The organism is Actinacidiphila sp. bgisy145, assembly GCF_057708125.1.
Genome location: NZ_JBYIRL010000009.1, coordinates 167,381 through 214,288 on the forward strand (window position 1 = coordinate 167,381; position 46,908 = coordinate 214,288).

Below are 46,908 nucleotides of genomic sequence, written 5' to 3' on the forward strand. Positions count from 1 at the left end.
GCGCTCCCGCCGAGGCTGCCGCGGGCGGCCCCGCCTGCGGACCGCCCACCGGCCGTCCCGATGTCGGATGGAGGGTGGGGAAGGAAGCCGGCGGGGTGCTCCCGCTGTCCACTCCGGTGCTCACCCGGCACTCCCTCGTGACCGTTCCCGTCGATTGTGCGCGTCACTCTACGGGGTTGCCGCGGGGTGAGTTGCCACTCGGAGCACGGGCGCCGGGTCTACCGCTCGGTAGCAGGGTTCTGGCAGGCTGCGGTCATGCCCCAGCGCTCAGCCGACCGCGCCCGCTACGACCGGGCCACCGCACACCTCGACGCGCCGCTGGCGATCGTCGACCTGGACGCCTTCGACGCGAACGCCGCGGACCTGGTCCGGCGTGCGGGCGGCAAGCCGATCCGGGTCGCGTCGAAGTCGGTGCGCTGCCGCGCCCTGCTCGAACGGGTGCTGGCCCGGGAGGGGTTCGAGGGCGTCATGTCCTTCACCCTGGCCGAGTCGCTGTGGCTGGCGCGCACCGGTTTCACCGACGTGCTGCTGGCCTACCCGTCCGCGGACCGGGACGGCTTCGCGGAGCTGACGTCCGACCCGAAGCTGGCCCGTACGGTCACGGTGATGGTCGACGACCTCGCCCAACTCGACCTGATCGACGCGGCGCGCGGCGCGGGCGGCACCGAGACGGTCCGGGTCTGCCTCGAACTCGACACGAGCCTGCGGAAGTTGGGCGGCCGGCTGCGGATCGGCGCGCTGCGCTCGCCGCTGCACTCGCCGGAGCGGCTCGCCGACACCGCGCGGGCGATCGGCGCCCGCCCGGGGTTCCGGGTGGTCGGGATCATGGCGTACGAAGGGCACATAGCCGGCGTCGGCGACGCGATCAAGGGGCGGCCGGGGCGGTCGCTCGCGGTGCGGCTGATGCAGTCCGCCGCGCGCCGGGAGTTGGCGGCGCGGCGGGCGGAGGCGGTGCGGGCGGTGCGCGCGGTGGTGCCGGACCTGGAGTTCGTCAACGGCGGCGGCACCGGCAGTGTGCAGTCCACCGCGGCGGAGGGCGCGGTCACCGAGATCGCGGCCGGCTCGGGCCTGTACGTGCCGCGGCTGTTCGACAACTACACCTCCTTCCACGGCCGTCCGGCGGCGCTGTTCGGGATGCCCGTGGTGCGGCGGCCCGGGGTCGGCGTGGTCACGGTGCTCGGCGGCGGCTATCCGGCCTCGGGCGCGCCGGGCGCGGACCGGCTGCCGGTGCCGTATCTGCCGGAGGGGCTGCGCTACGACCCGCAGGAGGGGCCGGGCGAGGTGCAGACGCCGCTGCTCGGCTCGGCCGCCGACGACCTGCTGGTGGGCGACACGGTGTGGTTCCGGCACGCCAAGGCGGGCGAACTGTGCGAGCGCTTCGACCGGTTGCAGTTGGTCGAGGGCGACCGGGTGGTGGCGGAGGTGCCCACGTACCGGGGCGAGGGCAAGACGTTCCTGTGAGGGGCCGGCGGCCTCCCGGGCGGTGGGAGGCCGCCGGCGCTGGGGCGGGGCGGGGCGTCAGACGCCGGTGCCGCCGGTGCTGCCGCTGGACGCGCCGCTGCTGTCGGCCTTGATACCCGCGGCGATCTCGTCCATGACGTCCTGGCCGGGCGCCTTGCTGCTGACGTCGAAGCCGAAGCGGACGATGACGATCTGGCTGCTCTTGCTCGGCGCGGGGAACGCCAGCGACTCGACGTAGCCCTCGGTGCCGGACTTGGTGCTGACCTTCCAGCGGACCAGGTAGCCCTTCTGCCCGGCGACCGTGACCGCCTTGGACTGGAGCTGCTGGTGCGAGGTCGTCGCGCCGTAGGTGTCGGAGCTGTACGCCTCGGCCGCGTTGCCGGTGATGTCCGCCTTGGCGGCGGCCTCGGCGGTGGTCGCGGTGACCTTCAGCGCCTCGGCCGGCTCGGAGTAGGCGCCGCCCAGCGAGCACTGCTGCTGGCCGCTGGTGTCGCCCGGGCAGGTGTAGCTGCCGGTGGAGATGCTGGCGAGGCCGTCCTGCGTGGTGCCGCCGGTCCAGCCGTCGAGCACCGGCAGGCTGATGCCGTCCAGCACGTCGACGGCGGTGTCGCCGCCGGAGGGGTTGGTCGGGTCGGTCGGCTGGCTGGGGTCCGCCGGGTTCTGCGACTGCGGGTTCTGCTCGGGGTTCCCCGGCCCGCCGGAGCGCTGCGGCATCGTCGCGTTCGGCCCGCGGTTGCTGCTGCTCGCGCTGTTGTCGCTGCCGTTGTTGTTGCCCACCGCGACGACCGCGGCCACGATGCCACCGATGACGACGAGCGCGACCCCGATGGCGATGGCCACGGTCCGCGGACGCCGGTTGCCGCCGCCGGGCGAGCCTATGACGTCGCCCGAGGGGTACGGCGCGTATCCGGGCGGGCCGCCGTAGGGCTGCTGCCCGGCGGTCGGGGCCACTGGTGCCGTGCGGGTGTACTCCGTCCACGCGGTCCCGTCCCACCAGCGTTCCATGGCCGGGCCGTTGCCTGTGTGCCCGGGCTCCTGGTACCAGCCGGGCGGGGTCGTCGTCGTCACGGCGTCACCTTATGGCCCCAGGATGAGAATCCTGTAAGGACAGGGGTCACATCCAGGTCACGCCCCTCGGCCCGGCCCCGCGGGGGCTCGTGTCCGGTCCCGGGGCCGGGGTACGGCCGGGTGTCGGTGGTGCGTGCGATGCTGGCCGCGTGACGAACGTGAAGCCCGGCGGCGGCGGCCGTACCGGTGGGGAACTGCTGCTGCTCGACACCGCGAGCCTGTACTTCCGCGCGTACTTCGGGGTGCCGGAGTCGGTGCGGGCGCCCGACGGCACCCCGGTCAACGCGGTGCGCGGGCTGATCGACTTCATCGCCCGGCTGGTGGCCGACCACGCGCCGGCCGCGCTGGTGGCGTGCATGGACGCGGACTGGCGGCCGCAGTGGCGGGTGGACCTCATCCCCTCGTACAAGGCGCACCGCGTGGCCGACGCCGAGGCGGGCACCGAGGAGGTCCCGGACACCCTCTCTCCGCAGGTCCCGGTGATCGAGGCGGTGCTCGACGCGGTCGGCATCGCCCGCGTCGGCGTGCCCGGCTACGAGGCGGACGACGTGATCGGCACCCTCGCGACCGCCGCCGCGGCGCCGGTGGCCATCGTCACCGGCGACCGCGACCTGTTCCAGCTCGTCGACGACGCGCGCGGGGTGCGCGTGCTCTACCCGCGCAAGGGCGTCGGCGACTGCGACGTGATCGACGGCGGGGCGATCGAGGAGCGGTACGGCGTCCGCGCGGAGCAGTACGCGGACTTCGCCGCGCTGCGCGGCGACCCGAGTGACGGGCTGCCCGGGGTGAAGGGCATCGGCGAGAAGACCGCGGCCGAACTGGTCACCCTCTACGGCGACCTGGCGGGGGTGCGGGCGGCGGCCGGCGAGCCGTTCTCGAAGCTGACGCCGGCCCGCCGCCGCAACATCCTGGCGGCCGCGCCCTATCTGGACGTCGCGCCGAAGGTGGTGCGGGTCGCCACCGACGTCCCGCTGCCCGCCTTCGACCCGGCGCTGCCCGCCGATCCCGCCGACCCGGCCGCGTTCGGCGCGCTGGCCGACCGCTGGGGCCTGGGCTCCCCGCTGTCCCGGCTGTCCGCGGCCCTGGGCTGGACCTGAGCGGCCCGAGGTCTTCGGCGGCCGGGAGCGGCCTGCGGGCCGGGCGCCTTACGCCACCGCGCCGGCGCGGCGGGAGCGGTTGACGGCCGACAGCACCGCGCGGACCGAGGCGGTGAGGACCGAGGTGTCCCGGCCGGCGCCCCAGCTGCTCTCCCCGCCCGCGCCGATCCGCACGTAGGCGACCGCGGCGCTGTCCGGGCCGGGGCCGGTGGCGTGTTCGGCGTAGTGCTCGATGTGCACGGGGATGCCCGCGGTGGCGAGCGCGTCGGTGAGCGCGGACAGCGGGCCGTTGCCGGCGCCGGTGATCGTACGGCCGGCGGAGCCGGTGGGCGACGCGCTCCCGTCGTGCAGGACGGCGGTGAACTCGTGGCGGCCCGGGGTGGTTTCGGCGGCGTGCCAGCCGGTCAGGGTGAGCGGCCCGGTGTCGGCGGGCGCGAGGTAGGCGGCCGCGAACAGCTCCCCCAGCGCCTGCGCGGTGATCTCCTCGCCGCTGTCGTCGGCCGCGGCCTGCACGATCCGGGAGAAGTCGGCGCGCAGCGCGGGCGGCAGGTCCAGGCCGTGGCGGTCCTTGAGCAGGTAGGCGATGCCGCCCTTGCCCGACTGGCTGTTGACGCGGATCACCGCTTCGTAGTCCCGGCCGAGGTCGGCGGGGTCGATCGGCAGGTAGGGCACGTCCCAGGGCATCTGCGCGGCGGGCCGGCCGGCCTCGGCGGCGCGGCGGGCGTGGTGCTCCAGGCCCTTCTTGATCGCGTCCTGGTGGGTGCCGGAGTAGGCGGTGTGCACCAGCTCGCCGACGTAGGGGTGGCGGCCGGGCACCGGCAGGCGGTTGCAGTGCTCGACGGTGGCGCGGATCGCGTCGATGTCGGAGAAGTCCAGCATCGGGTCGACGCCCTGGGTGTGCAGGTTCAGCGCGAGCGTGACCAGGTCCACGTTGCCGGTGCGTTCGCCGTTGCCGAACAGGCAGCCCTCGACGCGCTGCGCGCCTGCCAGCAGGGCGAGTTCGGCGCAGGCCACGCCGGTGCCGCGGTCGTTGTGCGGGTGCACCGACAGGATCACCGCGTCCCGGCGGGCGAGGTGGCGGTGCATGTACTCGATCTGGTCGGCGTAGACGTTGGGGGTGGCGATCTCCACGGTGGCCGGCAGGTTGTGGATCACCGGGCGGTCCGGGGAGGCGTCCCACAGCTCGGTCAGGCCGTCGCACACCTCCAGGACGAAGTCGGGCTCGGTGAGGTTGAAGACCTCGGGTGAGAACTGGAAGCGCACGCCGGGCCGCCGGTCGGCGAGCCGGGCCATCAGGCCGGCCGCCTGCTCGATCAGCGCCCGCAGCGCGGCCCGCTCCCGGCCGATCACCACCTCGCGCCAGACCGGCGCGGTCGCGGTGTACAGGTGCACCACGGCGCGCGGCAGGCCCGCGATCGAGGCGAAGGTCCGCTCGATCAGGTCGGCGCGGGCGGCGGTGAACACCACCGGGGTCACGTCCTGCGGCACCGCGCCGGACTCGGCGAGGTGGCGGACGAAGTCGAAGTCGGTGCGGCTGGCCGAGGGGTAGCCGACCTCGATCTCCTTGAAGCCCATCGCGACCTGGACGTCGAACATCCGGCGCTTGCGGGCGGGGTCCATCGGTTCGGCGAGCGCCTGGTTGCCGTCGCGCAGGTCCACCGGCACCCACAGCGGTGCCCGGTCGATCCGGCGGGAGGGCCAGTGCCGCCCACCGGAGGTGCGCACCTCGACGCGCTCCCGGGCGGGGCGGTAGCGGTGGTAGGGCATGGCGCTGCCGCGCTGCGGGTTCCACCAGGGGGCGCCGGCGGGCACCGGGCCGGCCGGGGTACGCAGGGTGGGCGCGGGGGCGCCGGCGGCCTCGGCCGCGGGGTGCGGGTCGCCCGGGCGGGCGCCGCCGCGCGGGTGGTTCGCGGGGTACGTGGTCATGGTGGGGCTGTTCCTCTTCGTGGTCGCCGGTGGTCGACCGGCAGCACGAAACCCCGCGGCGGGGTGCCGGTCCCTCAGGCCCCGCCGCGGCGGCCGAGGAGAAGGCTCCGCTGCGTCATGGCGGCCACTGTAACCACCTCTCAGGTCCTCAGACAAGCTGAGGGGTGGGCGCGGCCGATAGAGTCGGCGCCACGAGGGGCGGACGGAGAGGTGGGAGACGGCGATGACGCTCGGTTCACTGCGGCCCAGCCCGCTGGTGGAGCAGGCGGCGGAGCGGCTGCGGGAGCAGATCACCGGCGGCCAGTGGCCGGTGGGCACGAAGCTGCCCGGCGAGACCACGCTCGCCGCCCTGCTGGGCGTGGGCCGCTCGACCGTGCGCGAGGCGCTGCGGGCGCTGGCCGGCGCGGGGATGGTACGGACCCGGCAGGGCGCGGGGGTGTTCGTGATCGCCGACCGCCCGGTCCAGGACTGGCCGGCCCGGCTGCGGCGCGCGGCCCTGTCGGACGTGTACGAGGTGCGGGTGCTGCTGGAGGTCCAGGCGGCCCGGATCGCGGCGGCCCGGCGGACGCCCGAGGACGTGGCGGCCCTGCGGGCCGCGCTCGCGGCGCGGACGGTGGCGGCCGCGGCGGCGGGCCTGCGCGGGGCGGGAGCCGGGCCGGCGGACGACGACGGCTCGACGCGCCATGGCGCGCACCACGGCTCGGCGGACCACGGCGCGGACCCCGGCCCCCGCGGGAGCGCGCCGCCCGACGGCCCGGGTGCGGCCTTCATCGACGCCGACATCGCCCTGCACCGCGAGGTGGTCGCCGCCGCCCACAACCCCGTCCTGACCGACCTGTTCGCCGAGTTCGCGCCGGTGCTCAGGGAGAACATGCTCGCGCTGCTCGGCCTGATGGACGTCCGCGCCCATGACGAGGAGCACGGCGAGGCCGCGCACGCGGCCCTGGTGGAGGCGATCGCCGCGGGCGACGCCGACCTCGCCGCGCGCGTGCTGCACGGCGAACTGTCCCTCACCCAGGCCCACCTGCGCGACCAGCAGCGCGCCGACGCCCCGTCGTGAACGCGCTGCTCCCCCGCCCGCGCAGCAGCCCGGCACCCGGCGCGGTCCACGTGCCCGGCTGGCTCGACCTGGACCGGCAGCGCGAACTGGTCGCCGCCTGCCGGGAATGGGCGCGCGGCCCGGTGCCGATGCGGCACACCCGGCTGCCGCGCGGCGGCGTGATGTCCGTGCAGACGGTCTGCGTGGGCTGGCACTGGCGCCCGTATGCCTACTCGCGCACCGCGCCCGACGTGAACGGCGCCCGGGTCGCCGCCTTTCCGTCCTGGCTGGCCGAGTTGGGCCGCGCCGCGGTCGCCGACGCCTACCAGGACCCGGCGGCCGGCGCCTCGTACGCACCCGACACGGCGCTGGTCAACTTCTACGACGGGGCCGCCGCGATGGGCATGCACCAGGACAAGGACGAGCGGGCGAACGCACCCGTGGTCTCCCTGAGCATCGGCGACACCTGCGTCTTCCGCTTCGGCAACCCCGACACCCGCACCAGGCCCTACACCGACGTCCTGCTGGAGTCCGGCGACCTCTTCGTCTTCGGCGGCCCGTCGCGCTACGCCTACCACGGCGTCCCCAAGGTCCACCCCGGCACCGCCGACCCGGCCACCGGTCTGACCGCCGGCCGCCTCAACCTCACCCTGCGCACGACGGGCCTGCCGGGCTGAGCCGCACCGGGCCCGGAGCACCCGCAGATCCATCAGTTAGGCTTGCCTAAGTACTTGAGCATGCCGAACGCGCGACAGCGCGAGGAAGCGGGCGCATCGATGGCGGACCGACCGCAACGCAGGACCCCCACCCCGAAGCGCGCGACCGTGCTGCGCGCCGAGCGGATCACCCCGCACATGGTCCGGGTGGTGCTCGGCGTGGACCCGGCCACCCCCCTGGAGATCGGGGAGTACACCGACCACTACGTCAAGCTGCTCTTCCCGGCCGAGGGCGAGACGCTGCCCGAACCGCTGGACATGGAGGCACTCCGCCGCGACCTGCCGCGCGAGCGCTGGCCGCGCACCCGTACGTACACCGTGCGCTCCTACGACGCGGCGACCCGCGAGCTGGCCGTGGACTTCGTGGTCCACGGCGACGAGGGCCTCGCCGGACCGTGGGCGGCCTCGGCCCGGCCCGGCGACGTGCTGTACTTCATGGGCCCGGGCGGCGGGTACGCCCCCGACCCGGCCGCCGACTGGCACCTGCTCGCCGGCGACGAGAGCGCGCTGCCCGCCATCGGCGCCGCGCTGGAGCGGCTGCCGGCCGACGCGGACGCGAAGGTCTTCGTCGAGGTCTCCGGGCCAGAGGAGCAGCAGAAGCTCACCGCCGGGCCGGGCGTGGACGTGGTCTGGCTGCACCGCGGGGACGCGCCCGTCGGCGCGGCGCTGGTCGAGGCCGTCACCGGGCTGGAGTTCCCCGCCGGGAGCGTGCAGGTCTTCGTGCACGGCGAGGCGACCTTCGTCCGCGAACTGCGCCGCCACCTGCGGCTGGAGCGCGGTGTCCCTCGCGAGGGCCTGTCCGTCTCCGGGTACTGGCGCCGCGGCAAGGACGAGGACGGCTGGCAGTCCTCCAAGCGCGAGTGGAACGCGGAGATCGAGCGCGAGCAGGAGGGCGCCTGAGCGAGCAGCCCGCGCCTGAACCCCCGCCGATCCCACGGCCCTGCCCGGCACCGACTGAGGTGCCGGGCAGGGCCGTTCGCATCCGCCGTGCCGCCGGCGCCGCACACCGGCGCCGCCCCGGCGCCGCGCGCCCCGGGCGCCTGTCACGGCACGGGCAGCGCCTCCTCCCACGCCGTACGGCCGGCCACCGCGGTCCGCCACTGCCGCAGGGTCCGCGGCGGCATGCCGACCCCGAGCACCCCGGTGACCCGGCCCCCGCTGCCGTAGGCGACGAGGAACCGCCCGGCCGCGAGGTCGCCGTCGACCACCCGCGCCTGGCTGCTGCCGCGCGGCAGGCCGTACGCCTGGACCTTCAGGTCGTACTGGTCGGACCAGAAGTACGGGACCGGGGCGAAGGGCCTGGGCTCCTGCGGGCGCAGCAGGTTCCGGGCGGCGGCCATGCCCTGCTCGGAGGCGTTGGTGCGGTGCTCGACGCGCATGGGGGTGCCGAACAGCGGGTTGAACCAGCGCGCGACATCCCCGGCCGCGTACACCCCGGGGGCGGCGGCGCTGTACTCGTCGCACTCGATCCCGTCGGCCACGCGCAGCCCGCTGCCGCGCAGCCACTCGGTGTTGGGCAGCGAGCCGATCGCCACCAGCACGTCGTCGGCCGGGAGGAGGGCGCCGTCGGCCAGCCGCACCCCCGTCACCCGGCCGCGGGCCTCCTCGACGGCCATGACCGCGACGCCGGTGCGCAGGTCCACCCCGCGGTCGCGGTGCAGCTGCGCCAGGCGCCCTCCCACCTGCGGCCCGAGCAGGTGGGCCAGCGGTACGTCGGCCGGTTCGACGAGGGTGACGGCCGCGCCCAGGGTGCGGGCGGCGGCGGCCACTTCGGTGCCGAGGAAGCCGCCGCCCACCACGACCAGGCGCCCTCCGGCGGCCAGCCGCTCGCGCAGGGCGAGCGCGTCCTCCAGGGAGCGCAGCACGTGCAGGCCCTCGGCCCCGCCCGGGCCCAGCCGCCGCGGACGCACCCCGGTGGCGATGACCAGGCCGTCGTAGCCGAGTTCGGCGCCGTCCGCCAGGGTCACCGTGCGGCCGACCACCGACAGCGCCGCGGCCGCCACGCCGAGCCGCAACTCCACGTCCAGCGCGTCCAGTTCGGCCGGTGCGCGCAGCGCGGTGCGCTCGGCCGGCCACGCGCCGGCCAGCACCTGCTTGGACAGCGGCGGCCGGTCGTAGGGCAGGTGCGGCTCCGCCCCGACCAGGGTCAGGGCGCCGTCGTACCCGTCGCGGCGCAGGGCCTCGACCGCCGCCAGACCGGCGGCCGACGCCCCGACGACCACCACGCGGCGCGGGGCGGCGCCCGTCACTCACTCACCAGCCGGATCACGGCGGCCGGGCACAGCGCGGCCGCCTCCTTGACGTCCCCGTACCGGTCGGCGGCGGGCCGGTCGGTCAGGATCTCGACGATGCCGTCGTCGTCCTGGTCGAAGACGTCGGGCGCGGCCAGGACGCACTGGCCGGACGCGACGCACTTGGGCTGGTCCACCTCGACCCGCAGGTCTGCACTGGTGTCGGCGCTCATGGGGAACCTCGCTTTCGAAGGGCTCTGGAAGGGCTCTCGACGGGCTTGCGGCCGGGTTGCCGGCGGGTCGCCGGCGGGTCGCCGGCGGATTTTCGGGCGGGGCAGCCGCTACCAGGTGACGGGGAGTTCGTAGACGCCGTAGACCAACCCGTCGTGCTTGTACTCCAGTTGGTCGGGGTCCACCGCCAACCGCAGCGTGGGGATGCGGGAGTACAGGGTGCTGTAGACGACCTGGAGCTCGACGCGGGCCAGCGGCTGGCCGAGGCACTGGTGGACGCCGAAGCCGAAGGCGACGTGGTGCCGGGCGTCGCGGGTGAGGTCCAGGCGGTGCGGGTCGGGGAAGGCGCGCGGGTCGCGGTTGGCGACGTCCCCGGCGAGGATGACGCCCTCCCCGGCGCGGATCACCTGGCCGTCGAGCTCGATGTCCTCCAGTGCCACCCGGCGCCGCCCGGAGTGGGTGATGGTGAGGTAGCGCAGCAGTTCCTCGACGGCGCCGGCGACCACCTTCGGGTCGTCGGTCCCACGCAGCAGGGCGAGCTGCTCGGGGTGGCGCAGCAGCGCGACGGTGCCGAGCGCGATCATGTTCGCGGTCGTCTCGTGTCCGGCGCTGAGCAGCAGCACGCCCATCTGCGCAGCCTCGCGCCGCGTCATCTGCCCGGTGTCCACGCGCTGCGCGGCGAGCTTGGAGAGCAGGTCGTCGCCGGGTCGGGTCAGCTTGTCGCCCAGCAGGTCGTCGAGGTAGTCGATGAGCGCGGTCTGCGCGGCGACCACCTCGTCCGGGGTGGAGGTGCGGCGCACCACGACCCGGGTGTTGCGCTGGAAGAAGTCGTGGTCGGTGTAGGGCACGCCGAGCAGTTCGCAGATGACCAGGCTCGGGACCGGGGTGGCGAACGCCTCGACGAGGTCGGCGGGCTTCGGGCCGGCCAGCAGGCGGTCGATGAGGTCGTCGACGATGGCCTGCACCGACGGGCGGAGCGCCTCGACGTTCCGGATGGCGAACGGCCCGGTGACCATGCGGCGCAGCCGTGCGTGCTCCGGGTCGTCCATGGTGATGAAGGTGCGGCGGACCCGGTCGCTGACCTGGCCGGCTGCGTTGCGGAACGGGAAGCCGTCGTGGGTGGTGTCGGAGCTGAGGCGGGGATCGCCGAGCAGGGCCCGCAGCTGGTCGTAGCGGGTGACGATCCAGGGGCTGGTGCCGTCCCATATCCGGGCCCGGGCCAGCGGGGCGTCCTCCTCTTGCAGGGCGAGCAGGGAGGGCGGCGGGTCGAACGGGCACCCGCTCGCGCGGGGCGCGGGGTAGGCGAGGTGTTCCGACGGTGCGGCGGTCGAGGTCTCGGCCATGGGTTCCTCCTCGGCAGAGCGGCCACCCAACATCCCTAACGGCGTTAGGTGCCATGGGCAACGATATCGACCCCGTGTGTCACATCAACACCACGAAGTGACCACCGTCGCTATCCGGCCATCACCCGGTCGAGCAGGTCGTCCGCCCGGCGCGCGATGATCTCCCGGTCCGCCTCGAAGGGCAGCGCCATGGAGATGGCGACGATCCCGTGCAGCGCCGACCACAGCAGCAGCGCGTCCTTGCGGTCCCGCTCGCCGCACGGGTCGGCGCTCCGGCAGGCGGCGACCGCGTCCTGCCACACCCCGGACAGCAGCCACACCGGGTGCTGCGGGGAGTGCTCGCGCGGCGCCGCCACCCGCTCCAGACCGAACATCAGCCGGTAGCGGGTCTGGTTCTCCAGCGCGAAGCCGCAGTAGCGCTGGGCCATCGCCCGCAGCGCGGCCGGCGGCCCGGCCGCCTCCGCCCGGTCCCAGGTCGCGCGCAGGTCGGCGACGAGCGTCTCGTACGCCTCCTGGGTCACCGCCGCCACCAGGTCGGAGCGGTCCTTGAAGTGCAGGTAGATGCTGGGTGCGGAGATCCCCACCTCCCGGGCGACCGCGCGCAGCGACACCGCGTCCTCACGGCCGGCCGCCGCCAGCAGCCGTCCGGCCGCCGCCAGGATCTCCGCCTTCAGCGCGCCGCCTTCCCCCCACTGGCTGGGCGTGCGCCGCTTGAACCCCTCCGCCATCCCCGCTCCTTCCGCCGCGCTCCCTCCTATCAAAGCTGACCGAATTCCCCCACCCCCGCGCAAGGCGCTCTTGCGCGGGCCGGCCGCACCCGCACTCCCGTGACGGGTGCGGGTGCGGGTGCGGGTGCCGGTGCGGTGCGGGTGCCGGTGCGGTGCGGGTGCGCGGTGCGTTGCGGCCTCAGCCGCCCGCGGCGGCCGTCGCGGCCGGCTCCCGGGCCGCCGCGGTGGCGGGGGTGCCGCGCCGGCCCTTGCCGCCGCGCTGCTTGAAGCGGCGGCACGGCTCCTCGACGAGGAAGTACGACGCCAGCGCCATGATGAAGGTGGCGAGCAGGGTCGACGGGAAGAGCATCCGCCGCACCCCCAGGTCGCTGAGCAGGTGCATCAGCGGGTAGTGCCACAGGTAGAGGCCGTAGCTGAGGTTACGGCCGATCCAGGCGAGCGGCGCGATCGAGAGCACCTTCGCCAGCGGTGAGCCGGGCAGCAGTTCCAGCGCGGTGAGCAGCACCACCGTGAGCAGCGCGGTGACGAGGAACCCGACGGTGTACTCCGGCGCGATCCAGGCGCTGTGCCCGGTGATCTGGACCTGCCAGACGATCAGGCCCAGCAGCACGAACGCGGGCACCCACAGCCGTGCCGCCCAGGTCCGCAGCTTCTCCCGCCAGGGGTCGTCCGGGGCCAGCCGGGCCAGCAGGATCGCCAGTACCGCGCCCGCCAGCAGCTGGTCGGCGCGGGTGTCGGGGCCGTTGTAGATGCGGTGCGCGGCCTGCGCGTCCCACAGGTGGAAGCGCCACAGCAGGGGCAGCAGGGTCAGCACCGCCGCGGCGATCAGCACCGTACGGGCCCGCAGCTGGCGCAGCAGCAGGAGCAGCACCGGCGGCCACAGCAGGTAGAACTGCTCCTCGACGCCGAGCGACCAGGTGTGGCCGAGCGGCGCGGTGACGCCGGAGTAGGCGCCGGCCTGGGCCGCGCGGACCAGGTTGACCAGGGAGAAGGCGGACAGCAGCGCCGCCGAGACGCCGTGCCGGAAGGACTGGAGGGGCGCGAAGCTGAGCAGTGCGGTCATGACGCAGACCACCAGCAGCGCGGGCACCAGCCGCCACCAGCGGCGCCGGTAGAACTGCCACAGCCCGATGCCGCCGGTTCTGGCGAACTCCGCGAGCAGCAGCCGGGTGATCACGAACCCGCTGATCGTGTAGAAGATGTCCACCCCGATGGAACCGCCGGGCACCTTGTCGGGGTGGAAGTGGTAGATGATCACGAGCATCACGGCCAGGGTGCGCAGCCCGTCGATGCCGTCGACCCGCTTGCCGGGTGTCCGGACCGCCGAGGGGAACGCCTCGGCCTCCCGTCCTGCTGGTACCGCCTCTCGTCGACCGCTGTGCTGCCGCGTGTGGATGGGGGGTTGGCTGCTCACGCAGGTACCGCTTCCCTGCTATCGCTGATAGATGTCAAATGCACTCGCCTCAGCCAAGCAGTGCTTTGGTAAACGGCCAATAAAACGGAACCGGTCCCTCACACGATCCTCACAGCTCAACGCCCGGCCGGCGGACCGCCGCGCAGGTCACACCGGCGCACCGGAAAATCCCGGCAGTGCCAACTCACAGGAAGCGCAGAAGGAGTTGGCGACCGGCACCGGAACGGCCGCGGCGGGCTGCCCGGTTCGGGCGGCCCGCCGCGGCCGTCAACACCGCGTGGTGAACTTCACCCCACCGAGGAGTACGCCACCACGCCCCGCAGCAGCCCGTCCACGGCCTTGCGCGCGTTGCGCCGCACCGGGCTGTCCTCCGGCGCCGCGTTGCCGATCTGGCCGAGCACGTCGATGAGCTGCTTGCACCAGCGCACGAAGTCCCCGGCGGGCATGTCCGCGTCGGACAGCACCGCGTCCAGGCCGTGCCCGGACGCCCAGCGGTAGGCGGGCCAGGCGAAGCCGAGGTCCGGCTCGCGCTGGCCGACGCCCTCGGTCTGGCTGATCCGGTGGTCCTCCTCCAGCGCGTCCAGCCGGCCCCAGATCCGCACCATCTCGCCGAGCGCCGCCTTCGCGTTCCCGGTCGGGAGCTTCGGCAGCACCGAGTCGTCGGACTGCCGGGACTCGTAGACCAGCGCCGAGGCGCACGCGGCGAGTTCGGCCGGGCCGAGCCCGTCCCACACTCCGTCGCGCAGGCACTCGCTGGCCAGCAGGTCCAGTTCGCCGTAGAGCCGGGCCAGCCGGCGCCCCTCGGGGGTGACGGTGTCGCCGTCGAGGTAGCCCAGTTCGCCGAGCACCGCGCAGACCCGGTCGAAGGTGCAGGCGATGGTGTTGGTGCGGCCGGCGATCCGCCGCTCCAGCTGCTGGGTGTCGCGGCGCAGCCGCTGGTAGCGCTCGGCCCACCGGGCGTGGTCCTCGCGGTCCGCGCAGCCGTGGCAGGGGTGCGCGCGGATCTCGGCGCGCAGCCGGGCGATCTCGGTGTCGTCGGCGGCCGCCGAGCGCTGCTTGCGGTGCCGGGAGGGCGCCGCCCAGCCGGCGGTGCCGGCCTTGCTGCGCATCGCCGAGGCGAGGTCGCGCCGGGACTGCGGGCTGCGCGCGTTGAACGACTTGGGGATGCGCATCCGGTCCAGTGCCTCCACCGGCACCGGGAAGTCCAGCTGGGCCAGCCGCTTGACCTGGCGCTCGGCGGTGAGCACCAGCGGGCGCGGCCCGTCGTGGTACTCCTCGCCGCGCCGGTGCCCCGTGACCCGGCCGGCGGGCACCCCCGGGTCCAGCACGAGCGCGAGCCCGGCGTACTTCCCCGCGGGCACGTGGATGATGTCGCCCGGCTTCAGCTTCTCCAGCGCCGCCGCGGCGGCGGCCCGGCGCTGCGCGGCGCCCTGCCGGGCGAGGTCGGCCTCGCGCTCCTTCAGCTCGCGGCGCAGCCGCATGTAGGCGTCGAAGTCGCCGAGGTGGCAGGTCATCGACTCCTGATAGCCGTCGAGCCCCTCTTCGTTGCGCTGCACCTGCCGGGCGATGCCGACCACCGAGCGGTCGGCCTGGAACTGCGCGAAGGACGTCTCCAGCAGTTCCCGGGAGCGGTGCCGCCCGAACTGCCCGACGAGGTTGACCGCCATGTTGTACGACGGCTTGAACGACGAGCGCAGCGGGTACGTCCGGGTGCCGGCCAGGCCGACGACGGCCCCCGGGTCGAAGCCGCGCTGCCACAGCACCACCGCGTGGCCCTCGACGTCGATGCCGCGGCGCCCGGCGCGGCCGGTGAGCTGGGTGTACTCGCCGGGGGTGATGTCGGCGTGGGTCTCGCCGTTCCACTTCACCAGCTTCTCCAGCACCACCGAGCGGGCCGGCATGTTGATGCCCAGCGCCAGGGTCTCGGTGGCGAACACCGCCTTGACCAGGCCCTTGACGAACAGCTCCTCGACCACCTCCTTGAAGGTGGGCAGCATCCCGGCGTGGTGGGCGGCGATGCCGCGCTCCAGGCCCTCCAGCCACTCGAAGTAGCCCAGGACGTGCAGGTCCTCGTCGGGGATGGCGCGGGTGCGCTCCTCCACGATGGACCGCACCCGCAGCCGGGCGTCGTCGTTGTTCAGCCGCAGGCCCGCGTACAGGCACTGCTGGACGGCCGCCTCGCAGCCGGCCCGGCTGAAGATGAAGGTGATCGCGGGCAGCAGGCCCTCGCTGTCCAGCCGGTCGATGACCTCGGCGCGGCTGGGCGTCCAGATCCGGCTGCGGGCGCGCCGCTCGCGCTCCCGGTCCGCCTCCCGGCCGCGGCGGCCGCGCGGGTAGGTGCGCTGGTTCTCCATCCGGGCGAGCCGCTCGAGGTCGGCGTTGACCTCGCGGCGCCCGCCGGGGTCGGCGGGCCCGGACTTCTCCTCGAACAGGTCGTACATCCGCCGCCCGGCCAGGACGTGCTGCCACAGCGGCACCGGCCGGTGCTCGGAGACGATCACCGCGGTGTCGCCGCGTACGGTGTCCAGCCAGTCGCCGAACTCCTCCGCGTTCGACACCGTCGCCGACAGCGACACCAGGGTCACCGACTGCGGCAGGTGGATGATCACTTCCTCCCACACCGCGCCCCGGAAGCGGTCGGAGAGGTAGTGCACCTCGTCCATCACCACGTAGCCGAGGCCGTCGAGGGCCGGGGAGCCCGCGTAGAGCATGTTGCGCAGGACCTCGGTGGTCATCACGATCACGGGCGCGTCGCCGTTGACGCTGTTGTCACCGGTGAGCAGGCCGACCTTCGCGGCGCCGTAGCGTTTCGCCAGGTCGTTGTACTTCTGGTTGGACAGGGCCTTGATGGGCGTGGTGTAGAAGCACTTGCGGCCCTCGGCCAGGGCCAGGTGGACGGCGAACTCGCCGACGATCGTCTTACCCGAGCCGGTGGGGGCGGCGACCAGGACTCCGCTGCCGCCCTCCAGCGCGCGGCAGGCGTCTATCTGGAACGGGTCGAGGCCGAACTCGTACAGCTCGCGGAACTGCGCGAGCGCGGTGGCGTTCTCTGCGGCGCGGCGACGGCTGGCGGCGTAGCGCTCGGCTGGCGACATCTCTTCGGTCATCTCCTGCACGAGCCTACCCGGGGGCACCGACACCGTGCGTGATCTTTACCGCCCGACTCCCGCCGGGGGGCTCACACCAGCAGGTGCAGGGCGCCCGGTACGGTCCGCGCGGTCAGCGGCAGCGGGCCGAGCGGCTCCCCGTCGGCGTACCCGGTGACGCCCGCCGCGCTCAGCCGCACCCGTGCCGCCCGGTGCACCGTGACCACGGGGTGCGCGGTGTGGGTGCCGCGGTAGACGCGGGGGAAGACCCGCAGCAGCGTGGTGCGGCTGCACGGGCCGACCACGCACACGTCGAAGAGCCCGTCGTCGGGCCGCGCGCCGGCGCAGATGCGCATGCCGCCACCGTAGGAGGTGCCGTTGCCGACGGCTATCAGGGTCGCCTCCACCTGCTGCTCAGGGGCGTCGTCGAAGGCCACCGTGTAGGGGATCGGGCGCAGCGCGGCCAGTTCGGCGAGCATCGCCGCGTCGTAGCGGAAGCGGCCGCCGGGGAAGCGCATCCGGTTGCCCCGGTCGTTGACCCGCGAGTCGAAGCCCGAGGCCAGCACGGTGCCGAACCAGGTGTCGCCGACCCGTCCCAGGTCGATCCGGCGGGTACGGCCCTCGGCCAGCGCCCGCGCGAGGGTCCGCCCGGCGGCGGCCGGGTCCTTCACCGGCAGGCCGTTGGCCCGCGCGAAGTCGTTCCCGGTGCCCACGGCGACCACGCCCAGCGGCGTGTCCGTGCCCGCCACCGCCTGGAGCGCCAGCGACACCATCCCGTCGCCGCCGACGGCCACCACCGCCGCGGTGCCGTCCGCCACCGCGGCCCGCATCCGCGCCACCGCGTCGGCCGCGTCCGCGCCGACCTCCTCCCGCACCTGGAACCCGGCCGCCCTCAGCTCCCCCGCCGCACGCCCGCCCGCCGCAGCGGCCCGCCCCCGCCCGGCCGCCGGATTCACGGCCAGCGTGATCTCCCTGCCCACCCCCGCGCTCCCCTTCCCCCGGGCTGACCGCCCCTTGCGTTACGTGTGTGCCCGCGCCCCGGCGACGGCGAGCCGCCAGAACAGGGGCGCGGGGAACGGCGCGACCGGCCCGCCACCGGGGCGCACCCGGAAGACGAACAGGACCCCGCAGCGGGGAGCCGCTACGTGGCGTCGCCGTAGTCGTCGTCGGAGGTGCGGCGCTCCGCGTCGGCGTCGAACGGCTGCGCGGCAACCTGCTCGGGGACGTAGTCGAGGCTGGACGCCTCGTCGGGGTCGAGCGCGAAGTCGGGATCGGCCGAGCGGCGGCGGTCCCGGCGGCGGTCGTTGAAGAAGCAGACGATCATCGCGAGGAAGTACAGCAGCACGATGGGCGCGGCGAGCAGCGACATCGACAGCGGGTCACCGGTAGGCGTGGCCACGGCCGCGAAGACGGTGATGCCGATGACCATGCCGCGCCACCACCCGAGCATCCGCCGCCCGGTGACCATGCCGGTGAAGTTCAGCAGGACCAGCACCAGGGGCAGCTCGAAGGCGAGGCCGAAGACGATGATCAGCCGGGCCACGAGGTCGAGGAAGTCGTCCAGCGGCAGCAGGTTCGTGGTGTCGCTGGGGACGAACCCGATCATGATCCGCGCGGTCTGCGGCAGGATCTCGTACGCGAGCACGGCGCCGGCCAGGAACAGCGGCACACCGGCGGCGACGAAGCCGAGCGTGTAGCGCTTCTCGTTCTTGTGCAGCCCGGGCGCGAGGAAGGCCCACAGCTGGTAGAGCCACACCGGGGAGGAGACGACCACGCCGGCCATCAGCGAGACCTTCAGCGCGATCGAGAAACCGCCGAGCAGACCGCTCACGGTCATCTGCGCGCACGCCTCGGTGTGCGTCTTCTGCTCGGCGGTGGGCACCGCGCCGTTCACACAGCGGACGTTCGCCGGGATGCGGTGCTGGAGCAGCTCGATGATGTGCTTGTAGAACACCGCCGCCACGATCGTGACGACGAGGATCGCCAGGACCGACTTGAACAGCCTGTTGCGCAGCTCACGCAGATGGTCCGCGAGGGGCATCCGGCCCTCGGGGTCCTTCGTCGCCTGCTTGCGGGCAGTCTTGAGCACCCACGTCCTCGTCTCGTGCGGCAGCCGCCACCGGAGCACCCGGTCCCGGCTTGGTCCTTCACCTGTCGCCGGTCGCCGCGGGGGACGGCCGGGCGGCGGTAACGGTCTCGGATCAGCTCTGGCTGGTGGTGCGGGCCGGCTCGCTCACCGGGCGCGCGCTGGCGGTGTCGCCCGGGGCGGACTGGATGGTACGGGCGGCGGTCTGCGGCGCGGCGGCACCGTCGGCCTGCGCGGTGCTGTCACTCTTCATCGCCTTGGCCTCGCTCTTGAGGATGCGGGCGGACTTGCCGACCGAACGCGCGAGGTCGGGAAGCTTCTTCGCGCCGAACAGGACGACGACGACGGCGATGATGAGGAGGATTTCCAGGGGTTTCAGGTTGCTGAGCATCGAAGGTCCACCTTCTCACCTTGGCGGCGTGGTCCGTGCGCCCACGGTCCGGAGCCGGGCGGGTGCCCGAAGCCGTGCCGCGCGGTGATCGTAGCGCGCGGCTGCGGACGGCGACGTAAGCACCGTCGTCCACCCGGCTGCGGCCCGAGTCGCGCCTGGTTCGCGGGCCGCCGGGGCAAGAGTACCCTCACCTGCCGGAATCGCGGCAGGTCTCAGCGGCGTGAGATCTCCCCGGTCCGCTCGGCCAGCGGAACCGCGGCCCGGCGCAGCCGCTCGCTCGCCGCGGTCAGCGCCTCGGTGCTGGCGGTGACCTGGTGGGCGAGTGCCTGGACGGCCGCGAAGACCCGGACCGCGAGCGCGCCGAGCACCAGCAGGCCGGCGGTCGACAGCCCGACGTAGAGAAAAAGCCACCACATGAGGCGCGAGCCTATCGGGCGCCGGGTGGGGGCAGGCCGCAGCCCGCCGCCGCACGGCCCGCCGGGGGTTCGGCCGGCGGCTCGAGCGGGGGTTCAGCCGCCGGTCAGCCGCATCGTGGGCACCCCGCCGCCGGTGAGCAGCTCGACGATCCGCTCCCCGGCCGGCTTGCGGACGGCCTCGCCGCACTCGGGGCAGGTGAAGGAGTAGAAGGTGCTGCGGGAGGAGGCGCCGATGGCCAACCGCAGTGCTCCGGCGTCCAGTTGGAAGCTGCTGCGGCAGTGCGTGCAGTTCGCCCGGAACACCGCCGCGGGCGCCGCCGCGGCGTCCTGCGGCTCCGCGTCGTCGTCACGTTGGGCATCGTCCTGCGGCGGGCGGGCCGCCCGGAGCATACCGCCGCCCGTGGCGTCACTCACCGTACGCGGCCAGGGCCCGTACCGCCGCCTCGCGGGCGCCCTCGGCGAGGTCGGGCGGCGATACGATCCGGCCGTCGCGGCCCAGCCGCAGCGCCAGCCGGCGCAGCGAACCGGGGTCGGGCGTGCGCAGGGTGATCCGCAGGCCGCCGTCGGGCAGCTCCTCGGCGCTGTCGTGCGGGTAGTACTCGGCGACCCAGCGCCCGCCGGGCCCGACCTCGACCACCACCTCGGGATCGTCGCCGGCCGGCTGCACCAGGCCCTGGGACAGGTCGCGCGGCTCGATCCTGGGCGGGTCGGACGGCTCGTCCAGCAGCCGGATCTCCGCGACCCGGTCCAGCCGGAAGGTGCGGCGGTCCTCCGACAGCCGGCACCAGCCCTCCACATAGGTGTGGCCGACGGCGAACAGCCGGATCGGGTCCACCTCGCGGTCGGTGAGCGTGTCGCGGGCCGGCGAGTAGTAGCGCATCCACAGCCGGCGGCGCTCGGTCAGCGCGCGGTCGACGGTGGCGAACACGCTGCCCTCGGACTCGAAGGTCACCGACAGCCGGCCGCTGGCCCCGGCCGCCTCGCCGGCCGCCGTCTCCAGCTTCGCCGCCGCGCGCTGGAGCGCCTGCCGGTCGCCCTCGCGCAGCCCGGGCAGATTGGCCACCGCGCGGGCGGCCACCAGCAGCGCGGTCGCCTCGTCGGCGGCCAGCCGCAGCGGCTGCGCCACGTCGTCCGCGGTGCCGGGGTTGTGCCACCAGATCCGCTCGCCGTCGGTGTCGATGTCGAGCAGGTCGCCGCCGCGGAAGCTGGTGCCGCACAGCGGCAGGACGTTCAGGTCGCCGATCAGCTCGGCCTCGCTCACCCCGAAGGCCCGCGCCACCTCGCTGACCCGCGCCCCGGGCCGCTCGCGCAGATACGTCACCAGGGACAGCATCCGGCGGGTCTGGTCGATCGCGTTGCTCATCGGTCGCTCCCCCAGCACTGGATCACGGTCAGCCCTTCGCCACGGCGCGCAGCCGGTCCACCAGCTCCACCCGCAACTCCTCGGGCGCCACCACGACCACGTCCGGGCCGAACTCGGCCAGCCACGCGTCCAGGCCGTGCCCGTACGGGACCTCCAGCTCGTCCCACTCCGCGTCGACCGGGGTGGTGGCCACCGCGCGGGCGCGCAGCGGGTAGCCGCTGTCGCGGCGCAGTCTGATCCGCGCGGTGGCGGCGGTGGCGCCCTCGCCGGCCCAGCGCGCCACGGCCTCGCGGACGTCGATGTGGTCGGGCACCTCCACGGTGAAGGCGCCGCGCGCCCTGACCCGGCCGGAGATCCGCGACAGCCGGAAGACCCGCACCTCGCCGCGGTCGCGGTCGTGGCCGGCCAGGTACCAGTGGCCGCGCCAGCACTCCAGCGCCCACGGCTCGACCAGCCGCGGCTCGGGCCGTACGGCGTTGGCCTTGCGGTAGTCGAAGGCGACCGCCTTGCGTTCGCGGGTGGCGACCATCAGCGCCTCGAAGGCCGGCTCCGGCGCCGGGATACGGGGCTCCAGCGCGGTGGTGGTGTCCTCGTACGGCACCCCGGCCGCGCGCAGCTTCTGCAACGCCCCGCTGGCGGCCTCGGCGAGCCGGGCCTGCTGCCAGACCTTCGCGGCCAGCGCGAGCGCGGCGGCTTCCTCGGGGTCCAGGGCGATGTCCGGCAGGCGGTTGCGGTCGCTGCGGGCGAGGTAGCCGAACTCGCCGTCGATGCTCTCCACGGTGTCGATGACCAGGCCGAGTTCCCGCAGGTCGTCCTTGTCGCGCTCGAACATCCGGTTGAACGCCTCGTCGGAGGTGACCTCGTGGTACGCCTCGATCGAGGCGCGCAGGTCGCGCTTGCTGACCGGGCGCCGGGTGTTCATCAGGCACAGCGCGAGGTTCATCAGCCGCTCGGCCTTGGCGATCGCCATCAGTACGCCCTCATCCGTGTGTTCTCCCGCCCGGCGCGCCCGCGGGCGTGGCCCCGCTGAACCGTACCGCTCAGCGGCGCCGCCCCCAAAACCCGCGGCCCCCGCCGGACAGCGGCGGGGGCCGAGGTCAGCGCACCGGGGGCGCCCCGGTGCGCGGTGGTCAAACGCTCGTCCGATCAGGCGCTCGTCCGATCAGGCGCTCGTCGGATCAGATGCTCGTGCGGTCAGACGCTCACGAGGTCGCAGACGAAGATCAGGGTCTCGCCCGGGCCGATGGCGGCGCCGGCGCCGCGGTCGCCGTAGGCGAGGTGCGCGGGGATGGTCAGCTGGCGGCGGCCGCCGACCTTCATGCCCTGCACGCCCTGGTCCCAGCCGGCGATGACCTGGCCGACACCGAGCTGGAACTGCAGCGGCACGCCGCGGTTCCAGCTCGCGTCGAACTCCTCGCCGGTGGAGAACGCGACGCCCACGTAGTGGACGGAGACGGTGTCGCCGGCCTTCGCGACCGGGCCGTCGCCCTCCCAGATGTCCTTGACCTCGAGGCCGGCCGGCGGCTCGCCGCCCGGGAAGTCGATCTCGGGCTTGTCGATGCTCACTGCGGTGCTCCTTGTGCTGTTGCGGGCAACCCGAACAGTCTTGCAGACCTCAGAGGATGGCCAGCACGTCGAGGGTGAAGACCAGCGTCGCGTTCTTCGGAATGCCGCTGCCCGACGGCGGGTTGGCACCGTAGGCGAGTGAGCCGGGGGTCACCAGCAGGATGCGGCTGCCGGCCTTCTTGCCGACCAGGCCCTCCTGCCAGCCCTTGATGAGCTGGCTCAGCTCGAACGCCGCCAGCTGGCTGCGGCTGTAGCTGGAGTCGAACTCCTTGCCGGTGGTCCACACCTTGCCCTGGTACTGCGCCAGCACCGCGTCGGTGGACTTGATCACCGGGCCGTCGCCTTCGAGGATGTAGGCCGAGACGAGCTTGGTGGGGGCCTTGGCGCTCTTCGGGATGGTCAGCGAGGGCATCTTGCCGTCGGTGTTGGTGCCGACCTTCGGCAGGGCCGCGTCGTTCTGCGCGACCGCCTTGCCCTTGGCGGAGCTCTTCGCGTCGAAGCGGTCGAGCACGTCGATGACGAACACCAGCGTGTCGGTGCCCTTGATGCCGGCCTGCGAGTTGCCGCTGCTGCCGTAGCCGAGCGACGGCGGGATCGCCATCTCCACCCGGCTGTGGACGCTCTGGCCGACCAGGCCCTGGTCCCAGCCGGGGATGAGCTTGCCCTCGCCGATCACGTTCGTGTACGGGCTCTTGCCGAAGGAGGTGTCGAAGACCTTCCCGGTGTTCCAGATCTGCCCCAGGTAGTTCACCTGGACGTAGTCGCCGCTGGCGATCTTCGCGCCGTCGCCCTTGATCACCGTCTTCACGGCGAGGTCGGAGGAAGGGGTGCCGGTGCCCTTGGCGACGGTGGGCTTCTGGTTGAAGCCGGTGCCCGCGGTGATCCCCGGCACCGGGCCGGAGACGATCTTCGCCGTCGGGGTCGCCGAGGCGCTCGGCGAGGCGGCCGAAGTGGTCGCCGACGGCGACGAACTGGGCTTCGCCGAGCCGCTCTTGCTGTCGCTGCCGCAGCCGGCGGCGGTGAGCAGGAGCGCGGGTACGGAGAGCAGTACTGAGCGTCGGCGCACGGAAATCCTCGTTACGGTCGTCGGAGTGGGGGCCTGCTGGGTCGATCCATGGCGGAGAACACGAGTACAGCCCCCACACCCTACGGCGTGCCGCAGGCCCCGTACGAGATACGCACGGGGCCTGCGCGGCCGGTGGGGCCGAAGGTGGCGGATGCCGGGTCACATACCGGGTCACATACCGGCGATCAGCTTCTCCACCCGGTCGTCCACCGACCGGAACGGGTCCTTGCACAGCACGGTGCGCTGCGCCTGGTCGTTGAGCTTCAGGTGCACCCAGTCGACGGTGAAGTCGCGGCGCTGCTCCTGGGCGCGGCGGATGAAGTCGCCGCGCAGCCGGGCCCGGGTGGTCTGCGGCGGCACCGACTTCGCCTCGAAGATCTTCAGGTCGCTGCAGATCCGCTTGGCCTGGCCCTTCCGCTCCAGCAGGTAGTACAGCCCGCGCCGGCGGTGGATGTCGTGGTACGCGAGGTCTATCTGCGCGACCCGCGGGTGGGACATGGTGATGTTGTCGCGGTTGCGGTAGCGCTCGATCAGCTGGTACTTCATCACCCAGTCGATCTCGGTGCCGATCTTCGACAGGTCGCCGCTGCCGATGGACTCCAGGGCCCGGCCCCACAGCTCCAGCACCTGGTCGATGACGCCGCTGCGGATGCCGCGGCGCTCGCAGAACTCGACGGCCTTGGAGTAGTACTCCTGCTGGATGTCGAGCGCGGACGCCTCCCGGCCGGAGGCGAGCCGCACCTTGCGGCGGCCGGTGATGTCGTGGCTGACCTCGCGGATGGCCCGGATCGGGTTCTCCAGGGTCAGGTCGCGCATCACGGTGCCGGCCTCGATCATCCGCAGCACCAGGTCGGTGGCGCCGACCTTGAGCAGCATCGTCGTCTCCGACATGTTGGAGTCGCCGACGATGACGTGCAGCCTGCGGTACCGCTCGGCGTCGGCGTGCGGCTCGTCCCGGGTGTTGATGATCGGCCGGGAGCGGGTGGTCGCCGAGCTGACGCCCTCCCAGATGTGCTCGGCGCGCTGGCTGACGCAGAAGACCGCGCCGCGCGGGGTCTGGAGCACCTTGCCCGCGCCGCACAGCAGCTGGCGGGTGACGAGGAAGGGAATCAGGATGTCCGCCAGCCGGGAGAATTCCCCGTGCCGGGCGACCAGGTAATTCTCGTGGCAGCCGTAGGAGTTGCCGGCCGAGTCGGTGTTGTTCTTGAAGAGGTAGACGTCGCCGGCGATGCCCTCTTCGTGCAGGCGCCGCTCGGCGTCCACCAGAAGGCCCTCGAGGATGCGTTCCCCGGCTTTGTCGTGCGTGACGAGTTCGGTGACGTTGTCGCACTCGGGAGTGGCGTACTCCGGGTGCGAGCCGACGTCGAGATAGAGGCGGGCCCCATTGCGGAGGAAAACATTGCTGCTGCGGCCCCATGACACGACACGGCGGAAGAGGTACCGCGCCACCTCGTCAGGGGACAGACGCCGCTGTCCCCTGAACGTGCATGTGACGCCGTACTCGTTCTCCAGCCCGAAAATGCGGCGGTCCATGTCTGAACATTACGCCTGATCCGACGTGCTGAAACGGGGATCGGGGGCACGGTTTGGATCTTTTTCCGTGACCTGCCGACCGGTTTCGACCTCGCGGGGCGTCAGGATTCGCCCGGTGGACAGCAGTACGCCCAGCGCCACGGCCCCGCAGGCGGCGCAAACCCCGAATCCGGCGGAGGTTCCGACGTGTTGCGCGGCGACCCCGGCGACCGCGGTGCCCAGCGCCGCGCCGACCCCCATGGCGGTCACCACCCAGGAGAACGCCTCCGTGACGGTGCCCGGCGGGGCGTGTCGGTCGACCACCAGGAAGGCGCAGGCGAGGGTGGGCGCCAGGAAGAGCCCGGACAGCGCGGCGAGCGGCAGCATCCAGCCCAGCGCGGGGGCGAGCAGCAGCGGCGGGTAGCAGGCGGCCAGGCCCACCGCGAGCAGCCGCAGCCGCCGCTCGGGGGCGCCGGCGAAGGTGCGGGTGCCGTAGACCAGGCCGCCGGTCAGCGCGCCGAAGCCGTTGGCGGCCAGCAGGTAGGACGCGGCGGAGCCGCCGCCGTGCGCGTCCCCGTAGGCGACCGCGGCCAGCGAGAAGGCGCCCAGCGCGATGCCGACGAAGAAGCAGGCGCCCAGCAGCGCCAGCAGCCCGGGCGAGCGCAGCGCGCCCAGCCAGTGCGGCTCGCGGACCTCGGCGCGCCACTGCCGGGACGGCCCGGAGGTGACGACGATCAGGGTGCCGGCCACGCCCAGCAGCCCGGTGAGGACCACCGCGGCGGCCTCGGAGGCGGCCGCGACCGCCGCGGTGACCAGCAGCGGCCCCAGCGTGAACAGCACCTCCTGGGCGGCGGCGTCCAGTGCGTAGGCGCGGCGCACCTGCTCCTCCCGGTCCAGCACCGCCGGCCACAGCGCCCGCAGGCCGCCTTCCAGCGGCGGTGTGGCGACCCCGGCGAGCAGCACCGCGGCGACCGCGACGGGCAGCGGGCGCGGGCCGTTGGCGGCGAGCAGCCCGAACCCGGCCGCCGACAGCAGCGCGGCCCCCGCCATCACCCGCGGCTGCCCCCTGCGGTCCACCGCCCGCCCGAGCAGCGGCTGGCCGAGGGCGACCGCGAGCCCGTACAGCGCGGACAGGGTGCCGGCCAGGCCGTAGCCGGCGCCGTGCGCCCGGACGAACAGCACGATCGCCAGCCCCGACATCGCGTTGGGCAGCCGGCCCAGCAGGGTGCCGCCGAGCAGCCGCGCGGCGTGCCGGGTCCGCAACAGGTCGCCGTAGCCGCTCGCCATCGCCCCTCCGCAAGTCAGTGTTACGTATAACGTCGTCGGCGTCATACGTACCATGTCGACAGCTCACGGGTCCAGACCGTGGGGCGGGTTCCAGGAAGGCGGCGGGCGAGGTGGCCGGGAGCGATCGACCCACATCGCGCGATGTGGCGCGGGTGGCCGGCGTGTCGCAGGCGACGGTGTCGCTGGTGCTCGGCGGGAAGTGGCGCGGGCGGGTCTCGGAGCGCACCGCGGAGGCGGTGCGGGGGGCGGCCGGGGAACTGGGGTACCGGCCGAACGCGGCCGCGCGCAGCCTGCGGCTGGGGCGGACCAGGACAGCGCTACTCGTGGTGCCCGCGCTCACCCACGAGTACTTCGCCCGGGTCTACGCCGGGGCCGCGCGGGTGGCCGACGCGCACGGCTTCGGGGTGGTGCTCTACCCCTCGCCCGAGGGGGTCGGGCCGGCCCGTGACCCGTTCGGGCCCGCGCGGGCCGCGATCGACGGGGTGATCGCTTCCTCCATGGCGGCCGACGCGCTCGCGGGGATCGCCGAGGGCGGGCTGCCGCTGGTCATGCTGGACAGCGGGCCCGGGGCGGCGGGCGGTCCGCCGACGGTCGACCTCGCCGTCGCGGACGGCATCCGCCAGGTGGTGCGGCACCTCGTGGGGCTCGGCCACCGCAGGATCACGCATCTCGCGGCCGACGTGGACACCTGGACGTTCCGGGTGCGGGCGCAGACCGTCCGCGAGGAGCTCGCGGGCGTCGAGGGGGCCCTGCCGGGGATCGAGCGGTGCGGGCTGAACGTCCGTGCGGCTCATGACGCGGCCGTGCGCGCCCTCACCGGGGCCGGGCCCCGACCCACCGCGCTCCTCTGCGACGGCGACATCCTCGCCGCCGGCGCCTGCAAGGCCGCGCGGCGGCTCGGGCTCCGGGTGCCGCAGGACCTGTCCGTCTCGGGCTTCGACGATCTCGAACTCGCGACCGCGCTCGATCCCGAGCTCACCACGGTGCGGCTTCCCGCCGAGGAGGTCGGGGCGCAGGGTATGGCCACGTTGCTCGGGTGCATTGACGGGGTGCCCGTCGCCCCGGTCGAGCTGCCCGTCCAACTCGTTCCCCGCGGGTCCACTGCGTTGGCGCCGTGACGGTCCGTGCCACTTGCCGCACGCGCGCGACTGCCGGTGCGCGGTGGCTGGTCGCGCAGTTCCCCGCGCCCCTGGGTGCTTGCCCCTTGCGGTACGCACCTAACTGCCGGCGCACCGTGGCTCGGCGCGCAGTTCCCCGCGCCCCTGGGTGAGTGCGGCTGCTCCGCAGCGCACAGCGACGCAGGGACGCGGGTAGTCCCCCAACCGACGGGACCGGGCTGGCCCGAGGGGCCCAGGGGCGCGGGGAACTGCGCGACCAGCCCACCACCCACAGGTGGTCCCCCGACCCACAGGACCAGCCCACCCCGGGGGCAGGGGCGCGGGGAACTGCGCGACCAGCCCACCACCGACAGGTGGTCCCCAACCGACAGAACCGGGTTGGCCGGGGGGAGGGGCGGGGAGGGCTACTCCTCTTCTTCGTCCGAGGGGTCGTCCGTCTTCGTGGTGGCCGCGCTGTCGGACTCGAGGAGGCGGGAGAGCTGGCGGCCGAGGATGCGCTTGAACTTGCGCTGCTGGGGCCGGGTGCGGTCGAGGACCGCGACCTCGAGCTGCTCGGCGGTGAGCTGCCGGTCACTCCCGCCGTTGGAGTCGCGCCCGAGGGACTCGACGGCCAGCGCCAGCGCCTCCGCCAGGGTCATGCCGTCGCGGTGCCGCTGGTCGAGGTAGCTGCCGATCTGGTCGGAGTTGCCACCGACGGCGACGGCACCGTGCTCGTCGACGATGGACCCGTCGTGCGGCAGCCGGTAGATCTGGTCGTCCTCGGCCGCGGCGCCCACCTCGGCCACGATCAGCTCCACCTCGTACGGCTTCTCGCCGACGCTGGAGAAGATGGTGCCGAGGGTCTGCGCGTAGACGTTGGCGAGGCCGCGCGCGGTGACGTCGTCGCGGTCGTAGGTGTAGCCGCGCAGGTCGGCGTAGCGCACCCCGCCGATCCGGAGGTTCTCGAACTCGTTGTACTTGCCGACGGCGGCGAAGGCGATCCGGTCGTAGATCTCGCTGACCTTGTGGAGCGCCCGCGAGGGGTTCTCGGCGACGAAGACGATCCCGTCGACGTACTGGAGCACCACGACGCTGCGGCCGCGCGCGATCCCCTTGCGGGCGTACTCCGCGCGGTCCGCCATGGCCTGCTGGGGCGAAACGTAAAAGGGCGTGGACACCGGCTCAACCGTGCCTTTCTGCTGTCGTCGGCGCTGCTGCGTAGGTCAAGGGCCGCGGCGGGCGCGGCGGGTGAGCGGGCGTCACAGCACCTCGGCCTGCGGGCCGTCGGGGTGTTCGAGCCGGCCGTCGAGCACCGAGCGGGCGATCGCGGCGACGTCGGACTCCTCGAGCCGGCGGAAGCCGTCCTCGGTGATGACGGTGACGATCGGGAAGATCTGCCGGGTCAGGTCCGGGCCGCCGGTGGCCGAGTCGTCGTCGGCCGCGTCGTACAGCGCCTGGATGACCGCGGTGACGGTCTGCTGCTCGGTCTGGTCGCGGCGGTGGAGCTTCTTCAGCGCGCCGCGGGCGAAGACCGAACCGGAGCCGGTGGTGGCGAAGTTGACCTCTTCGGTGCGGCCGCCGGTGATGTCGTAGGAGAAGATGCGGCCCTTGGCGCGGTCGGTGTCGTAACCGGCGAAGAGGGGGACCACGGCGAGGCCCTGCATGGCCATCGCGAGATTGCCGCGGATCATGGTGGACAGCCGGTTGGCCTTGCCCTCCAGGGAGAGCGTGGCGCCCTCGATCTTCTCGTAGTGCTCCAGCTCCAGCTGGAAGAGCTTGACCATCTCGACCGCCAGGCCGGCGGTGCCGGCGATGCCGACCGCGGAGTACTCGTCGGCCGGGAAGACCTTCTCGATGTCGCGCTGGGCGATCACGTTGCCCATGGTGGCGCGGCGGTCGCCGGCGAGCACGACGCCGGAGTCGAAGACGGCGGCCACGATGGTGGTGCCGTGCGGCAGCTCAACCGCGCCCTTGACCGCGGGCAGCGCCCGGTTGCCGGGCAGCAGCTCGGGCGAGTGCTCGCCGAGGAAGTCGAGGAACGACGACGAGCCGGGCGTCAGGAAGGCAGCCGGCAGATGCCCGGGCTTACGAGTGTTGGCTTCCACGCGATTCCTTCCACACGATCATGGTGTTTGCTACGGACCCTACCCATGGGCCCCGCATCCATCCGCCCCGCGGTCCACAGGACGCGGGGCGGACGAACGGGTGAGCGGCTACTCGCCGCCCTTCTGGACGAAGGAGCGCACGAAGTCCTCGGCGTTCTCCTCCAGGACGTCGTCAATCTCGTCGAGGACCGAGTCCACGTCGTCCGAGAGCTTCTCGTGGCGCTCCTTGAGGTCCTCGGCGGCCTTGGTGTCCTCCTGGACCTCCTCGGCCTCGTCCGTGGAACGCGTAGCCCGCTGCTGTCCGCCGTCGGTGTCCTTGGTAGCCATGTCCCTCACCCCGCTCGGTTGCGTGCGTACAAGATCAGACCCTACAAGGAGGGTCCGACTACGGCCCTCGAATACGACAACGTCCGAGTGCTAGGGACTTGATTCCCGGTTCCGGGCCGTTTCAGCCGCGGATCAGCCACCGGACAGCACGCGGACCAGCTCGTCGGCCGTGCGGCAGCGGTCCAGCAGGTCCTTGACGTGCTCCCGGGTGCCGCGCAGCGGCTCCAGGGTGGGCACGCGCTGGAGCGAGTCGTGGCCGGGCAGGTCGAAGATCACCGAGTCCCAGGAGGCGGCGGCCACGTCGTCGGCGTACTGCTCCAGGCAGCGGCCGCGGAAGTAGGCCCTGGTGTCCTCCGGCGGGCGCTGTACCGCCCGCAGCACCTCGTCCTCGGTCAGCAGCCGCTTGACCCGGCCGCGGGCCGCCAGGCGGTTGTACAGGCCCTTGTCGGGGCGCACGTCGGCGTACTGGAGGTCGACCAGGTGCAGCCGGGCGGCGTCCCAGTCCAGGCCGTCGCGGCGCCGGTAGCCCTCCAGCAGCTCCAGCTTCGCCACCCAGTCCAGCTCGCCGGACAGGCTCATCGGGTCGGTCTCCAGGCGGCCCAGGACGTCCTCCCAGCGGGTCAGCACGTCCCTGGTCTGCTCGTCGGCGTCGGCGCCGTAGCGCTCCTCGACGTACTTGCGGGCGAGGTCGAAGTACTCCATCTGGAGCTGTACGGCCGTAAGTTTACGGCCGTTGCGCAACGTGATGAGCCGGCGCAGCCCGGGGTCGTGGGAGACCTCGTGCAGGGTCCGCACCGGCTGGTCCACCGCGAGGTCGACCTTGATGAACCCCTCCTCGATCATGGACAGCACCAGCGAGGTGGTGCCCAGCTTGAGGTAGGTGGAGATCTCCGAGAGGTTGGCGTCGCCGATGATCACGTGCAGCCGGCGGTACTTCTCCGCGTCGGAGTGCGGTTCGTCCCGGGTGTTGATGATCGGGCGCTTGAGGGTGGTCTCCAGCCCCACCTCGACCTCGAAGTAGTCCGCGCGCTGGCTGAGCTGGAAGCCGTCCTCGTGCCCGTCCTGGCCGAGGCCGACCCGCCCGGCGCCGGTGACCACCTGCCGGGAGACGAAGAACGGCGTCAGGTGCCGGACGATGTCCGAGAACGGGGTCTCCCGGCGCATCAGGTAGTTCTCGTGGGTGCCGTAGGAGGCGCCCTTGTTGTCCGTGTTGTTCTTGTAGAGCAGGATCTGCTGGGCGCCGGGCAGCTGGGCGGCGCGCACCGCCGCCTCGGCCATGATCCGCTCCCCCGCCTTGTCCCACAGCACCGCGTCGCGCGGGTTGGTGATCTCCGGCGAGGAGTACTCCGGATGGGCGTGGTCGACGTAGAGCCGGGCGCCGTTGGTGAGGATCACGTTGGCGAGGCCGATGTCCTCGTCGGTGAGCTGGGTGGAGTCGGCCGCCTCCCGGGCGAGGTCGAAGCCGCGGGCGTCCCGCAGCGGGTTCTCCTCCTCGAAGTCCCAGCGTGCGCGCCGCGCCCGGTGCATCGCCGCCGCGTAGGCGTTGACGATCTGGGACGAGGTGAGCATGGCATTGGCATTGGGGTGGCCGGGGACGGAGATGCCGTACTCCGTCTCGATACCCATTACTCGCCGTACGGTCATGCGGCCCTCCTTGCCCGGCTCCGGCCCGTCCGGGCCCGAAACACACCGGCTGCGGGTACCCGCTGGTCGGGACCCGCAGCCGGAGGGTAGTGCTTACAGATACTGTCCGGTGTTCGCCACGGTGTCGATGGAGCGTCCGGTGTCCGCTCCCTGCTTTCCGGTCACCAGGGTGCGGATGAACACGATCCGCTCGCCCTTCTTGCCGGAGATCCGCGCCCAGTCGTCGGGGTTGGTGGTGTTCGGCAGGTCCTCGTTCTCCTTGAACTCGTCCACGCACGCGGCGAGCAGGTGGTTCACCCGCAGCCCGCGCTGGTCGTGGTCGAGGAAGTCCTTGATCGCCATCTTCTTCGCCCGGTCCACGATGTTCTGGATCATCGCGCCGGAGTTGAAGTCCTTGAAGAACAGGACCTCCTTGTCACCGTTGGCATAGGTGACCTCCAGGAAGCGGTTCTCCTCGCTCTCGGAGTACATCCGCTCGACCACCGACTGGATCATGGCGTCCACGGTGCCGGCCCGGGACTGGCCGTGCTCGGCGAGGTCGTCGGAGTGCAGCGGGAGGGTGTCGACCAGGTACTTGGAGAAGATGTCCTTGGCCGCCTCGGCGTCCGGACGCTCGATCTTGATCTTCACGTCGAGCCGGCCGGGGCGCAGGATGGCCGGGTCGATCATGTCCTCGCGGTTGGAGGCGCCGATCACGATCACGTTCTCCAGGCCCTCGACGCCGTCGATCTCGGCGAGGAGCTGGGGGACGATGGTGTTCTCCACGTCGGAGCTGACGCCCGAGCCGCGGGTGCGGAACAGGGACTCCATCTCGTCGAAGAAGACGATGACCGGGGTGCCCTCGGAGGCCTTCTCCCGGGCCCGCTGGAAGACCAGGCGGATCTGCCGCTCGGTCTCGCCGACGTACTTGTTGAGCAGCTCGGGACCCTTGATGTTCAGGAAGTAGCTCTTGCCCTGCGGCCGGCCGGTGACCTCGGCGACCTTCTTGGCGAGCGAGTTGGCGACCGCCTTGGCGATGAGCGTCTTGCCGCAGCCGGGCGGGCCGTACAGCAGCACGCCCTTGGGCGGCCGCAGTTCGTACTCCTTGAACAGGTCGGCGTGCAGGTAGGGCAGCTCGACCGCGTCGCGGATCTGCTCGATCTGGTTGCCGAGGCCGCCGATCTGCCGGTAGTCGATGTCGGGGACCTCTTCGAGGACCAGCTCCTCGACCTCGCTCTTGGGCACGCGTTCGTACACGTAGCCGGAGCGGGGTTCGAGCAGCAGCGCGTCGCCGGTGCGCAGGGTGCCGTCGAGCAGCGGCTCGGCGAGCCGGACCACGCGCTCCTCGTCGGTGTGCCCGATCACCAGGGCGCGCTCGCCGTCCTCCAGGATCTCCTTGAGGGTGACGATGTCGCCGACCAGCTCGAACTCCATCGCCTCCACGACGTTCAGCGCCTCGTTGAGCATCAGCTCCTGGCCGCGCTTGACCTCGTCGAGTTCGACGGACGGGCTGACGTTGACCCGCAGCTTGCGGCCGCCGGTGAAGATGTCGGCGGTGCCGTCGTCGTTGGCCTGTAGGAACACCCCGAAGCCGGCCGGTGGCTGGGCCAGCCGGTCGACCTCCTCCTTGAGGGCCACGATCTGGTCGCGGGCCTCGCGCAGGGTGCTCGCGAGCCGTTCGTTCTGTGCGGAGACGCCCGCCAGGTTGGTCTGCAGCTCGACGATCCGCTCCTCGAGAATCCTCGTGTGCCGCGGAGAGTCGGCGAGCTTGCGTCGCAGGACGGCGATCTCCTGCTCAAGAAAGGCGACCTGGCTCATGGGGTCTTCCGAACCACGAGCGGGTCGGCCGCCACGGTTGAATTCGTCGTCGTGGGCCGCCACGGTCCTCACCTCCTCCAAGGGGAGCTGGACGTTCCCAGACCCTACCTGGGCTGGTAGGGGTTGAAACCCCTAGATCACAAAGACGATCGCGGTGTGTCCGATCTTCACCCTTGCGCACGTCCCTCCGCCACTGGGATACCCGCCGATCTCCATTCGAAAGCCGCCGGTTGTATCGTCGTTCGGGTCAACAGCCGCCGGGGGCTGTTGCTTCCCCGGGTGCTTCCCCGGTTATTTCCGGAACGACGAACGGCAGGGATGGGTTCCGCGTGAGCGACAGCCAGGGCCAGGGCGCAGCCGAGGCACTAGAGGTCTGGATCGACCAGGACCTGTGTACGGGCGACGGGATCTGCGTGCAGTACGCGCCCGAGGTGTTCGAGTTGGACATCGACGGGCTGGCGTACGTCAAGGACTCCGACGACGAGTTGCGCCAGTCCCCGGGCGCCACCGTGCCCGTGCCGCTGCCGCTGCTCACCGACGTGGTGGACTCGGCCCGGGAGTGCCCGGGCGAGTGCATCCATGTGCGGCGGGTGGCGGACCGGGTCGAGGTGTACGGCCCGGCGGCCGACTGACCGCGGCGGCCCTCGGCTCAGACGGCCCCGGCGGCCGGGCCGGGCAGCGCCACGTACCGGTCGCCGCGCCACTCCCAGGTGTAGGTGCGCTTCAGGTCCGGGCAGCAGCGGGCGACGTCGTCGCTGGAGAAGCCGAGCACGGTGGCCTTGACGGTGTCGCCGTCCAGCCGGAAGTCGGAGATCTGCCGGTCGTCCTGGGGCCTGACCAGGGTGACCGCGATCTTCGGGGCGCCGCCGGGGTGGGCCGGGGCGGACAGCACGTACACGCCGCTGGGCGGGGTGCCGGTGTCGGAGTGGCAGCGGACCACGACGGCGGTCTCGGGCCGCCCGTCGCCGTCGAAGTCGGCCGAGACGTGCGAGATCACGTCCACCTTGGCGCCGGGGGCGCAGGTCAGCGGGTAGCTGACGGCGTTCGGGTCGGGCGCGGCGACCGGCGGCCCGGATGTCGTCGCGGCGGGTCTGGCGGCGGCCTTGGGGCTGGCGTCCGCGGGCTGCACCAGGGCCATGGCCCCGACCAGGGCGCCCACGGCGGCGGCCGTGGTGATCCAGTGCACAGCGCGGCTGTGCGTGTGCGGAAGGGCCTGACCTGCGGAGGGCTGCACTCGCCTGGCTCCTGGGGGTTCGGTCTGCGGGGGTGGCCAGCATGGTGCCACACGTCACACGGGCGCGGTACGGCGGGGGCGGTGCGGACCCGGGCCGCCGGTCCCCGCGGTCTCGCCGGTGGGCCCGGCCCCCGTCCGGTACGTCCCCAGGTGGCGGAAAAGCGCCGCGCCGCCGCCGGCGGCCCGGGCGGGCAAACCGGCGGCGGCGCGGTGAAGTTGGCCGGAAACGGACCTCAGCTGTCGGCGCCGCTCCCGCCGCCCGGGCCGGTGTAGTCCTCGCCGTAGGCGCCCTTGGCGGGGCGGCGGCGGCGCAGCGGCGGCTCGACGCCGTCGGCCAGCCGCCGGGCGGTGAGGAGGAAGCCGGTGTGGCCGATCATGCGGTGGTCGGGCCGGACCGCGAGCCCCTCGACGTGCCAGGTGCGGACCATCGACTCCCAGGCGGCCGGCTCGTTGAAGGTGCCGTGCTCGCGGATCGCCTCCACGGTGCGGGCGAGCTGGGTGGTGGTGGCCACGTAGGCGCACAGGATGCCGCCGGGCACCAGGGCCTTGGCGACGGCCTCCAGGCACTCCCAGGGCGCGAGCATGTCGAGGACGACCCGGTCCACGTCGGTGTCCGACAGGTGGTCCTGGAGGTCGCCCACGGTGAGCTGCCAGGCCGGGTGCGGGCCGCCGAAGTAGCGCTCGACGTTCTGGGTGGCGATCTCGGCGAAGTCCGCCCGGCGCTCGTAGCTGTGCAGCATGCCGTGGTCGCCGATCGCGCGGAGCAGGAAGCTGCTCAGCGAGCCGGAGCCGACGCCTGCCTCGACCACCCGGGCGCCGGGGAAGATGTCGGCCATCGCCAGGATCTGCCCCGCGTCCTTGGGGTAGACCACGGCGGCGCCGCGGGGCATGGACAGGACGTAGTCGGGGAGCAGGGGGCGCAGCGCGAGGTAGGCGACGTTTCCCGTGGTCCGCACCACACTGCCCTCGGGGGCACCGATCAGCTCGTCGTGCGGGAAAGCGCCCTTGTGGGTGTGGAACTGCTTTCCGGCTTCGAGCGTGAACGTGTAGTGGCGTCCCTTGGGGTCGGTGAGCTGGACCTGGTCCCCGACTCTGAAAGGCCCGCGCCTGCGGGCTGCACCAGTCGGTTCGGACATAGGACCACCTTAGTGGCTCGCGGCACCCGTTCCGACGGCGGCCACGGGCGGGTGGTCCGCGGTGCCAGGCGGCGCGATACCAGGCCGCGCGGAACTAGGCCGCGCGGGACATGGCGGCGACGAAGGCGCGCTCGACGTCGGCGGTGGACAGGACGCCGTAGATCTCGCCGGTGGGCTCCACCACGAGGTACTCGGTGGAGGGGGTGGCGCGCAGGGTGTCGAGGAGTTCCTCGCCGGTGAGGTCGGCGGACACCCGCATCCCCGGGCGCAGGTCGTGGGACAGGCCGCTGACCGCGACCCAGGGGCGCCGGTGCTCGGGCACCGAGATGATCGCCGACTCGCGCACCAGCGCCGTCGGGTCGCCCTTGCCGTCCACGACGACCAGGGCCCGCGCGCCCGCCTCGTTCGCCCGGCGCAGCGCCTCGGACAGCGGGGTGTCGGAGGAGACCGGCACGGCCCGCCGGGTCAGGGTGCGCGCCCGCAGGTCGGGCAGGCGCTCGCGCAGCCGCGCCATCCGCAGCCCGTTGCCCGCGCCGGTCCACATGATCGCGGCGAGGATCGCGGCCAGCAGCGCGTCGGTGAGCGAGTCCGCGCCGCTCTCTCCGCCGCCCCGCAGGTAGGACAGCATGGGCATGCCGATCAGGACGGCCAGCGCGAGCACCCGCCCGGCCCAGGCGGCCGCCACGGTGCCCTTCATCGGGTCGCCGCTGAGCTTCCAGACCACCGCCCGCAGCATGCGGCCGCCGTCCAGCGGGAGTCCGGGCAGGAAGTTGAAGATCGCCACGATCAGGTTGCTGACCGTCAGCCCGGCGAGCAGCACCCCGGGCACGGTGCCGCGGTCGACGAGTTGCATCCCGCCGTAGAAGACCCCGGACAGCACCAGCGACAGCAGCGGCCCGACGAAGGAGAGCATGAACTCGCGGCCGGGGGTGTCGGAGTCCTTCTCGATCTCCGAGACGCCGCCGAAGAACTGGAGTTGGATGCGGCGCACCGGCAGGTCGAACCGGATCGCCGCCACCGTGTGCGCCAGTTCGTGGACGAGCACCGAGGCGTAGAAGGCGACCGCGAAGAAGAGCGAGACGAGGTAGCGGACGCCGCCGAGGTCGGGCAGCACATGGTCGAGCTGTCCGCCGAAGACCCAGGTGATCAGCGCGGCGACCAGGAACCAGCTGGGGGCGACGTAGATGGGGACGCCGAGGAACCTGCCCATGAGGATGCCGCCGCCCGGCTCCCTCGGCTGCTTGTCCGTGCCGTCCTCGCCGCCGCGGCCCGGCGTGCGGGTGTTCCGGGACGGTGGACCGCCGCTCTCGCTCACTCATTCCCCTTCTGAAAACAGACCCCCGTGCCGATCATGCGGCACGAGGGGCATCGGGCCCATGATATGGCCCTGTCGCGTGGGGCACACCGGCGCGTGCCCTGTGTCGGTGGCAGGCCGTAAGGTCGTCTGCCATGGGGACGCAGACGAAGCAGGCGGAGCAGACCGGGGCGGCCGCGGCGAAGGGGCCGTCGGGCGGCCCCGGCGGCGGGCTGCCGCCGCGCCCGCCCGCGTCGCTGTCGCCGTCGCGGGCGGCGGACTTCATGCGCTGCCCGCTGCTGTACCGGTTGCGGGTGATCGACCGGCTGCCGGAGCAGCCGAGCCAGGCGGCGACCCGCGGCACCGTGGTGCACGCGGTGCTGGAGCGGCTGTTCGACGCGCCGGCCGCCGAGCGCACACCGGAGCGGGCCCGCGCGATGGTGCCCGGCGAGTGGCAGCGGCTGCTGGCCGCCCGCCCGGAGCTGGCCGGGCTGTTCACCGCGGCCGAGGGCGCGCTCGACGCGGCGGCGCTGGCGGAGTGGCTGGTGAGCGCCGAGCGGCTGGTGGAGCGGTGGTTCACGCTGGAGGACCCGACCCGGCTGGAGCCCGCCGAGCGCGAGCTGTACGTGGAGACGGTGCTGGAGTCGGGGTTGACGCTGCGCGGCTACGTCGACCGGCTGGACGTGGCGCCGGCCACCGGGGACCTGCGGGTGGTGGACTACAAGACGGGCAAGGCGCCCCGCCCGGAGTACGCCGACGAGCCGCTGTTCCAGATGCGGTTCTACGCGCTGGTGCTGTGGCGGCTGCGCGGGGTGGTGCCGCGCCGGCTCCAGCTGGTCTACCTCGGCAGCGGCGACGTGCGGACGTACGACCCGTCGGAGGCGGACCTGCTGCGCACCGAGCGGCGGCTGCTGGCGCTGTGGGAGGCGATCCAGGAGGCGACGGCCAGCGGTGACTGGCGGCCGCGGCGCACCCCGCTGTGCGGGTGGTGCGACCACCAGGCGCTGTGCCCGGAGTTCGGCGGCACTCCCCCGCCGTACCCGCTGGCGCGCCCCGCCGACGCGGGCGGCACCGGGCCCCTCGTGGGCGAGAATGGTCCGGTCTAGCGAAGGAGTACTTGTGGCGATCCGCGTCCTGCTGGTGGACGATCAGCCCCTGTTGCGCACCGGCTTCCGGATGATCCTGGAGGCCGAACCGGACCTGGCCGTGGTCGGCGAGGCCGGGGACGGGCAGCAGGCGCTGGACCAGGTGCGGGCGTTGCAGCCCGACGTGGTGCTGATGGACATCCGCATGCCCCGGATGGACGGGGTGGAGGCGACCCGGCAGATCACCGGCCCGGACCGGTCGGGCCCGGCGAAGGTGCTGGTGCTGACCACCTTCGACCTGGACGAGTACGTGGTGGAGGCGCTGCGCGCCGGGGCCAGCGGCTTCCTGCTCAAGGACGCGCCGGCCGCGGAACTGGTGCAGGCGATCCGGGTGGTGGCCGCCGGCGAGGCGATGCTCGCGCCGAGCATCACCCGGCGGCTGCTGGACAAGTACGCCGGCCGCCTCCCGTCGGGCGAGGAGGCGCTGCCGCAGCCGCTGCACACGCTGACCGAGCGCGAGGTGGAGGTGCTGAGGCTGGTGGCCCGCGGCCTGTCGAACGCGGAGATCGCCGCCGAGCTGTTCGTCAGCGAGACCACCGTGAAGACGCATGTCGGCCATGTGCTGACGAAGCTGGGCCTGCGCGACCGGGTGCAGGCGGCGGTGTACGCGTACGAGAGCGGCCTGGTGCGGCCCGGCGCGGGCTGAGCCGAGCCGCCCGCCCACGGCAACGCCCCTGCACCGGTCCGGCGCAGGGGCGTTGCCCTTTCGCGTGCCGCGCCCGGGGGCGCGGCGGTCGCGGCGGTCGCGGTCAGCTGGAGGCGCCGCGGCCCAGCTCCCAGAACTGCGTGGTGGTCGACGCGTTGAGCGCCCACTCCGCGCCGGTGATGTCGTTGCGGGCGGCGATGTACTGGTTCGCCTGCCACAGCGGGAGCATCGGCACCTGCTCGGCGACGAGCTTCTGCGCCTCGTCGAAGGCGTCCGTGGTGGCGCTGCGCTCGGCCTGGCGGCGGGTCTCCGGCAGGATCGTGTTCCGGATCTGCGTCAGGTCGTACGGCAGCGGGATGAACGTCTCCTTGTCGAAGAACGGCGCGATGTAGTTGTCCGGGTCGGGGAAGTCCGGCAGCCAGCTCAGCGCGAAGACCTGGTACTTGCCCTCGCCGGCGGCCTTCAGGAACGCGTTCCACTGCTCGCTCTTGACGGTGACGTCGAAGAGCCCGGAGGCGTTGAGCTGCTTGGCGATGGCCTCGGCCTCGGCCTGGTTCATCGTGCCGCCGTTGTCGCGGCGGAAGTTGATGGTCAGCGGCACCTTGTCGGTGATGCCGGCGTTCTCCAGGGTCTTCTGCGCCTTCTTGACGCTGGGCTCGCCGTAGGTGTCGTAGAAGGAGTTGACGTGGGTGGTGATGCCCTGCGGGACCACCGAGTACAGCGGTACCGCGGTGCGCTGGTAGACGTCGCGGGTGATCGCCTGGCGGTCGACGAGCTGGGCCATCGCCTGGCGGACCGCGGTCTTCTTCAGCGACGGCGCGTCGGTGTTGAGGAAGAGGTAGCGGGCCTCGCCGCCGGAGGACTCGGTGAGCTTGAAGTCCGGGTCCGGGTTCGACTGGAGCTTCTGGATCTGGTCCGGCGACATCTGCCGGCTCATCACGTCCAGGGCGCCGGACTTGAGCGCGTTCTCCATCGTGTCGGAGTCGGCGTACATCTTGAGGGTGACGGCGCTGTTGTGCATCTTCAGGGTGCCGTCGTAGTGGTCGTTCTTGGTGAACACCGCCTGCTTGCCCGCGGTCCAGGAGTCCAGCTTGTACGGGCCGGAGCCGACCAGCCGCCAGCCGGTGTACGGCTTCGCCGCCGGGTACACGGTGCTGTCCACGATCGCGGCGGCGGGGGTGGCGAGCTTCGCGGGGAAGGTCGCGTCGGGCTGCTTGAGGTGGAAGACCACGGTCTGCGCGTCGGGCGCGTCCACGCTCTTGACGTCGGATATCAGCGACGACGGGCCGTCGGCCCAGTGGATCTTCTGCATCCGGTCGATGGAGTACTTCACGTCCGCGGAGGTGAGCGCGCGCCCGGTGGAGAACTTCTCGCCGTCGCGCATCGTGCACTGGTACGTCAGTCCCGAGGTGCCGTCGTAGTGGCACTCCTTGGCCGCGTCGGGCGTCGGCGTGGTGCTGCCGCGCTGGTAGGTCAGCAGCATCTGGAAGGTGTTGTAGAAGATGTTCCAGGTGGCGCTGTCGTAGGACGTGGCCGGGTCCAGCGGCGCCGGGTTGTCCTTGGTGAGCTCGATGCTGTCGGTGGTGCCGACGACGATGGGTTTGCCACTGCCGCCGCTGCCGCCGGAACTGCCGCACCCGGTGATGGCGGGTGCCAACGCGCCGAGCAGGGCCGGCAGCACCAGAAGCTTGCGGTTCATCGTTGCTAGTTCTCCTCTTGCGCATGTGCCGGGGGCTCGTGGCGCGCCCGAAAGGCCCAACAGGCCCGCCCGCGTACCCGGATCACAGGAGCAGGGCGGCGGCAGCGCGGGGCACGCTGGGGCGACGATACCGAGATCTGCGGTGATCAGCACCAACGGGTGGGCCAAAGTCAGTGGTCTGCACAAGCGGAGCGGGTAGGATCACACGCTCAGTGAAGGGCCGTGCGCAAGGAGCGCAGAAAAGGGACGTCGAGGTCCTCCAGGGACCGTACGACGGTGCGGCCCGGCGCCGGCGGGATCGGCACCAGCGAGGGCACCGCGACCACCCGGCAGCCGGCCGCCTCGGCGGACGCGACGCCGGTGAGGGTGTCCTCGACGACCACGCAGTGCGCGGGGTCGGCGCCCAGCCGGGCGGCGGCGGCCAGATACGGGTCCGGGTGCGGCTTGGTGCGGCCGATCTCGTCGCCGGCCAGGGTGAAGGCGAAGTGCTCCGGGCCGATCGAGCGGAGCATGGCGTCGATGGTGCGGCGGTGCGAGGCGGACACCAGCGCGGTGGGCACGGTGTGCGCGACGAGTTCGGTCAGCAGCCGCCGGGCGCCGGGCATCAGGGGCGCGCCCTCGGCGACCAGGTGCTCGAAGCGGCTGTTGATCGCGGCCATCAGCTCGGGCAGCGGCACGCTGGTGCCGGTGACGTCGACGAGGTGGCCCACGCTGCGGGTCATCGGGCCGCCGACGACCACCGAGCGGTGTTCCTCGTCCAGCACGTGCCCGAGGTCGGCGAAGACCGCGGACTCCGCCGCCCACCACAGCCCCTCGGTGTCGACCAGGGTGCCGTCCAGATCCAGCAGCACCGCCCAGGGGCCGTCGTCGGCCTCCTCCTGCGTGCGGACGGCGGCGACCGGGATGCTGCTCGTCATAGGCCCCACTCCTCGGTACTCCTGGGCTCCGGGGGGCACGAAGGCCGGTCGCCGTGCCCCGCGGAAGGTGCGGGGAGACGACCGGCCTGTGCCGGACCCACAAGTCTACGACGGGCGCTCTCGGCCCGCTGAACGGCGGATGAACCGCTGGTCAGCGCGCGTTGAAGTACTTCGCCTCCGGGTGGTGGACGATGATCGCGTCGGTGGACTGCTCGGGGTGCAGCTGGAACTCCTCGGAGAGCTTGACGCCGATCCGCTCCGGCTCCAGCAGGGCGGCGATCTTGGCCCGGTCCTCCAGGTCGGGGCAGGCGCCGTAGCCCAGGGAGAAGCGGGCGCCGCGGTACTTCAGGTCGAACATGTCGACCACGTCGGCGGGGTCCTCCCCGGCGTAGCCGAGCTCGGCCCGGACCCGGGCGTGCCAGTACTCGGCGAGCGCCTCGGCGAGCTGGACGGACAGGCCGTGCAGTTCCAGGTAGTCGCGGTAGGAGTCGGCGGCGAACAGCTCGTTGGCCGCCTCGGAGACGCGGTTGCCGACGGTGACCACCTGGAAGCCGACGACGTCGGTCTCGCCGGATTCCTCGGGCCGGAAGAAGTCGGCCAGGCACAGCCGCCGCCCGCGCCGCTGGCGCGGGAAGGTGAAGCGGGTGCGCTCGGTGCCGTCCTCGTGGAGCACGATCAGGTCGTCGCCCTTGGAGACACACGGGAAGTAGCCGTAGGTGACGGCCGCCTCCAGCAGGTGCTCGGACTGGAGCTTCGTCAGCAGGCCGCGCAGCCGGGGGCGTCCCTCGCTCTCGACCAGTTCCTCGTAGCTCGGGCCGTCGGCGCGCGACTGCTTCAGGCCCCACTGGCCCTTGAAGAGCGCGCCCTCGTCCAGCCAGGAGGAGTAGTCGGCGAGCTGGATGCCCTTGACCACCCGGCTGCCCCAGAACGGCGGCGCGGGCACCGGGTTGTCCACGGCGACGTCGGAGCGGATCTGGCCGAGGTTGACCTCCTCGGGCTCCTCCGGCTGCTCCCGCTTGGGCACCCGGCGGGCCTTCAGCTCCGGCAGCGCCGCGCCGGGCACCCCGCGCTTCACCCCGATCAGGGCGTCCATCAGCCGCAGGCCCTCGAAGGCGTCGCGGGCGTAGCGGACCTCGCCGGCGTAGATCTCGTGCAGGTCCTGCTCGACGTAGGCGCGGGTCAGGGCCGCGCCGCCGAGGATCACCGGGTACTTCGCGGACAGGCCGCGCTGGTTGAGCTCCTCCAGGTTCTCCTTCATGATCACCGTGGACTTCACCAGCAGCCCGGACATGCCGATCACGTCGGCGCGGTTGTCCTCGGCGGCCTCCAGGATCGCGGAGACCGGCTGCTTGATGCCCAGGTTGACCACGGTGTAGCCGTTGTTGGAGAGGATGATGTCGACCAGGTTCTTGCCGATGTCGTGCACGTCGCCGCGGACGGTGGCCAGCACGATGGTGCCCTTGCCCTCGTCGTCACTCTTCTCCATGTGCGGTTCGAGGTAGGCGACCGCGGTCTTCATCACCTCCGCGGACTGGAGCACGAACGGCAGCTGCATCTGGCCGGAGCCGAACAGCTCGCCGACCACCTTCATCCCGGCCAGCAGCGTGTCGTTGACGATCTCGAGGGCGGGGCGCTCGGCCAGCGCCTCGTCCAGGTCGGCGCTCAGGCCGTTCTTCTCGCCGTCGATGATCCGGCGCTGGAGGCGCTCCTCCAGCGGCAGCGCCATCAGCTCCTCGGCGCGGCCGGCCTTCAGGGACTTGGAGTCGACGCCCTCGAAGAGCTGCATCAGCTTCTGCAGCGGGTCGTAGCCCTCGGCGCGCTTGTCGTAGACCAGGTCGTAGGCGGCCTGGCGCTGCTCCTCGGGGATGCGGGCGATCGGCAGGATCTTGGCGGCGTGCACGATCGCGGAGTCCAGCCCGGCCTTGACGCACTCGTCGAGGAAGACGGAGTTGAGCACGGTGCGGGCGGCGGGGTTGAGGCCGAAGGAGATGTTGGACAGGCCCAGCGTGGTCTGCACGTCCGGGTGGCGGCGCTTGAGCTCGCGGATGGCGTCGATGGTGGCGACGCCGTCCTTGCGGGACTCCTCCTGGCCGGTGCAGATGGTGAAGGTCAGGCAGTCGATGAGGATGTCGGACTCGCGGATGCCCCAGTTGCCGGTGAGGTCGGCGATCAGCCGCTCGGCGATCTCCACCTTCTTCTCGGCGGTACGGGCCTGCCCCTCCTCGTCGATGGTCAGCGCGATCAGCGCGGCGCCGTGCTCGGCGGCGAGCGCGGTGACGCGGGCGAAGCGGGACTCGGGGCCGTCGCCGTCCTCGTAGTTGACGGAGTTGAGCACCGCGCGGCCGCCGAGCTTCTCCAGCCCGGCCTTCAGCACGTCGACCTCGGTGGAGTCCAGCACGATCGGCAGCGTGGAGGCGGTGGCGAAGCGGCCGGCGATCTCGGCCATGTCGGCGACGCCGTCGCGGCCGACGTAGTCCACGCAGACGTCGAGCAGGTGGGCGCCCTCGCGGATCTGGTCGCGGGCCAGCTCCACGCAGTCCTCCCAGCGGCCCTCCAGCATCGCCTCGCGGAACTTCTTCGAGCCGTTGGCGTTGGTCCGCTCGCCGATCGCCAGGTAGGAGGTGTCCTGGCGGAAGGGCACGGTCTGGTAGAGGGAGGCGGCGCCGGGCTCGGCGCGCGGGTCGCGGCGGACGATGTCGTGGCCGCCGATCCGGTCCACCAGCTGGCGCAGGTGCTCGGGGGTGCTGCCGCAGCAGCCGCCGACCAGGGACAGGCCGTACTCCTGGGCGAACATCTCGTGCGCGTCGGCGAGTTCGGACGGGGACAGCGGGTAGTGCGCGCCGTCCTTGGTGAGCACCGGCAGGCCCGCGTTCGGCATGCAGCTGAGCGGGATGCGGGAGTGGCGGGCGAGGTAGCGCAGGTGCTCGCTCATCTCGGCGGGGCCGGTGGAGCAGTTCAGGCCGATCAGGTCGATGCCGAGCGGTTCGAGCGCGGTCAGGGCGGCGCCGATCTCGGAGCCGAGCAGCATGGTGCCGGTGGTCTCCACCGACACCGAGCAGATCACCGGCAGGTCGACGCCCGCGGCGGCCATCGCGCGGCGGGCCCCGAGCACGGCGGCCTTCACGCCGAGCAGGTCCTGCATGGTCTCCACGACCAGGGCGTCGGCGCCGCCGGCGATCAGGCCGGCCGCGTTGGCCTGGTAGCCGTCGCGCAGGGTGAGGTAGTCGATGTGGCCGAGGGTGGGCAGCTTGGTGCCCGGGCCGATCGAGCCGAGCACGAAGCGGCGGCGGCCGTCGGCGGCGAACCCGTCGGCGACCTCGCGGGCCAGCCGGGCGCCGGCCTCGGACAGCTCCTCGATCCGCTCGGGGATGTCGTACTCGCTCATCGCGGAGTGGTTGGCGCCGAAGGTGTTGGTCTCGACGCAGTCCACCCCGGCCTGGAAGTAGGCCTCGTGGACGGAGCGGACGATGTCCGGGCGGGTGACGTTGAGGACTTCGTTGCACCCTTCGAGCTGCTGGAAGTCGTCGAGCGTCGGCTCCTGCGCCTGGAGCATGGTGCCCATCGCGCCGTCGGCGACGACGACGCGGGAGGCGAGTGCCTCCCGGAGTGCGGCGACCCGGGCCGCGTCGTGCGCGGACGCGGCGGGGGTGGACGAGGGGGACGGCAAGGCCATTGGGTTGCTCCCTGGAGTGCGACGGCTGTCGGCTATGCGCCGCCGCGCCCCCGGGGGCGCGGCACGCACTCCGCCAGAGTAGCGGGAGCGGCCGGAAAGACTCGGGCGATTCCAGCCACCGGACGGGTCGTACGGGTGGGGTGCGGGCCGTGGTCTGCCATGATGAAGAATGTCCAAGGTCGACATTGTCGACCCGGAGCATCTCCTGCCGCCCGCTGCCGCCCCCGGTCACCGCCCCGGTCGGCGTGCGCGGCGGCCGGCGAACCGCACCGTCCCGCAGATCTTGGAGCGCCGCCATGCCAGGTCCCATCCAGTCCCTGGAACGCGCCGCGGCGATCCTGCGGCTGCTGGCCGGCGGCGAGCGGCGGCTGGGCCTGTCGGACGTGGCCTCCTCGCTCGGGCTGGCCAAGGGCACCGCGCACGGCATCCTGCGCACCCTCCAGCAGGAGGGCTTCGTCGAGCAGGACCCGGCGTCGGGCAAGTACCAGCTGGGCGCGGAGCTGCTGCGGCTGGGCAACAGCTTCCTGGACGTGCACGAGCTGCGCGCCCGGGCCCTGGTGTGGACCGACGACCTGGCCCGCTCCAGCGGCGAGGCGGCGTATCTGGGGGTGCTGCACCAGCAGGGCGTGCTGGTGGTGCACCACGTCTTCCGGCCCGACGACAGCCGCCAGGTGCTGGAGGTCGGGGCGATGCAGCCGCTGCACAGCACCGCGCTGGGCAAGGTGCTGGCCGCCTACGACCCGGTGGCGCACAGCGAGGCGGCCGAGGGCGAGCGGCCCGCGCTGACCGGGCGGACGGTCACGCGGGCGGCGGACTTCGAGGCGGTGCTCGACCTGACCCGGGCCCGCGGGTGGGCCGCGGACCTGGAGGAGACCTGGGAGGGCGTGGCGTCGGTGGCCGCGCCGGTGTACGACCGGCGGCGGATGCCGGTCGGCGCGGTGGGCGTGACCGGCGCGGTGGAGCGGGTCTGCGACGGCGGCGGGATCAGGGCGCAGCTGGTCGCGGCGGTGCGGGACTGCGCGCGGGCGGTCTCCCGCGACCTGGGCGCGGGCCGGTTCTGATGCGGCCCGGGGTGCCGGGCGGGGCGTTTCGGGGCGGCTTGCCGCGGTGTGCCCGGACCGGCGGGCGGGAAGTCATGAGTCTGGTCGGTCACACGGCTCTTGACCTGGTCATCGCAGGGGGCGAGACTTTCGACCTGCGGTCGACAATGTCGAACAACGGACGAATATTGGACCGCGGCTCAGGGACTGGGACAAAGGAGTCGACGTGTCCAACGGCCACATAGTCATCGGCGAACTCTTCGGTACCGCCGTGCTGATCCTGCTCGGCGGCGGAGTGTGCGCCGCGGTGACCCTCAAACGATCCAAGGCCAGAGACGCCGGCTGGGTGGCGATCTCCTTCGGCTGGGGCCTGGCGGTGCTGGGCGGCGCCTACATCGCCAACGGCTACTCCGGCGGCCAGCTCAACCCGGCCGTCACCTTGGGTGTCGCCATCAAGACCGGCGACTGGAGCACCATGCCGTACTACCTGATCGGGGAGTTCGGCGGTGCGATCATCGGCGCGGTACTGGTGTGGGCGGCCTATCTCGGCCAGTTCCACGCGCACCTGACCGACCCCGCCGTGGTGGGCCCTGCGGCCGGCGGGGCCGCCGACGGCACCGCGCAGGCGGTCGCGGCCGGCGAGGCCGGCGGCGCCCCCAAGGCCGACCCGGCCGGACCGGTCAGCGCCGACGCGGAGGCGCAGCCCGGCGGCCCGGTGCTCGGGGTCTTCTCCACCGGCCCGGAGATCCGCAACCCGGTGCAGAACCTGCTCACCGAGATCATCGCGACCGCGGTGCTGGTGGAGTTCATCCTCACCCAGGGCATGACCAAGGGCCTGGCGCTCAACGGCACGGGCATCCTGCTCACCGCACTGCTCGTGGTCGGTATCGGCCTGTCGCTCGGCGGCCCCACCGGCTACGCGATCAACCCCGCGCGCGACCTCGGCCCGCGGATCGTGCACGCGCTGCTCCCGCTGCCCAACAAGGGCGGCTCGGACTGGGGATACGCGTGGATTCCGGTGGTCGGCCCGCTTGTCGGCGCCGCGATCGCCGGTGGCTTGTACAGGCTGGCCTTCATGTAACGCGCCCACCCGAGCGCGCGTGGGGGGGGGGGACACCCCCCCCGCG

The 46,908-nt window shown here is 72.9% G+C and carries 41 protein-coding genes; 11 read left to right on the forward strand and 30 right to left on the reverse strand.

Annotated features, from left to right (window positions below):
• Positions 1 to 255: 255 nt before the first annotated feature.
• Entirely contained in the window at positions 256 to 1,461 is a 1,206-nt protein-coding gene (locus AC3ERT_RS10885) for an amino acid deaminase/aldolase (RefSeq protein WP_335975443.1), read from the forward strand.
• A gap of 57 nt (positions 1,462 to 1,518) precedes the next feature.
• On the opposite strand, the gene AC3ERT_RS10890 is transcribed toward AC3ERT_RS10885, so the two are convergent.
• Positions 1,519 to 2,529 carry a DUF2510 domain-containing protein gene (locus tag AC3ERT_RS10890; RefSeq protein ID WP_435173792.1) on the reverse strand — a complete coding sequence of 337 codons (1,011 nt, stop codon included), beginning with the start codon at positions 2,527 to 2,529 and terminating at the stop codon, positions 1,519 to 1,521.
• Positions 2,530 to 2,726: 197 nt separating this feature from the next.
• Here AC3ERT_RS10890 and AC3ERT_RS10895 point away from each other — a divergent pair, with 197 nt between their 5' ends.
• The gene (locus tag AC3ERT_RS10895) at positions 2,727 to 3,626 is read left to right on the forward strand and encodes a 5'-3' exonuclease (protein WP_435173833.1); all 900 of its coding nucleotides are present in this window, start codon (positions 2,727 to 2,729) and stop codon (positions 3,624 to 3,626) included.
• Positions 3,627 to 3,674: 48 nt separating this feature from the next.
• Here AC3ERT_RS10895 and AC3ERT_RS10900 read toward each other — a convergent pair whose 3' ends face one another.
• Entirely contained in the window at positions 3,675 to 5,552 is a 1,878-nt protein-coding gene (locus AC3ERT_RS10900) for a 2-isopropylmalate synthase (RefSeq protein ID WP_435173794.1), read from the reverse strand.
• A 223-nt stretch (positions 5,553 to 5,775) separates the two neighbouring features.
• Here AC3ERT_RS10900 and AC3ERT_RS10905 point away from each other — a divergent pair, with 223 nt between their 5' ends.
• The 3 genes from AC3ERT_RS10905 (at position 5,776) to AC3ERT_RS10915 (ending at position 8,207) form a co-directional block, all read left to right on the forward strand.
• Positions 5,776 to 6,612, forward strand: a complete 837-nt coding sequence (locus AC3ERT_RS10905; RefSeq protein ID WP_435173796.1) for a FadR/GntR family transcriptional regulator — start codon at positions 5,776 to 5,778, stop codon at positions 6,610 to 6,612.
• The gene (locus tag AC3ERT_RS10910; protein WP_435173798.1) at positions 6,609 to 7,268 is read left to right on the forward strand and encodes an alpha-ketoglutarate-dependent dioxygenase AlkB family protein; all 660 of its coding nucleotides are present in this window, start codon (positions 6,609 to 6,611) and stop codon (positions 7,266 to 7,268) included. The genes AC3ERT_RS10905 and AC3ERT_RS10910 overlap by 4 nt, the downstream gene beginning before the upstream one ends.
• 99 nt (positions 7,269 to 7,367) lie before the next feature.
• On the forward strand, positions 7,368 to 8,207 hold the full coding sequence (locus tag AC3ERT_RS10915) for a siderophore-interacting protein (protein ID WP_435173800.1): 840 nt from the start codon (positions 7,368 to 7,370) through the stop codon (positions 8,205 to 8,207).
• A 143-nt stretch (positions 8,208 to 8,350) separates the two neighbouring features.
• On the opposite strand, the gene AC3ERT_RS10920 is transcribed toward AC3ERT_RS10915, so the two are convergent.
• From AC3ERT_RS10920 to AC3ERT_RS11000, 17 genes are all read right to left on the reverse strand, one after another.
• Positions 8,351 to 9,556, reverse strand: a complete 1,206-nt coding sequence (locus AC3ERT_RS10920) for an NAD(P)/FAD-dependent oxidoreductase (RefSeq protein WP_435173802.1) — start codon at positions 9,554 to 9,556, stop codon at positions 8,351 to 8,353.
• Positions 9,553 to 9,747: a ferredoxin gene (locus AC3ERT_RS10925; RefSeq protein ID WP_335976251.1), complete on the reverse strand. Its 195-nt coding sequence runs from the start codon at positions 9,745 to 9,747 to the stop codon at positions 9,553 to 9,555. Before AC3ERT_RS10925 ends, AC3ERT_RS10920 begins: the two co-directional genes overlap by 4 nt.
• Before the next feature lie 132 nt (positions 9,748 to 9,879).
• Positions 9,880 to 11,112: a cytochrome P450 gene (locus AC3ERT_RS10930; protein ID WP_435173804.1), complete on the reverse strand. Its 1,233-nt coding sequence runs from the start codon at positions 11,110 to 11,112 to the stop codon at positions 9,880 to 9,882.
• A 110-nt stretch (positions 11,113 to 11,222) separates the two neighbouring features.
• Positions 11,223 to 11,840 (reverse strand): TetR/AcrR family transcriptional regulator, encoded by a 618-nt coding sequence (locus AC3ERT_RS10935; RefSeq protein ID WP_335975412.1) that lies wholly within the window; start codon positions 11,838 to 11,840, stop codon positions 11,223 to 11,225.
• Positions 11,841 to 12,018: 178 nt separating this feature from the next.
• A complete protein-coding gene (locus AC3ERT_RS10940) occupies positions 12,019 to 13,254 on the reverse strand; it encodes an acyltransferase family protein (protein ID WP_435173806.1) in 1,236 nt (411 codons plus the stop codon).
• Between the two features lie 287 nt (positions 13,255 to 13,541).
• The gene (locus AC3ERT_RS10945; RefSeq protein WP_435173808.1) at positions 13,542 to 16,361 is read right to left on the reverse strand and encodes a DEAD/DEAH box helicase; all 2,820 of its coding nucleotides are present in this window, start codon (positions 16,359 to 16,361) and stop codon (positions 13,542 to 13,544) included.
• Positions 16,362 to 16,432: 71 nt separating this feature from the next.
• A complete protein-coding gene (locus AC3ERT_RS10950) occupies positions 16,433 to 17,320 on the reverse strand; it encodes a diacylglycerol kinase (protein ID WP_435173810.1) in 888 nt (295 codons plus the stop codon).
• Positions 17,321 to 17,481: 161 nt separating this feature from the next.
• A complete protein-coding gene (gene tatC, locus AC3ERT_RS10955) occupies positions 17,482 to 18,429 on the reverse strand; it encodes a twin-arginine translocase subunit TatC (RefSeq protein WP_435136134.1) in 948 nt (315 codons plus the stop codon).
• 112 nt (positions 18,430 to 18,541) lie between these two features.
• Positions 18,542 to 18,817 carry a Sec-independent protein translocase subunit TatA gene (gene tatA / locus AC3ERT_RS10960; RefSeq protein ID WP_335975395.1) on the reverse strand — a complete coding sequence of 92 codons (276 nt, stop codon included), beginning with the start codon at positions 18,815 to 18,817 and terminating at the stop codon, positions 18,542 to 18,544.
• Positions 18,818 to 19,029: 212 nt separating this feature from the next.
• Complete coding sequence (locus tag AC3ERT_RS10965; protein WP_335975391.1) at positions 19,030 to 19,233, reverse strand: hypothetical protein; 204 nt, start codon at positions 19,231 to 19,233, stop codon at positions 19,030 to 19,032.
• A gap of 93 nt (positions 19,234 to 19,326) precedes the next feature.
• Positions 19,327 to 19,647, reverse strand: a complete 321-nt coding sequence (locus tag AC3ERT_RS10970; RefSeq protein WP_435173812.1) for a hypothetical protein — start codon at positions 19,645 to 19,647, stop codon at positions 19,327 to 19,329.
• Entirely contained in the window at positions 19,640 to 20,596 is a 957-nt protein-coding gene (locus tag AC3ERT_RS10975; protein WP_335975385.1) for a helix-turn-helix transcriptional regulator, read from the reverse strand. Before AC3ERT_RS10975 ends, AC3ERT_RS10970 begins: the two co-directional genes overlap by 8 nt.
• A 28-nt stretch (positions 20,597 to 20,624) precedes the next feature.
• Entirely contained in the window at positions 20,625 to 21,566 is a 942-nt protein-coding gene (locus AC3ERT_RS10980) for a helix-turn-helix transcriptional regulator (RefSeq protein ID WP_335975382.1), read from the reverse strand.
• 224 nt (positions 21,567 to 21,790) lie between these two features.
• On the reverse strand, positions 21,791 to 22,162 hold the full coding sequence (locus tag AC3ERT_RS10985) for an FKBP-type peptidyl-prolyl cis-trans isomerase (RefSeq protein WP_435136145.1): 372 nt from the start codon (positions 22,160 to 22,162) through the stop codon (positions 21,791 to 21,793).
• A gap of 49 nt (positions 22,163 to 22,211) precedes the next feature.
• The gene (locus AC3ERT_RS10990) at positions 22,212 to 23,228 is read right to left on the reverse strand and encodes an FKBP-type peptidyl-prolyl cis-trans isomerase (RefSeq protein WP_435136148.1); all 1,017 of its coding nucleotides are present in this window, start codon (positions 23,226 to 23,228) and stop codon (positions 22,212 to 22,214) included.
• Between the two features lie 171 nt (positions 23,229 to 23,399).
• Positions 23,400 to 24,761, reverse strand: coding sequence for a Pup--protein ligase (gene pafA / locus AC3ERT_RS10995; protein ID WP_328461949.1), 1,362 nt, complete (start codon positions 24,759 to 24,761; stop codon positions 23,400 to 23,402).
• A gap of 9 nt (positions 24,762 to 24,770) precedes the next feature.
• The gene (locus AC3ERT_RS11000) at positions 24,771 to 26,027 is read right to left on the reverse strand and encodes an MFS transporter (protein ID WP_435173814.1); all 1,257 of its coding nucleotides are present in this window, start codon (positions 26,025 to 26,027) and stop codon (positions 24,771 to 24,773) included.
• A gap of 152 nt (positions 26,028 to 26,179) precedes the next feature.
• Between AC3ERT_RS11000 and AC3ERT_RS11005 the strand changes: the two genes are divergently transcribed.
• Positions 26,180 to 27,145: a LacI family DNA-binding transcriptional regulator gene (locus AC3ERT_RS11005; RefSeq protein WP_435173816.1), complete on the forward strand. Its 966-nt coding sequence runs from the start codon at positions 26,180 to 26,182 to the stop codon at positions 27,143 to 27,145.
• 404 nt (positions 27,146 to 27,549) lie between these two features.
• On the opposite strand, the gene prcA is transcribed toward AC3ERT_RS11005, so the two are convergent.
• The 5 genes from prcA to arc form a co-directional block, all read right to left on the reverse strand.
• The gene (prcA, locus tag AC3ERT_RS11010; RefSeq protein WP_335975363.1) at positions 27,550 to 28,302 is read right to left on the reverse strand and encodes a proteasome subunit alpha; all 753 of its coding nucleotides are present in this window, start codon (positions 28,300 to 28,302) and stop codon (positions 27,550 to 27,552) included.
• A gap of 81 nt (positions 28,303 to 28,383) precedes the next feature.
• The gene (gene prcB, locus AC3ERT_RS11015; protein ID WP_435173818.1) at positions 28,384 to 29,229 is read right to left on the reverse strand and encodes a proteasome subunit beta; all 846 of its coding nucleotides are present in this window, start codon (positions 29,227 to 29,229) and stop codon (positions 28,384 to 28,386) included.
• Positions 29,230 to 29,337: 108 nt separating this feature from the next.
• Positions 29,338 to 29,556, reverse strand: coding sequence for a ubiquitin-like protein Pup (locus AC3ERT_RS11020; protein ID WP_335975358.1), 219 nt, complete (start codon positions 29,554 to 29,556; stop codon positions 29,338 to 29,340).
• 132 nt (positions 29,557 to 29,688) lie between these two features.
• Positions 29,689 to 31,200: a depupylase/deamidase Dop gene (dop, locus tag AC3ERT_RS11025; RefSeq protein WP_335975355.1), complete on the reverse strand. Its 1,512-nt coding sequence runs from the start codon at positions 31,198 to 31,200 to the stop codon at positions 29,689 to 29,691.
• 93 nt (positions 31,201 to 31,293) lie between these two features.
• The gene (arc, locus tag AC3ERT_RS11030; protein ID WP_335975352.1) at positions 31,294 to 33,060 is read right to left on the reverse strand and encodes a proteasome ATPase; all 1,767 of its coding nucleotides are present in this window, start codon (positions 33,058 to 33,060) and stop codon (positions 31,294 to 31,296) included.
• Between the two features lie 266 nt (positions 33,061 to 33,326).
• Between arc and AC3ERT_RS11035 the strand changes: the two genes are divergently transcribed.
• A complete protein-coding gene (locus AC3ERT_RS11035; RefSeq protein WP_335975348.1) occupies positions 33,327 to 33,629 on the forward strand; it encodes a ferredoxin in 303 nt (100 codons plus the stop codon).
• A 17-nt stretch (positions 33,630 to 33,646) separates the two neighbouring features.
• Here AC3ERT_RS11035 and AC3ERT_RS11040 read toward each other — a convergent pair whose 3' ends face one another.
• The 3 genes from AC3ERT_RS11040 to AC3ERT_RS11050 all read right to left on the reverse strand — a co-directional run bounded on the left by AC3ERT_RS11040 (position 33,647) and on the right by AC3ERT_RS11050 (position 36,682).
• Positions 33,647 to 34,183 (reverse strand): hypothetical protein, encoded by a 537-nt coding sequence (locus AC3ERT_RS11040; RefSeq protein WP_335975346.1) that lies wholly within the window; start codon positions 34,181 to 34,183, stop codon positions 33,647 to 33,649.
• Between the two features lie 281 nt (positions 34,184 to 34,464).
• On the reverse strand, positions 34,465 to 35,367 hold the full coding sequence (locus tag AC3ERT_RS11045) for a tRNA (adenine-N1)-methyltransferase (protein WP_335975342.1): 903 nt from the start codon (positions 35,365 to 35,367) through the stop codon (positions 34,465 to 34,467).
• 94 nt (positions 35,368 to 35,461) lie between these two features.
• Positions 35,462 to 36,682 carry a site-2 protease family protein gene (locus tag AC3ERT_RS11050; RefSeq protein ID WP_435173821.1) on the reverse strand — a complete coding sequence of 407 codons (1,221 nt, stop codon included), beginning with the start codon at positions 36,680 to 36,682 and terminating at the stop codon, positions 35,462 to 35,464.
• Positions 36,683 to 36,816: 134 nt separating this feature from the next.
• Between AC3ERT_RS11050 and AC3ERT_RS11055 the strand changes: the two genes are divergently transcribed.
• Positions 36,817 to 37,767 carry a RecB family exonuclease gene (locus AC3ERT_RS11055; protein WP_435173823.1) on the forward strand — a complete coding sequence of 317 codons (951 nt, stop codon included), beginning with the start codon at positions 36,817 to 36,819 and terminating at the stop codon, positions 37,765 to 37,767.
• 13 nt (positions 37,768 to 37,780) lie between these two features.
• On the forward strand, positions 37,781 to 38,452 hold the full coding sequence (locus AC3ERT_RS11060; protein ID WP_335975333.1) for a response regulator: 672 nt from the start codon (positions 37,781 to 37,783) through the stop codon (positions 38,450 to 38,452).
• A 103-nt stretch (positions 38,453 to 38,555) separates the two neighbouring features.
• Here AC3ERT_RS11060 and AC3ERT_RS11065 read toward each other — a convergent pair whose 3' ends face one another.
• The 3 genes from AC3ERT_RS11065 to metH all read right to left on the reverse strand — a co-directional run bounded on the left by AC3ERT_RS11065 (position 38,556) and on the right by metH (position 44,741).
• Positions 38,556 to 40,151, reverse strand: coding sequence for an ABC transporter substrate-binding protein (locus AC3ERT_RS11065; RefSeq protein ID WP_335975330.1), 1,596 nt, complete (start codon positions 40,149 to 40,151; stop codon positions 38,556 to 38,558).
• A 209-nt stretch (positions 40,152 to 40,360) separates the two neighbouring features.
• Entirely contained in the window at positions 40,361 to 41,068 is a 708-nt protein-coding gene (locus tag AC3ERT_RS11070; protein ID WP_435173825.1) for an HAD family hydrolase, read from the reverse strand.
• 151 nt (positions 41,069 to 41,219) lie between these two features.
• Complete coding sequence (gene metH / locus AC3ERT_RS11075) at positions 41,220 to 44,741, reverse strand: methionine synthase (protein WP_435137712.1); 3,522 nt, start codon at positions 44,739 to 44,741, stop codon at positions 41,220 to 41,222.
• 296 nt (positions 44,742 to 45,037) lie between these two features.
• Between metH and AC3ERT_RS11080 the strand changes: the two genes are divergently transcribed.
• The gene (locus AC3ERT_RS11080) at positions 45,038 to 45,802 is read left to right on the forward strand and encodes an IclR family transcriptional regulator (protein ID WP_335975317.1); all 765 of its coding nucleotides are present in this window, start codon (positions 45,038 to 45,040) and stop codon (positions 45,800 to 45,802) included.
• A gap of 205 nt (positions 45,803 to 46,007) precedes the next feature.
• Positions 46,008 to 46,862: an MIP/aquaporin family protein gene (locus AC3ERT_RS11085; protein ID WP_335975314.1), complete on the forward strand. Its 855-nt coding sequence runs from the start codon at positions 46,008 to 46,010 to the stop codon at positions 46,860 to 46,862.
• Positions 46,863 to 46,908 lie beyond the last annotated feature (46 nt).

Excerpts from the sequence above, each read along its gene's own strand:
- dop (WP_335975355.1), bottom strand. The coding sequence starts at position 31,200 with ATGACCGTACGGCGAGTAATGGGTATCGAGACGGAGTACGGCATCTCC.
- AC3ERT_RS10975 (WP_335975385.1), bottom strand. The coding sequence starts at position 20,596 with ATGAGCAACGCGATCGACCAGACCCGCCGGATGCTGTCCCTGGTGACG.
- metH (WP_435137712.1), bottom strand. The coding sequence starts at position 44,741 with ATGGCCTTGCCGTCCCCCTCGTCCACCCCCGCCGCGTCCGCGCACGAC.
- AC3ERT_RS11045 (WP_335975342.1), bottom strand. The coding sequence starts at position 35,367 with ATGTCCGAACCGACTGGTGCAGCCCGCAGGCGCGGGCCTTTCAGAGTC.
- AC3ERT_RS10980 (WP_335975382.1), bottom strand. The coding sequence starts at position 21,566 with ATGGCGATCGCCAAGGCCGAGCGGCTGATGAACCTCGCGCTGTGCCTG.
- AC3ERT_RS11000 (WP_435173814.1), bottom strand. The coding sequence starts at position 26,027 with ATGGCGAGCGGCTACGGCGACCTGTTGCGGACCCGGCACGCCGCGCGG.
- AC3ERT_RS11065 (WP_335975330.1), bottom strand. The coding sequence starts at position 40,151 with ATGAACCGCAAGCTTCTGGTGCTGCCGGCCCTGCTCGGCGCGTTGGCA.
- AC3ERT_RS10915 (WP_435173800.1), top strand. The coding sequence starts at position 7,368 with ATGGCGGACCGACCGCAACGCAGGACCCCCACCCCGAAGCGCGCGACC.
- AC3ERT_RS10930 (WP_435173804.1), bottom strand. The coding sequence starts at position 11,112 with ATGGCCGAGACCTCGACCGCCGCACCGTCGGAACACCTCGCCTACCCC.
- AC3ERT_RS11080 (WP_335975317.1), top strand. The coding sequence starts at position 45,038 with ATGCCAGGTCCCATCCAGTCCCTGGAACGCGCCGCGGCGATCCTGCGG.
- pafA (WP_328461949.1), bottom strand. The coding sequence starts at position 24,761 with ATGGACCGCCGCATTTTCGGGCTGGAGAACGAGTACGGCGTCACATGC.
- AC3ERT_RS10935 (WP_335975412.1), bottom strand. The coding sequence starts at position 11,840 with ATGGCGGAGGGGTTCAAGCGGCGCACGCCCAGCCAGTGGGGGGAAGGC.
- AC3ERT_RS10965 (WP_335975391.1), bottom strand. The coding sequence starts at position 19,233 with ATGTGGTGGCTTTTTCTCTACGTCGGGCTGTCGACCGCCGGCCTGCTG.
- tatA (WP_335975395.1), bottom strand. The coding sequence starts at position 18,817 with ATGCTCAGCAACCTGAAACCCCTGGAAATCCTCCTCATCATCGCCGTC.
- AC3ERT_RS11070 (WP_435173825.1), bottom strand. The coding sequence starts at position 41,068 with ATGACGAGCAGCATCCCGGTCGCCGCCGTCCGCACGCAGGAGGAGGCC.
- AC3ERT_RS10945 (WP_435173808.1), bottom strand. The coding sequence starts at position 16,361 with ATGACCGAAGAGATGTCGCCAGCCGAGCGCTACGCCGCCAGCCGTCGC.
- AC3ERT_RS10900 (WP_435173794.1), bottom strand. The coding sequence starts at position 5,552 with ATGACCACGTACCCCGCGAACCACCCGCGCGGCGGCGCCCGCCCGGGC.
- AC3ERT_RS10885 (WP_335975443.1), top strand. The coding sequence starts at position 256 with ATGCCCCAGCGCTCAGCCGACCGCGCCCGCTACGACCGGGCCACCGCA.
- AC3ERT_RS10905 (WP_435173796.1), top strand. The coding sequence starts at position 5,776 with ATGACGCTCGGTTCACTGCGGCCCAGCCCGCTGGTGGAGCAGGCGGCG.
- AC3ERT_RS11055 (WP_435173823.1), top strand. The coding sequence starts at position 36,817 with ATGGGGACGCAGACGAAGCAGGCGGAGCAGACCGGGGCGGCCGCGGCG.
- AC3ERT_RS11020 (WP_335975358.1), bottom strand. The coding sequence starts at position 29,556 with ATGGCTACCAAGGACACCGACGGCGGACAGCAGCGGGCTACGCGTTCC.